General features: G+C 39.0%; 52 protein-coding genes, 1 tRNA gene, 2 rRNA genes, 3 pseudogenes and 1 other annotated feature. Of the genes and pseudogenes, 32 read left to right on the top strand and 26 right to left on the bottom strand.

The genetic code is table 11. The features are described from left to right. The first annotated feature begins 52 nt into the window (after positions 1-52). Positions 53-634, top strand: coding sequence for a L,D-transpeptidase family protein (locus tag F985_RS22845; protein WP_004705692.1), 582 nt, complete (start codon positions 53-55; stop codon positions 632-634). 70 nt (positions 635-704) lie between these two features. Here the strand turns inward: F985_RS22845 and F985_RS22840 are convergent. After that, positions 705-1,391: pseudogene (locus tag F985_RS22840) on the bottom strand (response regulator). Positions 1,392-1,410: 19 nt separating this feature from the next. Continuing rightward, positions 1,411-3,072, bottom strand: a complete 1,662-nt coding sequence (gene baeS, locus F985_RS22835; protein WP_004705689.1) for a sensor histidine kinase efflux regulator BaeS — start codon at positions 3,070-3,072, stop codon at positions 1,411-1,413. Between the two features lie 132 nt (positions 3,073-3,204). Between baeS and F985_RS22830 the strand changes: the two genes are divergently transcribed. From F985_RS22830 to F985_RS22815, 4 genes are all read left to right on the top strand, one after another. Continuing rightward, positions 3,205-3,582 carry a hypothetical protein gene (locus F985_RS22830; protein ID WP_004705688.1) on the top strand — a complete coding sequence of 126 codons (378 nt, stop codon included), beginning with the start codon at positions 3,205-3,207 and terminating at the stop codon, positions 3,580-3,582. Between the two features lie 293 nt (positions 3,583-3,875). Beyond that, entirely contained in the window at positions 3,876-5,678 is a 1,803-nt protein-coding gene (locus F985_RS22825; RefSeq protein ID WP_004705687.1) for an acyl-CoA dehydrogenase C-terminal domain-containing protein, read from the top strand. Positions 5,679-5,844: 166 nt separating this feature from the next. Then, positions 5,845-7,626: an acyl-CoA dehydrogenase C-terminal domain-containing protein gene (locus F985_RS22820; protein ID WP_004705686.1), complete on the top strand. Its 1,782-nt coding sequence runs from the start codon at positions 5,845-5,847 to the stop codon at positions 7,624-7,626. A 119-nt stretch (positions 7,627-7,745) separates the two neighbouring features. Then, entirely contained in the window at positions 7,746-8,228 is a 483-nt protein-coding gene (locus F985_RS22815) for a phosphate-starvation-inducible protein PsiE (protein ID WP_004705685.1), read from the top strand. Between the two features lie 48 nt (positions 8,229-8,276). Here the strand turns inward: F985_RS22815 and F985_RS22810 are convergent, their stop codons facing one another. Next, a complete protein-coding gene (locus F985_RS22810) occupies positions 8,277-8,639 on the bottom strand; it encodes an RcnB family protein (RefSeq protein WP_004705684.1) in 363 nt (120 codons plus the stop codon). A gap of 163 nt (positions 8,640-8,802) precedes the next feature. Here F985_RS22810 and F985_RS22805 point away from each other — a divergent pair, with 163 nt between their 5' ends. Next, positions 8,803-9,249, top strand: coding sequence for a hypothetical protein (locus F985_RS22805; protein ID WP_004705683.1), 447 nt, complete (start codon positions 8,803-8,805; stop codon positions 9,247-9,249). 273 nt (positions 9,250-9,522) lie between these two features. Here F985_RS22805 and F985_RS22800 read toward each other — a convergent pair whose 3' ends face one another. Continuing rightward, on the bottom strand, positions 9,523-10,986 hold the full coding sequence (locus tag F985_RS22800; protein ID WP_004705682.1) for a phospholipase D family protein: 1,464 nt from the start codon (positions 10,984-10,986) through the stop codon (positions 9,523-9,525). A gap of 74 nt (positions 10,987-11,060) precedes the next feature. Continuing rightward, on the bottom strand, positions 11,061-13,061 hold the full coding sequence (gene znuD, locus F985_RS22795; protein ID WP_004705681.1) for a zinc piracy TonB-dependent receptor ZnuD: 2,001 nt from the start codon (positions 13,059-13,061) through the stop codon (positions 11,061-11,063). Positions 13,062-13,186: 125 nt separating this feature from the next. On the opposite strand from znuD, the gene F985_RS22790 reads away from it, so the two are divergent. The 5 genes from F985_RS22790 to F985_RS22770 all read left to right on the top strand — a co-directional run bounded on the left by F985_RS22790 (position 13,187) and on the right by F985_RS22770 (position 18,266). Then, positions 13,187-13,951 carry a DUF4184 family protein gene (locus F985_RS22790; protein WP_004705680.1) on the top strand — a complete coding sequence of 255 codons (765 nt, stop codon included), beginning with the start codon at positions 13,187-13,189 and terminating at the stop codon, positions 13,949-13,951. Between the two features lie 170 nt (positions 13,952-14,121). Beyond that, positions 14,122-15,906 (top strand): aspartate--tRNA ligase, encoded by a 1,785-nt coding sequence (aspS, locus tag F985_RS22785; protein ID WP_004705679.1) that lies wholly within the window; start codon positions 14,122-14,124, stop codon positions 15,904-15,906. A gap of 146 nt (positions 15,907-16,052) precedes the next feature. Further along, positions 16,053-16,271: a hypothetical protein gene (locus tag F985_RS22780; protein WP_004705678.1), complete on the top strand. Its 219-nt coding sequence runs from the start codon at positions 16,053-16,055 to the stop codon at positions 16,269-16,271. Then, positions 16,271-17,209, top strand: a complete 939-nt coding sequence (locus F985_RS22775; protein WP_004705676.1) for a CgeB family protein — start codon at positions 16,271-16,273, stop codon at positions 17,207-17,209. Before F985_RS22780 ends, F985_RS22775 begins: the two co-directional genes overlap by 1 nt. 37 nt (positions 17,210-17,246) lie before the next feature. Beyond that, the gene (locus F985_RS22770; RefSeq protein ID WP_004705675.1) at positions 17,247-18,266 is read left to right on the top strand and encodes a glycosyltransferase family 2 protein; all 1,020 of its coding nucleotides are present in this window, start codon (positions 17,247-17,249) and stop codon (positions 18,264-18,266) included. A gap of 107 nt (positions 18,267-18,373) precedes the next feature. Here F985_RS22770 and F985_RS22765 read toward each other — a convergent pair whose 3' ends face one another. The 8 genes from F985_RS22765 to F985_RS0104810 all read right to left on the bottom strand — a co-directional run bounded on the left by F985_RS22765 (position 18,374) and on the right by F985_RS0104810 (position 28,349). Then, positions 18,374-19,417 (bottom strand): ELM1/GtrOC1 family putative glycosyltransferase, encoded by a 1,044-nt coding sequence (locus F985_RS22765; protein WP_004705674.1) that lies wholly within the window; start codon positions 19,415-19,417, stop codon positions 18,374-18,376. 12 nt (positions 19,418-19,429) lie between these two features. Next, positions 19,430-20,413, bottom strand: coding sequence for a glycosyltransferase (locus F985_RS22760; protein WP_004705673.1), 984 nt, complete (start codon positions 20,411-20,413; stop codon positions 19,430-19,432). Between the two features lie 2 nt (positions 20,414-20,415). After that, positions 20,416-21,225 (bottom strand): polysaccharide deacetylase family protein, encoded by an 810-nt coding sequence (locus F985_RS22755; RefSeq protein WP_004705672.1) that lies wholly within the window; start codon positions 21,223-21,225, stop codon positions 20,416-20,418. Positions 21,226-21,238: 13 nt separating this feature from the next. Further along, the gene (locus tag F985_RS22750; RefSeq protein ID WP_004705671.1) at positions 21,239-22,126 is read right to left on the bottom strand and encodes a mitochondrial fission ELM1 family protein; all 888 of its coding nucleotides are present in this window, start codon (positions 22,124-22,126) and stop codon (positions 21,239-21,241) included. Positions 22,127-22,193: 67 nt separating this feature from the next. Further along, entirely contained in the window at positions 22,194-23,120 is a 927-nt protein-coding gene (locus F985_RS22745; protein WP_004705670.1) for a branched-chain amino acid transaminase, read from the bottom strand. Between the two features lie 24 nt (positions 23,121-23,144). Then, positions 23,145-25,895 carry a bifunctional [glutamate--ammonia ligase]-adenylyl-L-tyrosine phosphorylase/[glutamate--ammonia-ligase] adenylyltransferase gene (gene glnE / locus F985_RS22740; protein WP_004705669.1) on the bottom strand — a complete coding sequence of 917 codons (2,751 nt, stop codon included), beginning with the start codon at positions 25,893-25,895 and terminating at the stop codon, positions 23,145-23,147. A gap of 67 nt (positions 25,896-25,962) precedes the next feature. Then, the gene (locus F985_RS22735; RefSeq protein ID WP_004705668.1) at positions 25,963-27,234 is read right to left on the bottom strand and encodes a sensor histidine kinase; all 1,272 of its coding nucleotides are present in this window, start codon (positions 27,232-27,234) and stop codon (positions 25,963-25,965) included. A gap of 512 nt (positions 27,235-27,746) precedes the next feature. Further along, positions 27,747-28,349, bottom strand: a complete 603-nt coding sequence (locus F985_RS0104810) for a hypothetical protein (protein WP_004705667.1) — start codon at positions 28,347-28,349, stop codon at positions 27,747-27,749. Between the two features lie 206 nt (positions 28,350-28,555). On the opposite strand from F985_RS0104810, the gene F985_RS22725 reads away from it, so the two are divergent. The 3 genes from F985_RS22725 (at position 28,556) to F985_RS22715 (ending at position 31,228) form a co-directional block, all read left to right on the top strand. Beyond that, positions 28,556-29,775 (top strand): IS3 family transposase gene (locus tag F985_RS22725; protein ID WP_085945696.1). Its coding sequence is split into 2 segments (ribosomal slippage): positions 28,556-28,832 and positions 28,832-29,775, totalling 1,221 coding nucleotides; the frame shifts between segments, so codons are not numbered across the junction. Then, positions 28,831-28,947: a sequence feature (AL1L pseudoknot), on the top strand. It overlaps the preceding gene by 117 nt. 455 nt (positions 29,776-30,230) lie before the next feature. Beyond that, positions 30,231-30,818 (top strand): Panacea domain-containing protein, encoded by a 588-nt coding sequence (locus tag F985_RS22720; RefSeq protein ID WP_004705665.1) that lies wholly within the window; start codon positions 30,231-30,233, stop codon positions 30,816-30,818. Positions 30,819-30,829: 11 nt separating this feature from the next. Further along, positions 30,830-31,228, top strand: a complete 399-nt coding sequence (locus F985_RS22715; RefSeq protein ID WP_004705664.1) for a hypothetical protein — start codon at positions 30,830-30,832, stop codon at positions 31,226-31,228. Positions 31,229-31,233: 5 nt separating this feature from the next. On the opposite strand, the gene F985_RS26255 is transcribed toward F985_RS22715, so the two are convergent. Together F985_RS26255 and F985_RS22710 are read right to left on the bottom strand one after the other, a co-directional pair. Beyond that, positions 31,234-31,368 (bottom strand): hypothetical protein, encoded by a 135-nt coding sequence (locus tag F985_RS26255; protein ID WP_265596897.1) that lies wholly within the window; start codon positions 31,366-31,368, stop codon positions 31,234-31,236. A 102-nt stretch (positions 31,369-31,470) separates the two neighbouring features. Further along, a tRNA-Leu gene (locus F985_RS22710) sits at positions 31,471-31,557 on the bottom strand. 182 nt (positions 31,558-31,739) lie between these two features. Here F985_RS22710 and queA point away from each other — a divergent pair. The 7 genes from queA (at position 31,740) to secF (ending at position 39,349) form a co-directional block, all read left to right on the top strand. Then, positions 31,740-32,777 carry a tRNA preQ1(34) S-adenosylmethionine ribosyltransferase-isomerase QueA gene (queA, locus tag F985_RS22705; protein WP_004705663.1) on the top strand — a complete coding sequence of 346 codons (1,038 nt, stop codon included), beginning with the start codon at positions 31,740-31,742 and terminating at the stop codon, positions 32,775-32,777. Between the two features lie 153 nt (positions 32,778-32,930). Continuing rightward, the gene (locus tag F985_RS22700; protein ID WP_025469249.1) at positions 32,931-33,959 is read left to right on the top strand and encodes a hypothetical protein; all 1,029 of its coding nucleotides are present in this window, start codon (positions 32,931-32,933) and stop codon (positions 33,957-33,959) included. Between the two features lie 86 nt (positions 33,960-34,045). Continuing rightward, the gene (locus F985_RS22695) at positions 34,046-34,615 is read left to right on the top strand and encodes a LemA family protein (RefSeq protein ID WP_004705661.1); all 570 of its coding nucleotides are present in this window, start codon (positions 34,046-34,048) and stop codon (positions 34,613-34,615) included. Positions 34,616-34,860: 245 nt separating this feature from the next. Then, the gene (tgt, locus tag F985_RS22690) at positions 34,861-35,994 is read left to right on the top strand and encodes a tRNA guanosine(34) transglycosylase Tgt (RefSeq protein ID WP_004705660.1); all 1,134 of its coding nucleotides are present in this window, start codon (positions 34,861-34,863) and stop codon (positions 35,992-35,994) included. A 98-nt stretch (positions 35,995-36,092) separates the two neighbouring features. Next, positions 36,093-36,422, top strand: coding sequence for a preprotein translocase subunit YajC (gene yajC, locus F985_RS22685; protein WP_000051669.1), 330 nt, complete (start codon positions 36,093-36,095; stop codon positions 36,420-36,422). A gap of 51 nt (positions 36,423-36,473) precedes the next feature. Next, complete coding sequence (gene secD / locus F985_RS22680; RefSeq protein WP_004705659.1) at positions 36,474-38,375, top strand: protein translocase subunit SecD; 1,902 nt, start codon at positions 36,474-36,476, stop codon at positions 38,373-38,375. Positions 38,376-38,383: 8 nt separating this feature from the next. Beyond that, on the top strand, positions 38,384-39,349 hold the full coding sequence (gene secF, locus F985_RS22675) for a protein translocase subunit SecF (protein ID WP_025469248.1): 966 nt from the start codon (positions 38,384-38,386) through the stop codon (positions 39,347-39,349). A gap of 66 nt (positions 39,350-39,415) precedes the next feature. Here the strand turns inward: secF and coaBC are convergent, their stop codons facing one another. Beyond that, positions 39,416-40,669 carry a bifunctional phosphopantothenoylcysteine decarboxylase/phosphopantothenate--cysteine ligase CoaBC gene (coaBC, locus tag F985_RS22670; RefSeq protein ID WP_004705657.1) on the bottom strand — a complete coding sequence of 418 codons (1,254 nt, stop codon included), beginning with the start codon at positions 40,667-40,669 and terminating at the stop codon, positions 39,416-39,418. A 100-nt stretch (positions 40,670-40,769) separates the two neighbouring features. On the opposite strand from coaBC, the gene radC reads away from it, so the two are divergent. Next, positions 40,770-41,489: a RadC family protein gene (gene radC / locus F985_RS22665; RefSeq protein WP_081401426.1), complete on the top strand. Its 720-nt coding sequence runs from the start codon at positions 40,770-40,772 to the stop codon at positions 41,487-41,489. Positions 41,490-41,551: 62 nt separating this feature from the next. Next, a complete protein-coding gene (locus F985_RS22660) occupies positions 41,552-42,463 on the top strand; it encodes a bestrophin family protein (protein ID WP_004711921.1) in 912 nt (303 codons plus the stop codon). A gap of 7 nt (positions 42,464-42,470) precedes the next feature. On the opposite strand, the gene F985_RS22655 is transcribed toward F985_RS22660, so the two are convergent. Further along, positions 42,471-43,322 carry a PHP domain-containing protein gene (locus F985_RS22655; protein ID WP_004705654.1) on the bottom strand — a complete coding sequence of 284 codons (852 nt, stop codon included), beginning with the start codon at positions 43,320-43,322 and terminating at the stop codon, positions 42,471-42,473. Positions 43,323-43,366: 44 nt separating this feature from the next. Between F985_RS22655 and F985_RS22650 the strand changes: the two genes are divergently transcribed. From F985_RS22650 to mnmC, 4 genes are read left to right on the top strand one after another with little or no spacing between them, the layout of a single operon-like run. Beyond that, positions 43,367-43,981 (top strand): septation protein IspZ, encoded by a 615-nt coding sequence (locus tag F985_RS22650; protein ID WP_004705653.1) that lies wholly within the window; start codon positions 43,367-43,369, stop codon positions 43,979-43,981. 34 nt (positions 43,982-44,015) lie between these two features. Continuing rightward, entirely contained in the window at positions 44,016-44,318 is a 303-nt protein-coding gene (locus tag F985_RS22645) for a YciI family protein (protein WP_002051453.1), read from the top strand. Positions 44,319-44,322: 4 nt separating this feature from the next. Continuing rightward, on the top strand, positions 44,323-44,802 hold the full coding sequence (locus F985_RS22640) for an SH3 domain-containing protein (RefSeq protein ID WP_004705652.1): 480 nt from the start codon (positions 44,323-44,325) through the stop codon (positions 44,800-44,802). A 23-nt stretch (positions 44,803-44,825) separates the two neighbouring features. Next, the gene (gene mnmC / locus F985_RS22635) at positions 44,826-46,697 is read left to right on the top strand and encodes a bifunctional tRNA (5-methylaminomethyl-2-thiouridine)(34)-methyltransferase MnmC2/FAD-dependent 5-carboxymethylaminomethyl-2-thiouridine(34) oxidoreductase MnmC1 (RefSeq protein ID WP_004705650.1); all 1,872 of its coding nucleotides are present in this window, start codon (positions 44,826-44,828) and stop codon (positions 46,695-46,697) included. 53 nt (positions 46,698-46,750) lie between these two features. Here the strand turns inward: mnmC and F985_RS22630 are convergent, their stop codons facing one another. Further along, the gene (locus tag F985_RS22630; protein ID WP_004705648.1) at positions 46,751-47,065 is read right to left on the bottom strand and encodes a rhodanese-like domain-containing protein; all 315 of its coding nucleotides are present in this window, start codon (positions 47,063-47,065) and stop codon (positions 46,751-46,753) included. A gap of 91 nt (positions 47,066-47,156) precedes the next feature. Here F985_RS22630 and F985_RS22625 point away from each other — a divergent pair, with 91 nt between their 5' ends. From F985_RS22625 to F985_RS22615, 3 genes are all read left to right on the top strand, one after another. Next, on the top strand, positions 47,157-47,645 hold the full coding sequence (locus F985_RS22625) for a YajQ family cyclic di-GMP-binding protein (RefSeq protein WP_002051423.1): 489 nt from the start codon (positions 47,157-47,159) through the stop codon (positions 47,643-47,645). 35 nt (positions 47,646-47,680) lie between these two features. After that, positions 47,681-48,175: a DUF4442 domain-containing protein gene (locus F985_RS22620; RefSeq protein WP_004705647.1), complete on the top strand. Its 495-nt coding sequence runs from the start codon at positions 47,681-47,683 to the stop codon at positions 48,173-48,175. 75 nt (positions 48,176-48,250) lie between these two features. Continuing rightward, entirely contained in the window at positions 48,251-48,757 is a 507-nt protein-coding gene (locus F985_RS22615) for a nuclear transport factor 2 family protein (RefSeq protein WP_004705646.1), read from the top strand. Positions 48,758-48,806: 49 nt separating this feature from the next. Here the strand turns inward: F985_RS22615 and F985_RS22610 are convergent, their stop codons facing one another. The 5 genes and pseudogenes from F985_RS22610 to F985_RS22585 form a co-directional block, all read right to left on the bottom strand. Next, positions 48,807-49,223, bottom strand: coding sequence for an acyl-CoA thioesterase (locus F985_RS22610; RefSeq protein WP_002051216.1), 417 nt, complete (start codon positions 49,221-49,223; stop codon positions 48,807-48,809). Position 49,224: 1 nt separating this feature from the next. Next, positions 49,225-49,662 carry a thioredoxin TrxC gene (trxC, locus tag F985_RS22605; RefSeq protein ID WP_002051446.1) on the bottom strand — a complete coding sequence of 146 codons (438 nt, stop codon included), beginning with the start codon at positions 49,660-49,662 and terminating at the stop codon, positions 49,225-49,227. After that, a pseudogene (locus F985_RS22600) lies at positions 49,663-50,145 on the bottom strand (alpha/beta hydrolase); the annotation flags it as partial. Between the two features lie 3 nt (positions 50,146-50,148). Then, a protein-coding gene (locus F985_RS22595; protein WP_085945698.1) for an IS3 family transposase occupies positions 50,149-51,308 on the bottom strand; the annotation gives its coding sequence in 2 pieces (ribosomal slippage) (positions 50,149-51,074 and positions 51,074-51,308; 1,161 coding nt in all). A gap of 32 nt (positions 51,309-51,340) precedes the next feature. Further along, a pseudogene (locus F985_RS22585) lies at positions 51,341-51,799 on the bottom strand (alpha/beta hydrolase); the annotation flags it as partial. Between the two features lie 192 nt (positions 51,800-51,991). Here F985_RS22585 and F985_RS22580 point away from each other — a divergent pair. Then, positions 51,992-52,327 carry a protein tyrosine phosphatase family protein gene (locus F985_RS22580; protein WP_004705641.1) on the top strand — a complete coding sequence of 112 codons (336 nt, stop codon included), beginning with the start codon at positions 51,992-51,994 and terminating at the stop codon, positions 52,325-52,327. A 290-nt stretch (positions 52,328-52,617) separates the two neighbouring features. On the opposite strand, the gene F985_RS22575 is transcribed toward F985_RS22580, so the two are convergent. Continuing rightward, positions 52,618-54,102 (bottom strand): Ig-like domain-containing protein, encoded by a 1,485-nt coding sequence (locus F985_RS22575; RefSeq protein ID WP_004705640.1) that lies wholly within the window; start codon positions 54,100-54,102, stop codon positions 52,618-52,620. A gap of 147 nt (positions 54,103-54,249) precedes the next feature. On the opposite strand from F985_RS22575, the gene F985_RS22570 reads away from it, so the two are divergent. Next, a complete protein-coding gene (locus F985_RS22570; protein ID WP_004705639.1) occupies positions 54,250-55,623 on the top strand; it encodes a dihydrolipoyl dehydrogenase in 1,374 nt (457 codons plus the stop codon). Positions 55,624-55,822: 199 nt separating this feature from the next. On the opposite strand, the gene rrf is transcribed toward F985_RS22570, so the two are convergent. Both rrf and F985_RS22560 read right to left on the bottom strand, forming a co-directional pair. Next, a 5S ribosomal RNA gene (rrf, locus tag F985_RS22565) occupies positions 55,823-55,937 on the bottom strand. A 178-nt stretch (positions 55,938-56,115) separates the two neighbouring features. Then, positions 56,116-57,671, bottom strand: a 23S ribosomal RNA gene (locus F985_RS22560); the annotation flags it as partial.

Genomic DNA, 57,671 nt, shown 5'->3' with positions numbered 1-57,671 from the left:
AAAACTCTCTTAAGTCGCTTAAGAGAGTTTCTTAAACATCAAAGAATAATATATGAAAATTAGACCTATCATTATTTGTACACTTCTATTCATTCCACTTGGAATTGCTTTTTATAAGTATGAAAAATATTTACCTACTTTTGTCTCTTCTCATGAAGAACTCACAAGTAATGAGATATCTCACCTTATAAAGACAAAACCTATAACCTCAATTGAAGTGTTTAAAAATCAACGCATCCTTCTACTTAAAAGTGATCAGGAAGTAATTCGTCGTTACCTTATTCGTTTAGGCTTCAACCCTGAAGGGCATAAAAATTTTGAAAATGACGGTAAAACACCTGAAGGTGTTTATTCTATAGACTGGCGCAATCCCAAAAGTGCTTTCTATAAATCACTGCATATTTCCTATCCTAATACACAAGATGTTGCCTATGCTAAACAGCATAATCAGCCGGCAGGTGGGAATATCATGATCCATGGATCTGCCCCAAATTCCTTTTTATGGATACCTTTTAGTTCAAGTTATATGCCACACAAAGATTGGACTTTAGGTTGTATTGCAGTTAGAAATGTAGATATAGATGAAATTTGGCAATTAGTCCCTAATCATACCAAGATTATAATTTATCCATAATCTTTGAAAACTATCCACATTTTCTGTGGATAACATTGTGGTTATCCACAGAATAACTTTTCTGAACAGTTTACTCTTCTGGATACTCGAAGCGGTAACCAACGCCATAAACAGCTTGAATCCATTCATGACGGTTACCAGTTTCAGCTGCTTCACTAATTTTTCGGCGCTAGTTTTTAATATGGCTGTCAATAACTCGGTCAGCAACATCAAAGCTGTCTGGATTAATATGGTCTAATAATTGCGCACGTGAATAAACTTGTCCGACATGTTCTAAAAATAGCTCAAGTAGGCGAAATTCTGTCGGCGTTAAACTTAACGACTTTTGTTGATACCAAATTCTTTGCTGAGCTTTATCAATACGGAAGGAGTCATTTTGCTCTGGCTCGGCCTTACGCTCTAAACGACGTAAAACGGCCTGTACACGTGCAACTAACTCTTTTGGACTAAATGGCTTACAAACGTAATCATCAGCACCCATATTGAGACCTAAAACTCGATCAATTTCTTCAGTACGTGCAGTCACCATAATAATCGGTAAATCTGACTGTTCACGTACTTTACGGCAAATCGTTAAACCATCCATTCTTGGAACCATTAAGTCCAGAATCATTAAATTAGGTTTCCGTTGCTGAAAGCTCGTGTAAGCATCTTGACCATCATGAAACATACTTACTTCAAAACCAGCAGCTTCAAGATAATCACGTACCAGATGCGCTAACTCAACTTCATCCTCAACCAACATTACATGCTTCATGGGCCATTTTTCCTTTTATTTAACTCTGCTTTTTAAAGGTAAGTACACAGCGTAAACCACCCAATGGAGAGTGTTCAAAACTTAGTGTACCACCAAGCGCTTGCGCAATTTTACAAGATAAAGCCAAGCCTAATCCCGTTCCACCTGTACTACGCGTACGCGAATCATCTACTCGATAAAAACGCTCACCTAAACGTAATAGTTGCTCATCACTTAAACCAAACGGGCTATCATCAACATACAAAGTCCACTCTTGAGCAGTTTGACTTGTATGAATATGAATTTTGCCACCTGTTTCTGTGTAACGAATACTATTACTAATTAAATTAACAATAATTTGTTTAAAGCGATCACGATCTAACAGTAAAGATACCCCTTCACCTTCAACCTTAATTTCCAGATTTGCTTGCTCAAGTTTAGGTCTAAAGTTTTCAACTTCTTGTAATACAGCATCCCACGGATTCACTGAACCTAAGTAACATTTAAGTTGCTGAGCATCAGCCTGTGCTAGATCTGCTAGGTCTTGGGTAAGTTTCTTTAAGCTTGAAACTTGTCTCATCATGGCATCGAGATGTTCAGGAGTTGCCTTTCGAATACCATCTTGCATTGCTTCGATTTGCGCTTGCAATACAGCCAACGGTGTTTTCAACTCGTGAGACGTATCTGCAACCCATTGACGGCGTGATTCTTCATGTTGATGTAAAATCTCGGCCAAATGGTTCAATTGAGTTGATAAATCACCAAGTTCATCATTTCGTTTAATCACTACTTGATGTTGGTAATTACCTTTTGTTAACTCCCTTGTTGCATTTAATAAACGTTGAATTGGCTTTTTAAAATAAGTTGCCATTAAAAGTGCTGCAACTAAACTCGATAGTAAAGTTAAAGCATAAATTAAAAGTAAATAACGCTTTTGATTACTAAAGAAATTAATACTTAAAGCATCTTCTTTATCTAGAACTGGTTTTAGACCTAAATAACCGACCACCTGATTGTTGACGATAATGGGACGGTAAGACATTTGATCTGAAGATGGAGGTTCACCAACTACAAATTGATGTTTGGCATCATATAAAGATAAACGAGAACTTAAGCCCAAACGGTCTGGCAAAGCAATAAAGCGCTTTTTGCCATTTTGTGTCTCAATATCTTTAAGACTTCCTTTTTTTGAATTACCCTTTTTATCATCACGCGGACGGAATTGGTTTGCGCTTAATGGAAATTTTAAGCCTTCAAATGGTTGATATTCTGAAGGTAAGTTCTTTTCAAGTGTGCGTAGCTCTTCATCACTAAAAATAGAATTTTTATTTGCTGTCGCTCCATCTGGAGAAACATTAATGAGCGTGTGTTCATCGAACGAATGCTGCTGAATCGCAATATCATATTGACGTCTTAACCACCACTGTGAGAGACGGTCATAATCGTCTGGCGCTGCCGTTCCTTCAATTTGTAAGATTTGCGCCTGAATTGCATTTCCCCAATCATGATAAACGCTATACACATTTCCAAGATTGGTCATGAGCCGATCTAGCTTTTGCATTTCAACATCGGCCACATATTTGGCAAAGTTCTTTTGCATCGTCCAGTGCAGAACACTCAAACTTGCGGTTGCAATTAACAATGTAGTCAGCAAGACTGTTAAAAATAGCCGCAATGCAATTGGAACACGTAGTACGTTCAAAAGTACTCTCTCATTTTTACCCTATATTTTTCATTGTAACTAACAACCAAAAGAAAAACTCTCCATTGTTTCTTCATCTTTATTATCTAATCTTTAAGGTATGTGGAAACAAACATTAAAAGGGCTTTAGATATGAAAATGACTGCTAAAATTGCATTATTCAGTGCAGCAATTGTAACTATGGGTAGTTTGGCTGCGTGTCAATCAATGACTCAACCTCCTAAACCAGAACATGGCATGATGCAAGATGGTCCACGAGATGGTCATCACCGTATGAAGCACCGTGAATTTACCCCTGAACAAAAAGCAGCGTGGGAGCAGCACCGCGCAGAGCGTCAAGCTCGTTTTGAACAAATTCAAAAAGCATGTGAAGGCAAAGCAAATGGTCAAGCTGTAAATGTTCAAGTTGGAGATAGAACACTTGAAGGTACGTGTAACTTACGTTTTGAACCAAAGCGCCCTCAACCACCAGTTAATGCCCCTGCTCCAGCAGCAGTTCAAGCAAAATAAAGCTTAAAGCAATAAAGTAAAAGGCGCTTCTATGCGCCTTTTTTTATGTACATAACTATTTACGATTTTGACTATTTTGTCTCATCTAAACTTCACTAAAAGTGTTTACACTCAAAGCACTTACATAGTTCAAGTATTTTTTTCTTGACTTTGCAGTCACAAAGTAAAGGCCCTGAGGTGCTTGTACAGTTATGCAAGTTGTTGCACGATGTAATGGTTCAAGGTGCCTCTTATGGCACATTATCGTAGATTAGGATTATAACTCTGGTTTCACCAGTATTGAGGAACCCGATATGCCACAATACAAAGCGCCCTTACGTGATATGCAATTCGTTTTGCATGAATTATTAAATGCAGAAGAGCACTATGCAAAATTACCTGATTTCCAAGGTAACGTAAGCCGTGAATTGGTTGATCAATATTTAGAAGCTGCGGCAGACTTCTGTGAAAATGAACTTTCTCCTTTAAACCAAGTTGGCGACCGCGAAGGTTGTACTTGGAATGATGGTGTAGTCACTACTCCAACAGGATTTAAAGAAGCTTATCAAAAATATATTGAACTTGGCTTCCCGTCTTTATCAGCAGAAGAACAATACGGCGGTCAAGGTCTACCTAACTCTTTAGGTATCGCAATTTCAGAAATGGTTGGTAGCTCTAACTGGGCATGGGGTATGTACCCAGGCTTATCTCACGGAGCAGTACGTACATTAGAACATCATGGTTCTGATGAACAAAAAAATACGTACTTGCCTAACCTTGTTTCTGGTGTTTGGACAGGTACGATGTGCTTAACTGAATCTCATGCAGGTTCAGACTTAGGTATTATCCGTACTAAAGCAGAACCAAATGCAGATGGTAGCTATGCAATTTCTGGCGAGAAAATCTTTATCTCTGCTGGTGAACATGACATGGCTGACAACATCATCCATATTGTTCTTGCTCGCCTTCCAGGTGCACCAAAAGGTACTAAAGGTATTTCGTTATTCATCGTTCCTAAATTCCATGTAAATGCAGATGGAACTGTGGGCGAGCGTAACGCTGTGCGTTGTGGTTCTATCGAACACAAAATGGGTATCCATGGTAACGCAACTTGTGTCATCAACTTCGACCAAGCTAAAGGTTACTTGATTGGACCTGAAAACCGTGGCCTGAACTGTATGTTCACTTTCATGAACACAGCACGTATTGGTACTGCTGTTCAAGGTTTAGCAGCGTCTGAGTCATCTTTCCAAGGTGCTTTAACTTACGCGAAAGATCGTTTAGCAATGCGTTCACTTTCTGGTCCTAAAGCTCCAGAAAAAGAAGCAGATCCAATTATTGTTCACCCTGCTGTTCGTAACATGCTTTTAACTCAAAAAGCATTTGCTGAAGGCGGTCGTGCACTTGTTTACTTACTCGCTCAATATGCAGATATCGTTGAAAAAGGCGAAACTGAAGAAGAGCGTAAGTTTGCTGACAATATCTTGTCTTTATTGACTCCAATTGCAAAAGCTTTCTTAACTGAAACAGGTTCTGAGTCTGCTAAGCATGGTGTTCAAGTCTTCGGTGGTCATGGCTTTATTTCTGAGCATGGCATGGAGCAAATCGTACGTGATACACGTATTGCCTGCTTGTATGAAGGTACAACTGAAATTCAAGCACTAGACTTGTTAGGCCGTAAAGTTTTACAAACTCAAGGTGCAATGCTCCGTGATTTCACTAAGATTGTTCATAAGTTTGTAGAAGCAAATAAAGACAATGCTGCCATGAAAGAATTTGTTGAGCCACTTGCTGCGCTTAACAAAGAATGGGGCGATCTCACTATGCAAATCGGTATGCGTGCAATGCAAAATCCGGATGAAGTGGGTGCTGCTGCTGTAGATTACCTATACTTCGCTGGTTACGTGACTTTAGGTTATCTATGGGCTCGTATGGCGCTTGTAGCACAAGAGAAATTGGCAGAAGGTACAACTGACGTTGATTTCTACAACGCGAAAGTTACCACTGCTCGCTTCTATTTCAAGAAAATCTTGCCACGCGTACGTTCTCATGTAGACGTGATTGCTGGTGGTCTAGACCCATTGATGTCATTAGATGCTGAACATTTCGCTTTCTAACCATAGTTAGTTGCGATATGCAATGTTAAAAACTAAAAAAGGACTGCTCAGTTTTGACGGTCCTTTTTTATAAAATCAGTGATAAATTGAGACTTTAAATTCAATATCCATTTCGTTTTACAGGATATCTAGCACAGGTCAATGTGCATAAAAAAGGTGAACGATTATGCCAATTTACAATGCTCCTTTAGCTGATATGAAATTCATCTTAAATGATGTATTTAAAGCAGAACAATTTTGGCAGTCTAATGAGAAACTTGCTCATGTAGATGCTGCAACTGCTGAAGCAATTTTAGAAGAAATGGCTAAATTTGCTCAGAACGTGACTCACCCATTAAACCGTACTGGTGATGAAGAAGGCGCTCGCTACGAAAACGGCGAAGTCTTTACTCCTGCTGGCTTTAAAGATGCATTTCGTCAATATGCAGAAGGTGGTTGGATTGGCTTAGGCGCAGATGAAGAATGGGGCGGTCAAGGCATGCCAAAAATGCTGACCGTTCTTGCCGATGAAATGTTATTTGCGACAAACCCATCTTTCATGCTCTACCCGCTTCTTTCAGTGGGTGCTGGCATGGCTTTAAGTAGCTATGCATCTCAAGAGCAAAAAGAAACTTATTTACCTAAGATTTATTCAGGTGAATGGTCAGGTACCATGTGCTTGACTGAACCACACGCAGGTACTGATTTAGGTATTATCAAAACTAAAGCAGAGCGTAATGAAGACGGTACTTATAACATTACTGGTACTAAAATTTTCATTACTGGTGGTGATAACGATTTAGCAGAAAATATCATTCACTTGGTACTTGCTAAAACTCCTGATGCACCTGCGGGTTCACGTGGTATCTCACTATTTATTGTTCCGAAATACCTAGTAAATGAAGATGGCTCGTTAGGCGACCGTAACCATGTTGGCCCAGGTTCTATTGAACATAAAATGGGGATCAAGGCATCTGCTACTTGTGTGATGAACTTTGATGGCGCAAAAGGTTACCTCGTTGGTAAAGAAAACGAAGGGCTTGCTGCAATGTTCGTGATGATGAACTACGAACGTTTATCAATGGGTATCCAAGGCTTAGGCGCTTCTGAGTTTGCTTATCAAAATGCTGCTCAATATGCGACTGACCGTTTACAAGGTCGTAGTGCTGCGGGTGTTCAATCACCCAATAAACCTGCTGACAGCATTTTAGTCCATGGTGATGTACGTCGTATGCTACTTAACGTACGTGCAAACAATGAAGCATCACGTGCATTTGCAGTTTATGTAGGTCAACAACTCGATATCACTAAGTTCTCAACTGATGCAGAAGCGGTGAAAAAAGCCAATAATCGCGTTGCGCTTTTAACACCGATTGCAAAAGCATACCTTACAGATACAGCATTCCAAGCAACTTTAGATGCTCAAATGGTATTTGGTGGTCACGGTTATATTCGTGAATGGGGTATGGAACAATGTATTCGTGATCTTCGTATTGCTCAAATCTACGAAGGTACCAATGGCGTTCAATCTCAAGATTTAATTGGTCGTAAAACTATTAAATGTGGCGGCGCATTCATTGCTGAATACATCACTGAGATTCGTGACTTTGCAAATGACCTAGACACAGATTTGAACTTCATTAAAGATGCAACATTAGATGCTGCAACTGAAATTGAAGCAATTACTCAGTTTATTATTGAGCAAGCTGCTGAAAACGTAGACTTCCCAAATGCTGCTGCTGTTGATTATTTACATGCAGTGGGCTTACTCAGCTTCGCTTATATGTTTGCAAAAATTTCTGCTGCAGCTAAAGATAAGTCTGGTGATTTCTACCAAAACAAACTTGCTTTAGCTCAATACTTTGTTGAACGTATCTTGCCGGATATTGATGCACGTATTGCTAAAATTAAAGCGGGTGCTGACTTAATTATGGGCTTTAGTGAAGACTACTTTACCAACCAAGCATAATTAAATTTTTCATAAAAGACGCCTGATTACTCAGGCGTTTTTTATTTTGTATTTACTATTTCTATTGGCATAAAATTTGTTTATTTTCTAGGCATACAAATATCAAAAAAGATTTTACTATGCCTGATCCTAAAAAGTTTGAAAGAACACTCGACCGATTTGGACACTATGCTGTTGAGGCTTTTCATTATTTGGCTTTATTCATTATCGGCTGTATGGTGGCATGGTCAGCGGCACATACTGTTTTTGAAATTTTAACTATCAAAAAATATGCATCAATTGATGATATTTTACTATTATTTATCTACCTAGAACTTGGCGCAATGGTTGGGATTTACTTTAAAACCAATCACATGCCTGTACGCTTTCTTATTTACGTCGCAATTACAGCATTAACCCGACTACTCATTTCCGATATTCAACATGACCATAAAGCGGATATCGATCAAGTCATTATTACTGGTTCAATTTTAATTTTAGCGATTTCCATTTTAGTCGTTCGTTTTGCTTCATGGAATTATCCATCGGTCATGAAAGAAAAGCATTCAAAGACCCCAGTCTCACTCAAAACTCCTCAGCCACAAGATGATGAATTAGCATAAAAAAAAGGCCTCGATACTGAGGCCTTTCTAATATTCTATATTTTACACTTAACGCACACGATAAACTTGGTGATGTGAATCAACTAATAAATATTGATTCGGCGTTTTCACCCAGTGATACCCACGTGGTGGCTCATATAAACGATGTGCGCGCCAGTCTGAAACAAAGTAACGGTGATCACGGTATTCTACAGGAATACGCTCCCCTCGCTTGACTACTACATATTCACCACCACGGTTTGCTTTGATCCAACCCGGTCCTCTATGTTCATCGCGATGGTCGTAACGTTGATCATAATGTCGATTAGCGTTGCCGTGATAATTATCCCAGCGATTATTTGAATCCGCCATCGCAGTAGCAGATATACCCAACATTAAAGTTGAAAGTACAAGAACGATTGGCTTTTTCATGGTGCATCCCTTTTGTCTTGATATAGAGCTAGATTAAGAGAGAGTCAAGGAGAAACCATGAATAAAACAGGCTTGATTGATATTGTTTGTAATGACTATAAAGAAAATATGAAGAATCTGTATCTATGCTACCATTAGCATTTTCCAAGCTAGGTCAATTGCTGTGTCTGAAATCAGTTTTGAACGTCTTCATCAATTTTTCTGCAAAGTTCCAAGTGTACAAGAAGCCCGTATTATGGCTCATGGAGCAGATGGCGAACACGCTTGGTGGTTTAAGTTCAGTATTGATGTAGAACACCCGCTTGCATGGCAAACCGTACAAGAACTCGGCCATGTTTTAAATTATCTATCGACGAATGAACGTCTACCAACATTATTCTTTCCTGTTTCACCACCACCTTATATGAATGGTGAAGCCAAAGATTTTTTATCGTGGATTATTCAGTGTAATCACCCTGAGTTTAATCCTGACGTGGTTTGTGATTGGCTTGAGGCGCGTTTACCAAATCCGGTAGATGATGAATCTCAATGGAAAATTAAGACTGATTTGAGTGAAATAGAAAAGTTAGATGATAAGGCTTTAGATCAATTGATTCCTCCAGCGCCTTAAATCGGACTTATGGCACAGCCTTTACTTACAGTGATGTTCTAATATGTTTTGTATAGGCTAATGCCTCACTTTTGAAAGGTCAAAAGTGACAAAAAACCTTTGTTCCACTGATGTTGCTTCCCTGCAACACAGTGGAACGGCGACATCCATGTCGCCAATCACCTTGCCAATTCTGTACAAAATCACGGCAACGAATAAGTTCCAAGTATAGAACCAAACTAAGCAAGACTCCGTAGTGAACATATCACTTCAACGTTTATATAAAAAATAGAATTAGAAAGTCGATAACCCTGACCATTCCATAAAGCGATAAATCCAATATTTCACTTTAGACTCGTCGGCATACTTCGCGTAATCGACACTCATCTGTTTCCCCTGCAAGTTTGACCATGAAGTATTGAAGTAATCCTGAGCATCTTTAAAAACTTGATCTTGAGCTTTGCCTATAACCAACATATCCGTTTCAAGGTTGTAATTTTTTAAATTACGAGCAGTGAAATTGGCAGAACCTACAATCAACTCAGCTTGCTGGTTGTTATATTTCACAATCATTTTGCTATGGTTCTGCTCACCATGCGTGTCACACCAACGGATTGGAATGCCTGCAGCATGTAACTCTGAAGCAACCTGACGGTTTGGAATACCATTCTTTTGTCTTCCAAATGCATCTTTATTTGGATCAAGTAAAACACGAACAATCACACCTCGTGCTTGAGCATTTTTTAGAGCTTGAATAATCTTACGTTCAGACAAATAAAACATACTTAAATCAATATGCTCTTTCGGTTTAGCCGAGTTAATTAATTTCAGCACAGATTCATAGATCGCACCTTCCGTTAACACTTGAACTTGAGGCTTGGTTATATCTTTTTCAAAGTCACCTAAAATCAGTGAGGGTGAACTACTTCCAGACATTTGTGCAACAGCAGCCTCTGTTTGGAGAACATCAGAAGCCGTGGCTCCTGTTACAACCAACGCAACATTAGAGTGTCTAGAACTACCATCGTGTGGATTTGCTGACGTAACCAATGATTTCCAGCCAGCATCGGTATCAACAACTAATGTTTTACGATGATTGGCTTTAAAATTGAATAAGTTCAGATAACTTCGTAACGTAATTTTTTCATTACCAAATGGGTTAGGTAACCAGCCCTTTTCAGGGTTATTTCCAACACTCTGACAACAGATATACCAAACCCCTGACCAAAGTGGATTAGATGCACGTAAAGGGATCAGATTCGTTTCGATAACATCAACCCCAGCTTGACGTAACTGACGATAATGCTCAGGGCCTAAACCACCATAAACCGAGTTAATGGGGTCAGTAATTAGTACAATTTGAATTTGACGGTTTTGTCTTTTCTTACTCACTAATGCATCGGTTAACTCTTGCATCAATGGTCTTTGCTTTATTTTTGAATCCCCCACCTCTGAATTGAATAAGAACATATCGACCACAATAGTAGTCTTTGCCTCATCAATCATTTTCAAGATTTCATCGAAAATATGCTGATCAAGTTTCTGTTGACCATTGGCATCCAGATAGGTTTTATCTGCTAAAAATTTGACATCGGCATGTCTAAGCTTGCCACTAAAGTTAATGCCCTGTGGTAATGGTTTTACTGTGTGGTAAATTGCCGATGCAACATATGCAATAGCAACAACGCAAAGTAATACCGCCATATAACGACGCCCTGACCAATTTATTTTTTGATGAATTCGCTGAAAAATACGCATAAAAAAGACCTAACTTGATCATTTCAAATTAGGTCTTTTGGCTTGATTTTTCAAGTTTAGTTTCGTGTTAGGCCTTAGAAACTAAAGTTTACACCTACAGTAAAATTACGTCCGACTTGTGGAACATTTGCGAGGAAAGACTCATGCTGATAAATTTTACTATCTAACAAGTTATTGGCATTCAAGAACACTCGATAATCGCCAATATTGCTATATTTACCATTATATCCAACACCCAAGTTCAACATGTTATAGCTCTGACCTTTGGTTTCATAATTCGCAATATCATCTTGTTTAAATACATGATAATACTCGGCAGAACCATCCCAACCATCACCAAAATCGGCTTTGACTTTAGTCCCTAAACGTCCACCAGGAATACGCGGTGCATTTTCATTATCAATTTTGCCACGGACATAGTCACCAAATAATCCTAAATTATATACAGGCGAAATTTGATAGCTTAGGTCAGCATCGACACCATAAAATTTTGCTGCATCTTGACTATATTCAATGAGGCGGAATCCTTGGAACTCATCTAAGGTATTGGCATAAATAAAATTATCAAAACGGTTGTGGAAAACGCTTACATTGTATTTCAAAAGGTCATTATCAAAGTGCAAACCCAACTCAACATTATTTGAGCGTTCTTTCTTCAAGTCATCATTACCCAACTCATAGGTATTGGTCGCCATATGTACACCATCTGAATACAACTCTTGGGCAAATGGTAATCGCTCTTGATGTGACGTTGTGAAGGACAATTTGTATTGTGGAACAAATTCCCAGCTTGCAGTACCAGCAACCGAATATCCAGTACCCGTGTAATTCTTTTGATCTGACTCAATGTCGATAGTTTGGTGGTCAACACGTGAAGAAACTGCAAGATTGACGTTATTGATTTGTTTTTGTTGCAAACCAAATACACTATAACGTTGGGTTTTACTTGGGTCCATAATCGACTCATCACCAACAATATTTAGTTTTTGTTGGGTATATTGCGCGCCAATCTGCCCTGTCCAACCAGCCCAAGCATTATTTTCTAATGTAACTCGGCTGTCTACACCTTTGCTTTTAAAAGTTGTTCCTACCTCACTACCATGCATTTCTTCATGCTGATAATCTGTATAGCTTGCTTGCGCTGCAACTTTAGCAAAACCTGCAAATGGATCTTTTAACTCACCTTTTAAGTCATAACGCTTTTCTTTGAGATTAATCCATGAAGCATCATGTTCGTGATCATGCCCATGATCGGTTGGATCATCTGAACCACACACAAGATGCAAGCCATCACGCTCACATGAACCAAAAAGCTCATTCTCAGCAGGAATGCCATATTGATCATGACGTTGACTAAATGATGCACCGATAAAGCCGCGGTCTCCAATCCAAGACAGTCCAGCGTTATAATTTTTAGAATCGGCAAAAGTGCTATCTTGACGACGCTCGTCTGTTTGCAAATCTTTAGGCAAGATATAGTCATTCGCATCGCGCTTTAAACCACCAACACGTAGCGCAACATGGTCGCCTAAACCAACTGTTGTTTGCCCCGAATAAAGCAACTCGTCACTACCCGAGTTATAGCGAACACCGGCTTTACCTTGGTAACCCTTATCTGGCATAGCTGTTGGAATTTTTTCATCAACAACATTTACCAGTCCCCCAACTGAACCTGCACCATATAGTAAGGCTTCAGCACCATTTAATATCTGAATATCTTGGGCAGAGTTTGGATCGACAGTAACAGCATGGTCTGGCGATACAGATGAAACATCCATTACATCGCCACCATTTTGTACAATTTTGACGCGTGTACCATCTTGACCACGAATGACTGGTCGACTCACCCCACCTGTATATTGAGCCGAATAAACTCCAGCCTGACCATTTAAGGCATTACCAATACTTGTTGCCCCTTCCGCCAAAGACGTGTTGTTAACCGGTTCTGCCTTAACCTTAATTGTTGCCAATTCGGCAGGTTTCTCATCCTTAGTATTTGTATCATCCGCTGCCATCACTTGCTGAATGGAAAATGATAATAATGAAAGAACAAAAAGCTGTGTTTTGAGCTGCATAATGAATGACCCGTATTTTTTTGTTATATTATAACATTACAAACGTTTTGCAATAAAAAACATTAACCCAAGGTATGTTTCGTTAGACTCGTTGTTTTTGATGATGTGAGAAGCGTCCGTTTCCAATGCCTTTTACAATCTCTCATGCTGTTATTGCACCACCAATTGCCAAATTAAGCAGAAATAATCTACCTATTGCCGCCTTAGCGATTGGCAGTATGACACCTGATCTTTATCGCTTATTTACAGTTCAATCCAGCATGCTAACGCACCAATGGAAAGGTCTAATTTATCCCAACCTTGCATTAGGTCTTGTCTTTTGTGCAGTTTGGTATGTTTTATATAGGCCTGCGGTTTACCGTTTTTTTGGCATTCAACATGATTTGAAATTACACTCTATTAAACATTTTATATACTTTTTTATTGGAGTTGTATTCGCGCTCATTATCGGTATTGCCACTCATCTCATTTGGGATGGGCTCACCCATTCTGACTTTAGAACGTTTATCTTCCAAGATTTTTTATCCCAAACGGTTCACTTCTTTGGCCGCCCGTATCCTTTGCATCGCCTTCTTCAGCTCGGTTCTTCTGCACTGGCACTACCTTTTTTAGGCTGGATGAGTATTCATTACTATCACAAATATAAACAGCACTGGAAAATAAGCCGTAAAATTAAAATTTTTGCTTGGTTCCTGTTTACTTTATCTACACTTTTAGGCTTATTTTCTCTTTGGGATTATGCCCGTTACATTCCTCATGAAGTCTGGCACACCGACACCTATTATTTCACAGGTCGATCTATCAATGAGTTCATGCAAGGTTGGTTAAGTACTTTTAGTTTAGGATGCTTATTATTCTTGTTTTTAGATAGACAACAAAGAATGGGATGAATAGGTAAACTTGCTGCCAAATTGCTCATTTTTAGCTAAATTATAGCTGTTTTTTGATCTAGTTCTTGTCGCATGCCACTCAAAAGGGCATAATCGAAAACTTACTTTTTTGACGGTGCGCGGTTTACGCATCCGTCTTTTCAGCCAATATAGTTTGGATAATCTTCATCATGATGCGAACTCATTACTGCGGCTCTTTAACTGAAGCCCAAATCGACCAAACCGTTACATTATGCGGTTGGGTACACCGTCGCCGTGACCATGGCGGTGTTATTTTCCTTGATATGCGTGACCGTGATGGTCTCGTTCAAGTGGTTATTGACCCAGATACTCCAGAAGCATTTGCAACAGCAGATAAAGCACGTTCTGAATATGTATTAAAAATTACAGGTCGTGTTCGTCGCCGTTATGAAGGTACTGAAAATGCCAACATGGTGAGTGGTCAAATTGAAGTTTTGGGTAAAGACATCGAAGTTCTTGCCACTTCAGAAACACCTCCATTCCCTTTAAATGATGAAAATACCAATATTTCTGAAGAAATTCGTTTGAAATATCGTTTCTTGGATATTCGTCGTCCTGAAATGTTGGATCGTTTACGCTTCCGTTCTAAATTGACCAACCTTATTCGCAACTATTTCGAAGATAATGGTTTCTTAGACGTTGAAACACCTATTTTGACACGTGCAACCCCTGAAGGTGCACGTGACTACTTAGTACCAAGTCGTGTACAAAATGGTAGTTTCTATGCACTTCCACAATCACCACAATTATTCAAACAATTGTTGATGGTAGGTGGTATTGATCGTTACTACCAAATCGCGAAATGTTTCCGTGATGAAGACTTGCGTGCTGACCGTCAGCCAGAATTTACTCAAATCGACGTTGAAACATCGTTCATGAGTGACGATGAGATCATGGACTTAATGGAAGTCCTTACTGTGAAGATGTTCGATGAACTTCTTGGCGTTAAATTCGATAAATTCCAACGTATGACTTACGCAGATGCAATGCGTGACTATGCATCAGATAAACCTGATATGCGTATTCCGTTGAAACTCGTTGACGTTGCAGACTTAATGCAAGAAGTAGAGTTCAAAGTATTTGCTGGACCTGCAAAAGATCCTAAAGGTCGTATTGTTGCTTTACGCGTTCCTGGTGCAGCTTCATTGCCACGTAGCGCAATTGATGAATACACCAAATTCGTTGGCATCTATGGCGCAAAAGGTTTGGCTTACATCAAAGTTAATGAGCTCGCTAAAGGAATTGAAGGTCTTCAATCTCCAATCGTGAAATTCATTGAACCAATCGTACTTGAATTGTTGGAACGTGTTGGTGCTCAAGATGGCGATATCGTATTCTTCGGTGCTGATAAAGCTAAAGTTGTAAATGATGCAATGGGTGCTCTTCGTGTCAAGATTGGTCACGACTTGAATCTTGCAACTTGTGAGTGGGCTCCACTTTGGGTTGTTGACTTCCCAATGTTTGAAGAAACTGACGATGGCAAATGGACTTCTGTTCACCATCCATTCACTCTACCAAAATCAAGCGTAGAAGAAGTGAAGAACAATCCAGGTGAAGCACTTTCAGTTGCTTATGACATGGTATTGAACGGTACTGAAGTTGGTGGTGGTTCTCTACGTATTTATACACTAGAAATGCAAAAAGCGATTTTTGAAGCGCTTGGTATTTCTGATGAAGAAGCGGAAGAGAAATTCAGCTTCTTACTCAACGCACTTCGTTACGGTGCTCCTCCTCACGGTGGTCTGGCATTTGGTCTTGACCGTTTAGTAATGTTAATGACTGGCGCGACTTCTATTCGTGACGTTATTGCATTTCCTAAAACGAAAACTGCTGAATGTCCACTTACTCAAGCACCTGCTCCAGTTGAAGCTAACCAGCTTCGTGACTTGGGCATTCGTTTACGTGAAAAGCCAAAAGCTGAAGAATCTAAATAATTTTTAGATTTTAAATAAAAAACCCTGTTTAAGCAGGGTTTTTTATTGCGTGTTATGAAGCACATATTCAACTTACCTAAGGCGATACTTTGCGAATAGGCAGGTCAGTGGCATAATAGGCTGCTTTTTATTAAGAGGTCAGCTTTATGGCAATGCGCCCTGATGTACGTCGACACGCAATTGTGATTATCGTGTTCTCACTTGCACAATGGTTCTTTATGCGTTACATCCTTGCAAATGAACTCTTCAACATGACGACCAGTCAACGTATTTTGTATTTCTGCATCAGTAGTTTGGCTGGGGCATTGCTGATCTTTGTTGCCCTGATTTATATGGTACTCAAAGGCAATGCGGATAAAGAGTAATGCCAAAAAAGCTACTCGTCATTGGTAAACGTGGTGGCATATTGCAATGGTATGAAAGTATTCTTGCGGCTGCCCATCATAGCTCTGATTATGAAATTCAGGGCTTTGCCTTGAACCATAATAATACCACTGAGCGTTTCCTCAAAAAAATCTTGCCGAATAAAGATGTCTATACTGCGAATTTACTCAAAAAGAAGTTACAAGCATTCCAACCCGATGTCATACTCATTGCCGATCTTTTTTATTTTAATGATCATTTACTACAAGTTTTAGCTGATTTTCCATGCAAAAAAGCACATTGGATTGGCGACTTTTTTGATGAGCGCTTATTAAAATCTAAAGACGTCATTGATTTATATTGCTTTACTGATTCTAGCTTTATCGAAGATGCGAGAGCAATGGGACTAAATCATGCCATTTATCTGCCTCTTGCTTATAATCCAGATGTCTTCTTTTCTAGCAATGAACAAAAAGATGATCGTCTTTTATTTGTAGGCGCATGGTCGCCTGATCGACAAGAGCTCATTGAACAGATTCCCCTTCCCATCACTGTCTATGGGAAAGGATGGGATAAACTCAGCAAAACAAACAGTATTGTTCACCCTCACAATATTCCTTTGACCGAAGTTGCCGAACTCTACAGGACACATCGTTACATCTTGAATGTCATTAACAAGAAAAATATTCGTCAAGGTATGAATATGCGTTGTTTCGAAGCACCGGCTTGCGGTTGTATTTTGGTAAGCGAGTATGTTGAAGATCTCAATTATGCTTTTGACATCAAAAATGAAATTATTTCATTCGAGAATCCGCAAGAATTGCGATTGAAGTTAAAAGATCCAATAATCAGCGCTGAAGCAGCCATGTATAAAGTTCAACAGAGTCATACTTATAAAAATAGGTTAGAGACCGTCGTTGACTTATTGCTTCAAGCTTAAGTTTTAGCTTTTTTAATTTTGTATAGGCCACCCTCACGTGTTTGTTAGTGTTATTGTTCCAAGTTATAACCATGCCCAATATTTAGAAGACAGAATTGAGAGCATTCTTAACCAAAGCTATTCGCAATTTGAAGTGATTCTTTTAGATGATCTATCACCCGATCATAGTGCTGAAATTTTAGAGAAATACAAAAGCCATCCGAGAGTTTCACATTGCATTATTAATGAACAAAATTCAGGCTCAACATTTTGCCAATGGAACAAAGGCATGCATCTGGCAAAAGGCGATCTGATCTGGATTGCAGAGTCTGATGATGTTGCTGATCTACAGTTCTTAGAAAAATTAGTCCCTCATTTTGAAAAAAATCCTAAGCTTGTTCTTGCCTACAGCCAATCTCATCGAATGAATGTACAAGGTGAAGTCACAGGTTCATGGAAAGATTTTACTGATCAAGTTGATTCAAAATTATTTGAAAATGATTTTGAAATGAATGGTCTCGAATATATCGAAAGATTTTTAAATGCTCAAAACACCATTCCAAATGCCAGTGGTGTCATTTTTAAAAAACAGACTTATTTCGATGTAGGTGGAGCTAATCCGAGTTTACGCTTTATTGGTGATTGGGAAATTTGGGCAAAAATCGTATCGCAAGGTGACATCTTCTTTACGCATGAATGTTTAAATTATTTCCGCTACCACGACACCAGTGTTATTGCTCAAGCCAAAAAGAAAAAAGATCATTTTGAAGTAAGACGGCAAGTGATTTTGTTCCGCCAAAGTATGTCACAATTCTTAAAAGATTATTCGAAGACGCATCCAGAAGCGAGTAAGGCTTATCAAATTAACCAAAGATGTTTATCAAAAGAATTAAGAAAAAATGCCTCTTTAGCTATTCGTCGTCGTTATTATAATCGTATTATGCCAACCTGCATAACAGCGCTAGAGACTTTACCTTTCTATATTGCACCTATTTATATTCTAAAACTACTTATACAACTTATTTTATCAGTTTGCTTCGTTGCTCCTTATAAAACATTATTAAAGCAACCCAAATAAAAAGGAGGAGATTCCCTGCTCTTTTTTATTTTTTAAATTTATCCAGAATTTGATATATTGACTGATCAAGTTGGCGATTATTAAAAAATAAAATCTAAATGCTTAGTTTATTTTCCCAAAATAGTATTTAATTTTCGAGTCATCTCTCTCGTATGGTCTTGTACTTTTAATTTTTGGACAGCCTCAACAATTTGATGAGCATCTAAAAAATTTAATAAATATAACCAATGCTGTTGAGCTAAGGAGTTTAATTGTTGTTTGATAGCTACATCCTGTACTGCAACTTCATTATAAAGTACTAGCAATTTGCTTCCTGACATAATAACCTCTGCGACCATCGAAGTTGAGTCTGGGCTCGCTAAAATCCAATCAGCTGCTTTAATGTAGTCTTTAATATCACAACTTTGCCCTTGTGCAACCCATGTTAGCCAGTCATTTGCCTGAAAAATATCGTACTGTTCAGCAAGCTCTTGTAACTCTTTTTCAAAATTAACTGACGTTCTACGCGATGTCGTAACTAATAATCTCGCTGTTGGATATTGCTTTCGAATCTGCTGTAAAACAGTTGCCCATTGCGCGGCTTCACCAATTTTTACTGTTTTGGTGTCAGCACCAATCAAAATTGCAATCGCTTGCTCAGCATTTTGAATACCCAAATTTTCCCGTGCCTGCTCGCGTGTTAGAGGTGAAGCACTCATTTTATTCGGTGCAATTGGATAATAAAAATAATGAGGCGATAAGGCTTGTTGTTCATGAATGGTAAATACCACATCAAACAAGTTAGCGCTAATCCCCCGTAACGAACTCGCGACCAAATTTTTCACATTTTGATCTTTGTATAAATGTTGTTTGAGCAATAGATTAGGAAGTAGAGTGTTTCCCCCTGCCGATACAATATAAGCAACCTGTTTCTGCTCTAATGCTCTTAGGGTTTGGGTATCAAGAAAATAACGCAGCCACTGCGTATTTATTGAAAACTTGATCAGTAACTTCAGAACACGATACAACCATTTTTTAGGTAGATTTAATTGAACCCATTTGACCTGATACTCTTGCTGTTGATTCAGTAGTTGCACTATTCCTTGAGTTTGAGTTTCATGGCCTGCTTTACCATCGGTCAACGCTAGGATAAAAGGTTTTTGTTGTGCCATTAATCCATCATCCTATGGTGAAAGCAATGATTGATAAACTTGGACCGTATGATCAATCATTTTTGTAAAAGTCAATTGTTCTTGTGCCAGGGCATAAGCCTGTTTAAAACTTGCCTCAGGGGCTACCATATCCAAATAGTTTTGAATTACTTGTTGCAATGCTTCAATATTATTTGGCTCACATAGAAACTCAATAGGAATAAACTCAGCCATCATTCCGACATCAGTCCCTAACACAGGACGTTGAAGCAATAAACTTTCAGCAAGTGTATACGGCCCCCCTTCACGCAAGGACGACACAATCAAGGCCTCATGGTCTGTAATCAAAGGGTGAATATTGCCACTATACCCATATAAGTGAACCCGATCAGCTAATTGGTAGTCTTGAATCAATTGCTTTAGCTTCTCTCGTTCTTCACCATCACCAACAATAGTTAATTGGTGTGAAATGTTCCGCCAAGCAGCCAGTAAAAGATCGAAACCTTTCACTTCATTTAAACGCCCAATGGCAATAAATTTTCTATTTTTCACAAATGATTGAGCAGGCATATTCAAAGAAATGCCATTATAGACCACACTGAGTTTTTCTGGCTGCCCCACAAGCTGTGCAAGTCGCTTACTCACACAAATGATATGATCAAATGCTAAGTAACAATCAATCTTTTTCTTTGCACCATGAATAGTCACCACACAAGGGAAATCAAAACCTGCAATCATGCCTTGCAACAGTTTAGCCGTTTTAGAAGCATGAGCATGTAGTACTTGTGGTTCTGTCCCCAATATTGTTTTTTTAAGCAGATATTTCGTCCACGGGTTATAACGACTGCCACTCATATCAAAAGCAACAAAGTTCACCGAACTTTCCACCTGACTTTGATATTTCTGATGTGCAATTAGAGAAACTTCATGTTCTTGTGATAAACCAGCAACCAGCTCAAGTACATGCTTTTCTAGGCCACCTTCCTCATCACTTGCCATCATAAGCGTAATTTTCATGATTAACCCTCACGCTTACCCAGTTTTAAACGCAGCTTGACTGCAAATAAAGAATCTTTCCCGCTAACCTTAATACGCTGCAACTGCATAAAATCAGGCTGGATACCATCGATACCTTCACTTGTGGTTACCGCATTAAGATATCCTGCTTGTTTAACGAATTTGACATCTCGATCAGAATAAATACCGAATGGATAAGCAAAACTTGTTACAGTACGACCTGTTAACTCCTCTAACTGTTGCTTTGAATCTGTTAATTCTTTTAAACAACTTTCATCATCCAGTTTATTTAAATTGGCATGGGTTAATGTATGCGAACCAATTTCAATAAGCCCACTTTCTACAAGCTGTTTAACCTCTAAGTCATTCAGCTTTGGCTCACGCATTAACTCACCACTATTGTGGTGCTCTTTTTTATAAGTTGACCAATCTCGGTGATGCCGGTCTACCACAATATAAATTGTAGCTTTTGCCTGATATTTTTCTAAAACCGGATAAGCATTTTGCAAGTTATCCAAATACCCATCATCAAAAGTGATTGCAACAGTTTTAGCAGGATGTTTACCCCAATTTTCCTGTAGCTCTTGCATAGTTACGAAATGAAAACCTTTTGATTTCATCCATGCAATTTGCTTCTCAAACTCAATTGGTTTTACTCGAAGCTTATTAAATTTGGCACCATCAATATGATCTCTCACCATGTGGTACATCAAAACACGTGGCCTATTCCAGTTAATTGTGGGTTTCCACCAAGCATATTTATAGCTAAATAGCACAGTCAAAAGAACCAGTAAAATCAGTATATAAATCACAGTGCCAAACTCATTATTTTGCTAATAGATATGTTGCCACACGCTCTGCCTCTTTAAAAGGATGAGGTTGTGACAACTCTGCAATCGACATCTTCGTTGAAATTAAATTAGATTGAATCATTTTATCAATAGATAGAGTAATTCGATCTGGTTTCAAGCGATCTATTTCTATGACCCCAACCCTGCAACCTGCTGTAAGTGCCTCATAAATCATAGAAACACTATCTTCTGTTACCCACACCGCTTCTGCCTTTTGCATTTCTTCAAAAATCCAACCTTGAGGGGTTTGCTCAACCGGACATATCTGTAAATACTTGGCGAAGCTTTGCTGTCTTAAAATATCGATAAATTTCGCAGGGGTACGACGTGAGGTCGTTAAAATAATTTCAGAGTTTGGATTATGCTCAACTATTTGTTGAACACTCAATAATACTTTTTCTTGGTTCCATTGATGTCGTTTAGATGAACCACCCAATGCAATTAAAATTCTGGCTTTTTGATGGCGGTTTTCATTACGAATTGGATTGAGTGCACCACGTGTAACAATAACGCGGCTATTTGCTGGAATACCATCGTGCTCGGGAATTACGGCATAGTCAAACCAAGCAATCGGCAAATTCGGCTTCATTAAAATAACGGTCTTGGCCTTTATGAAAATTTTGCCTAGCAACCAGACACGAAAGTGCGTATGGCTCCCGACTCCAAATATAAAATCGGGTGCTTGTTCAAATAAAGTATTTTTTGAAGAGAAAAGCGCTTTGATTAGAGAAAAAATAGGCAAGTCATTAATAGAGACTTCTTCAAAAGTTGCATTTGCCTGTTGTCTCTGCATCGCCTGAAATAAACCCAAAGCCTGTGAGCGATGCCCTGCTTTACCATCAGAGACATAGACAATATGCATAAAAGCTCCCTAACCCAAAAATAAAAAGGCGAAACTAAAGTTCGCCTTTTTATGTTAACGGATTAACTTATTTTACGTAAGTTAACCAGTGTTCATATTTCGGATTTCTACCCTGAACTGCATCAAAGTAAGTTTTTTGGATTTCAGTGGTAATTGGACCACGAGTACCCGAACCAATTGGACGGTCATCATATTCACGAATTGGTGTTACTTCAGCAGCAGTACCTGTGAAGAATGCTTCGTCTGCGATATAGAATTCGTCACGTGTAATACGACGCTCAACAACTTGGTAACCAAGATCTCTAGCAATCGTCATTACAGTTTGACGTGTAATACCGTCAAGTGCACCACCAGCGATATCTGGAGTGTGTAAAACGCCATCTTTAATCAAGAATACGTTTTCACCAGAACCTTGGCATACATAACCTTGTGGGTCCATGAGCATTGCTTCATCGTAACCAGAGTGTGCAACTTCTTGGTGAGCAAGAATTGACAACGTGTAGTTACCAGATGCTTTTGCTTTACACATAGTCACGTTTGGATGATGGTGAGTAAATGATGAAGTTTTAACGCGAATACCTTTAGCCATCGCTTCATCACCAAGGTATGCACCCCACGCCCATGCAGCAACAGCGGCATGAATGGTGTTATTTGTTGCTGCAATACCTAGTTTCTCTGAACCGATCCAGATTAATGGGCGTAAATAGCAAGAAGCTAATTTATTTTCACGAACAACATCAATTTGTGCTTGTTCAAGCGTTGCTTGATCATACGGCACTTTCATTTGATAAATTTTTGCTGAATTTAACAAACGTTTTGTGTGGTCTTGAAGACGGAAAATGGCAGTACCTTTAGGCGTTTCATAAGCACGAACACCCTCAAATACGCCCATACTGTAGTGTAATGTATGGGTTAAAACGTGAATCTTTGCATCACGCCAATCAATCAATTTTCCATCTTGCCAAATAAAACCATCACGATCAGCCAAATTCATGGAACACTCCAAATTGTTATAAAATCATTCACTATCCAACTCAACCGAGGCGGTTGGGTCTATTAATCTTTGCCATAAATTGCAAACGACCGCACGGGTACTACGCCAGTCCGCTGCGCTGACTTGCATGGATTGATTTGCAAGGGCTAAGCGGTGGCTTTCGGCACGTTCACTAAGATAGGCTCGAATTAATGCTGTGGCATCTTCACTGGATAAGCAGTCTGCTTTAGCAGCATCTTCTAATATTCTTACATTATCAGAATAATGGGCGAGATCGGGTTTCGTCCCGCTCCATGCAAGTACAGCATACTGTGCCATAAATTCGATATCTACGATACCACCTGCGTCCTGTTTTAAATGAAAAATACCATGTTTTTTTTGTTCAGAAGACGAACCTAGGTGGTCTTTCATTTTCTGACGCATTTTCAACACTTCCTCACGAACATAAGCCTCATCTCTAGATTGAGTCAATATCTCGCGGCGAAATATTTCAAATTTTTGGCAAAGCGTTTCATCACCAGCGATAGAGCGTGCTCGAACGAGTGCTTGGTGCTCCCAAAGCCATGCACTTTTCAACTGATAATGTTCATAGGCTTTCAGACTGGTCACTAATAAACCAGCCTCACCAGAAGGTCTTAAGCGTGTATCAATTTCATAGACACGACCATCAAGCGTTTGAGTGGTCATGAGGGACATAAACTTTTGAGCAACACGCATGGCAAACTCAAAGCCACTAATAGCCTTAGTTCCATCGGTGTCAGCTTGTTCATCTAGATAATGGATAAAGACAAGATCTAAGTCAGAACCATAGCCCAGTTCAATGCCACCCACTTTGCCATAACCAATAACAGCAAAGGCTTTGTAGTCGAGTGAGCAGCGCTTTCCTTCAACATCCTTTGGGTAACCATGGCGCTTCGCCACAGTTTGATAAGCTAAATGTAGGGTTGCATTGACACTCACTTCAGCAATATCTGTCAAAGCATCAGATACCTTCATAAGAGGGCTTTCAGCTAATACATCACTTGCAGCAACCGTGAGTACATTGCTCTTTTTAAACAGGCGAAGTGCTCGCATTTGGTCTTCGACTTGATCAATTTCAATACGAAGCAACTGCTGACGTAATGAGTCTTCTAAATCCTTACGTTTTGGCAACTCAAAATCCATCGATAAAAACTCATCCAGCAGCACCGGATATTGCGTTAGTTCTTCACAAATCCACGGACTCACCGTCGCCATTTTCACTAAGCGTTGCAATGCCCCTTTACTTTCAATCAACATCACCAAATACACAGTTCGACGCATGACCGATTCAATGAGCGGCATTAAACGTAACAGTGCAGTTTGCGGTTGATCTGACTGCAAGATCGCTTCAATCAAGTGAGGCCAGAAAGTTTTTAAACGCTGCACCGCATTTGAAGGAAGTTTTTTAAGTGCATGCCCATGCCAAAATTCATGAATCAAATTTTTCGCATTATCATCTAGCACTTCATCTAGCTGTTGTTCTAACTGTCCAAAGTTCTCAGTTGCAGCATTAGAACTTGTATCCTCAATCAGTTGTTTAAATTGAACTTTAACTTTTTGACGTTTCTCGTCAAGAACATTAATAAATTCATTCCAGCTAACAAAACCCAATGTATCTATAATGCGTTGTCTTAGGTCAACTTCTTCTGGTAATAGCTGAGTTTGCTGGTCATTGAGCGCTTGAATTGCATGTTCAACACGACGTAAAAACAAGTAAGCATCTTTAAGCTCGAATACCGCCTGCTTTTCTAACAAGCCTGCTTCGCCAATATGCTCTAGACTGACTAAGCACTGACGATCTTGTAACTCGCGTTTAGATCCGCCGTAAATAAGCTGGAAGACCTGAACAATAAACTCAATTTCGCGAATCCCCCCCGCCCCGAGCTTAATATCATCTTCAATATGTCGGCGCAGGACTTCACGCTCAATCATGGCTTTCATATCACGCATAGCGGCAAAAGCGGTGTAATCGACATAACGGCGGAATACAAAAGGACGTGTCATCTCTAACAAGTCTTGTCCTTCTTTGCCACCAGTCACAACACGGGCTTTAATCCACGCATAGCGTTCCCACTCACGACCATGCTGACTTAAATATTTTTCTAAAGCGGCATGACTAATCGCTAAGGCAGAGCCATCGCCCCAAGGACGTAAGCGCATATCAACTCGAAACACAAAACCATCGGCAGTAATGTGTTCAAGTAAATAAATAAGTTTTTGTCCCCATAAAATACAGAACTGCTGTACATCTATGCATTTTCGGCCATTGGTTTCACCTTGTTCATCAAAGGCAAAAATCAGGTCAATATCACTCGATAAGTTAAGCTCTTGCGCCCCAAGCTTCCCCATGGCAACCACAATTAAATCTTGAACTTTGCCAGAGTAGCCCACAGGTTCACCATGTTTCGCCACAAGTGCAACACGTGCAAAGTCTTTTGCTGCACAAATACTGGCATCAGCAAAGTCAGAAAGTTCACGAGTGAGTGTCACAACATCGGTAAGCTGATTGGCATCCTGCCAAATCCAACGAAACATTAAACGACTACGTAAAATGCGTAATACACGCATCCAAGATATTTCGTCAGCAATTCCATTTAATGTAGTTTGGACAAATTGATAAATCTGTTCGGTCGAGAGCGGTGCAGCAAATTGATCTATTTGATAATCTTGTTCTAAAACAGCTTGATGCAAACCTAAAACTTGTTCAGCGTACTGACTAGCACGCAATGTTTTTTGTAACTGCTCCGCATTCATATAAAAAGCTCTTTTCCTCGTACTCTCTTTTTAGTTATAGCAGTTCGAGTAGTGGTAGGAAAAGGGATTAGACTAATTTTGCTTCTGGTGAAGAATGATGTTCGGTCAGTGCGTCATGACTTTCTTGAGCTGAAGGTAGTAAAACCTTAAATGTTGTTCCTACGCCCTCTTTGGAACCAACATTAATTTGCCCTTGGTTAATTTCAATAAAACGCTTACAAAGGCTTAAACCTAGACCAGCGCCTTTCTCGCCTGCCGTACCTTTAAAGCTGGCTGTAATACGTGGATGGAACAAATTTTTGATTTGTTGCTCTGTCATACCCAAACCGGTGTCTCGAACTGTTATTTCTATATTTTTATCAGCTTGTCTAGCTTCTATAAAAACTTTGCCTGAGCCATCAATATCGGTAAATTTCAACGCGTTTGATACCAAGTTTTGAATCACAGAAGTCATCATATTAATATCAGCATAGATATTTAAATCTTCTGGAACATCATTCACTAGTTCAATATTTTTCTTTATCGCTAAGGTACGCAGTACATCACAAACAATATTACTCACTTGTCTCAGCTTAAAGTTAATTGGATGATAAACAAAACGCCCGCCCTCTGCCATGGCCCATGTCAGTAAACTTTCAAGCAAGTTATAGGTCGATTGCGAGGTTTCATATAAATAATCTGCAATATTTTGAATACTAGATTCATCTAAAGTCTCGCGCTCTTTGGCAAGTACCTCGGAAAAACCAAGTAACCCATGAAATGGCGCACGTAAGTCATGCGAAATAATCGAGAAAAATTTTGTTTTACTTGAATTAATTGCCACCTGTTGTTCGTAAAGTTCGTTTAACTCTTCATAGTTAAACTTCAACTCAACCTGTTGCATAAACGTAGAACAATAATCGAGCAGCAATTGAATATCATCATCTTCAAAGGTAGCTGCATCATCATCAAAAAAGACAGCAAAGCCCATCGAAGTCTTATCAGGATGTAAAAGATGTACAGCCAATGCCCTACTGCACTCGATGTTTAGTTCTTTTAAATAGTTGGTCAAGTTTTGATAGGAAGGATGCAGATGATTAATGATCTGTTGTTTAGCAAAGCACTGTTTCAAATGCTTCGAAGGCTTAAACGAAATTGCAGTTATACCTTCAGGGCAACGGTGCCAAAAGTAAGGTTCCTGATTAAAAGTTAATAAGGCTTTTTGACACTTCAACAGACGAAGACTAAATCGGAAAAATTGCTCGATATAGTTCTGCTCGGCATTTAATCCAAGTAATAGTGATATTCTACAAGCACTTAACTGCTCGATCTGATGTAGTTCTAAACGCTGGAATGTCATTTGCCCGCCTCACAGATTTTGTCGTTGTTGGTCGGAACCGCTTTCAAGAAATGTACTTATAATCATTATGATCTAATACAAACTTTAACACAGTACATAAAAAGAGCAACGTTCTTTTCAAAATAGAAATGTGAAGTTTCAGTTAAAGGTTTTCAGATACATAAAGTAGGTAGTTTTTAGGAAAATACAACAAATGTTTGAAGGTAGAGAGTTGTAAGATGTTAGAAATGCGAGTTCAGAATACTCGTAAAAGATGGTCAAAAAATATTAGTTAAATAAGAGTTCTGAAAGCCAGAACAAATAAGATTAGATTACTACTGAACACTCAACAAAAAGCGCGAATACAAAGTCTAATGCCCGCTCTTACATAAAAGGCTCACAGACCTTCAGACAAAAAATATCACTTATTAAGCAGCAGATTGTCTGCCTTTCTGAAACGAGCTACCAAACTCGACCACCATGTGGATTGTAAATGTAAAGTAGCTTAGATACTTTGAAGGATCAATATTCACTTAGACTTTATTTTTAAAAATATCTTTTAGTACCTGCAATGTATTATTGGTATTGTTAGAATTAATTCGTTCTTTTTCTATTTCAATTGTTGATTGATCTTTCTCCAGAATAAAATTTCGTTCAGTTTTTACAAGCTGTTCAACTACACTATTAATAAGCTTATAATTATTAATTGCTAGTGATGTTTGTAAGGACAAATATTTTGCTTCTAAATTTGTCAACTCATTTTGATAGTACTTAATATCTTCAAGACTCTTTCTATATAAATTTAAAAAGAAATAAGCAAAAACTTCTATTAATACAACAAACAAAAATCTTGGAATCATTTTTGTTATTACGTCATTAAAATCACCAACACTAACAAAATTAAAAACTGAAATACCAAGGACAACAATTCCACTTATACTTAAAAACATACCAATTAGAAGGTTTAGATTACCCCTTCTAGATAAACTATCTTTTTCAATATTGATTCTTTGAACTGATTCATAAGAATATTTTAGAATAAGTTTCCATAGATTGTCTTTTTTATGTTGATCATCATCATTTGCTAAACTTTCAACTAAGATATTATTGAAAGCTGTTCGTTCTATTTCTTGCAATCGTTCTTCAAGTTCATAAACCTTAAAATCTAATTTTTCAGCATTTTCTGCTCTTATTTCATATTTATAAAAGTTTAGATAATTTAATAGTAATGGTGTAATTATTGCAGCTATAAAAACTCCCAGAAATGGTATAAGTGTTCTAAATGCCGTTATTGAACCGTACCGGGTTTGTCGGAGACCACTTTTCTTGAGAGAATGTCCCGATGAAAAAAGTAAAATACACCCCTGAAATCAGAGATAGAGCGGTTCAATTATTGATTGAATCCGAAAAAGATTATCCTTCTACTTGGGCTGCAATCACAGCAATTGCTCCCAAGATTGGCTGTACTCCTGAAACACTACGTTCCTGGCATCAGAAGCATTTGAATCAACAGAATCCAATTAAAGTACAGCAGCTTTCAGACCAAGAACGCATTAAACAACTTGAACGCGAAAATAAAGAACTGCAGCGAGCCAATGAAATTCTACGTAAAGCAGCTGCTTTTTTCGCCCAGGCGGAGCTCGACCGCCCACACAAATAATGGTGGATTTCATTCATAACCATAAAGACCTATACGGTGTTGAGGCGATTTGTAGAATTCTACCAATCGCAACTTCAACCTATTATCGAACTTTAGATCTTGCGGACAATCCAGAACATCGAGCGAAAAGAGATCTACATGACCTGCATCATGCTGAACAAATTAAACGAATTTGGCAGGAAAGTTCAGGTCGGTATGGTGTACGTAAAGTCTGGCAAAAACTGAAACGGGAAGGTTATATTGTTGCGCGCTGTACAGTTGCTCGATTGATGCAACAGCTAGGAATACAAGGTGTTTGGCGTGGTAAGAACAAACAAACGACACGTAGCAGAGATGATCAAAAACGAGCAGCCGACTTGGTGAAACGGAATTTTAGTGCTGATCATCCAGATCAGCTGTGGGTCGCAGACTTCACATATATTCAAACCCATTCAGGCTGGGTGTATACCGCCTTTATGATTGATGTTTTCTCACGGGCAATTGTTGGCTGGAAAGTATCAACACGGATGAATACAGACATGGTCCTTGATGCACTGGAACAAGCGTTACATGCTCGCGGTATGCCAAAGAATGTAATTCATCATTCCGACAGAGGCGTGCAATACCTTTCTATTCGTTACACCCATCGTTTGGAAGCAGCAAATTTACGAGCATCAGTCGGTACAACTGGTGATTCATACGATAATGCTTTGGCTGAAACGGTGAATGGCTTATACAAAACAGAGGTGATTGAATATTTAAAAGCAGATTGGCAAGGTTTAGCAGATGTACAACTTGCGACACTAAACTGGGTAGATTGGTTCAATAAAAAGCGTGTACACAGTGCACTGGGTTATGTATCGCCTTTTGAGTTTGAAGCAATGTACTATGATAAGATTAACCCGTTAGGTCAGGTGGCCTAACTTAAATAAAAAAGTCTCCGACAAACCCGGTACGGTTCATATATAAACAACAAAATCATCAAAATAATAAAGTCCTGCTAAGTAGAGTGAAATTCCTAACGTACCAACAGTCCCTATCAACAGTAAATTTCTCCCACCATTTTTAAAGATATTTTCAAAGATATCAAATAACATTTTCACTCCGGATTAATTAATATATTTTTATGTATTTTACACACTAGTAAATTAATTTTAACTTGGTTTTTCTTCATGTATTTCACTAATTTTTTTTATTTAACAATCGAGTTCCCACCCCACTGATTGTAGTTTCCATGTTGTAATGAATGCATAAGAATGTTATCTCTCGTGATTGTGAGTAATGGATACTAAGTTACTAAAAATTCATAGACTTTAAACCTATGGTTGCATAAAATATTCACAAATGAATAAATCAAATTTTTAGAGATTGTTTTGCTATGGATAATATTTTTCTATTTGATGAGAAAAAGTTGACTGAAGCAACAATTTTCTTTTTGCTTCAATCAGATAAGCACAGTATTAATATACTAAAACTCATGAAGTTACTGTACCTTTCAGAACGTAAATCTTTTGAAATGTTTCATACTCCAATGATCGGAGATAGCCTTGTTTCAATGAATAAGGGTCCAGTTCTTTCTATGACTTTAGATAGAATCAAACATGGTAGTCGTAAAAAAACTTATTGGGATAAATTTATTTCCGATAGAGCAAACAATAATATCGCTCTAAAACAAGATGTAACCATTCAATCCGACGATGATCTTCTAGAATTAAGTGACAATGATATAACCGTTTTAAAACAAATCTGGTTTGAATTTGGAAATAAGAGTCAGTGGGAGTTGGTTGATTATACTCATGATTATTGTCCTGAATGGCGTAATCCAGGCTCTACAATGTACCCTATTGAATATAAAGACTTATTCAAGGCATTAGGTTTTTCAGAAGAGTTATCAAAAGAAATTATTGAACAGCTTGAGTCTCAAGCATATATCAATCAATCTGTTCAAATGGTCAATAATCACTAGGAAAGTGTTGAATGTCTGAGTGGAAAGCTGAAGCAGGTGATGCATTTTTTTGTCAGGCTGGACCAAAAGAGCATTTGTTTGTTGTATTGTTCGATCCTGATACTTATCCAAATGAAGGATATGGAAAAAGGCTCTGCATCGTTTCAGTTAATTTCACTTCTGTAACAATCGAAAAGAAAATTGATCCTGCTTGCATTATTGAAGCTGGAGAACATCCATTCATTCAGCATCAAAGTTTCGTACTATATGAAAGAATCCAAATTATGGATCATCAGCATGTCTGCAATTGCGTGAATACTGGTGTATATAGACCAGCAACTAAAGTATCTGTTGAATTACTTGATCGTATTATTTGTGGTATTCAGGACTCATCATTCACCCCAAGAAAATTTAAAAAACTATTAAAATAGTATTATTAAACTTTTGGATTTACCTCTTCAAAAGATTTCAATCCTATAATTCTATCCCTTGCCCATTCATTTATTGTATTTTGAATACGGCTCTGCTCTGGAATGATTTTGTTATACCAATCTGCTTCCTTCCCTGGCATCTTTAATTGAACCAAAGCCTTTAGCAAATTAAAAACTAATCCAACAAAAAACCCCTAAACCGTTAGTTTAGAGGTTTTCGTAGAATCTTACGATTCTGAATATGGTCCCGAGGGTCGGACTCGAACCGACACGTCATCTCTGACAGCGGATTTTGAGTCCGCCGCGTCTACCAATTTCACCACCTCGGGAGAGGAAGTATGTTTGTGTTGCGTATATTAGCGCGTTTGTAAAACTTGTCAAACCCTAAGTGAATATTATCGTTCACTTTTAGATCATTTAAACATTTTTCATGATTTAGACTATAAGCACAGCCATAAAAAAGTTAAAAAGTTTATACTAGGCCCAATTTTTGCGGTGTTTTTTCCTAAATATGCAACTGTCTGACTTTTCCTTTGAATTACCTGATGAACTTATTGCCCGTTACCCTCTCGAATCACGGAGTGCTTCGCGGTTGTTGCACTTAGACTCAAAAGGTCAATATCACGATCACATGTTCACAGACATTATCGATCTGTTCGAAGAAGGTGATTTATTGGTGCTTAATGACACCAAGGTCATGAAAGCTAGACTTAAAGGAAAACGCTCTACAGGTGGTGCCATTGAGATTTTGGTTGAGCGTATGCTGAACCACACAACAGCATATTGCCATATCAAATCAAGTAACTCGCCTAAAGCAGGCGCCGAGCTTTTTGTTGGTGCAGATAATATTCCTGTGATTGTACGTGGCCGTCACGAAAACTTATTTGTGGTTGAGTTTTCACAGCCCATCTTGCCTGTTCTTGAGCAATATGGTCAGTTACCTATTCCGCCTTACTTTAACCGTGAAGCAGAAGAAATTGATACTGAACGCTATCAAACGGTTTTCCATAACCCTGAGAAAATTGCCAGTGTGGCTGCGCCAACTGCGAGCCTGCACTTTGACGAAGAGTTGTTAGCAAAGTTAGAGCAAAAAAATGTTCAAAAATCTTTTGTGACTTTACACGTCGGCGCTGGCACATTTATGCCTGTCCGTACTGATGACATTACCAATCATGTCATGCATAGTGAATGGTGCGACGTTCCTCAAGAAACCATTGATTTAATTTTGGCGACTAAAGCGCGCGGCAATAAAGTAATTGCTATCGGTACAACCGCAACACGTGCCTTAGAAAGTGCAGCTCAAGCACACGGCGGAAAAATCGCAGCTTGGACTGGCGACACGCAAATCTTTATCTATCCGGGCTATGAGTTCTGTATCGTAGACCGTTTAATTACTAACTTCCATTTACCTGAATCTACCCTACTCATGTTAGTTTCAGCATTATCGAATCGAGACAACATTTTGGCTGCCTATGAACATGCAGTTAAAAGCCACTATCGCTTCTTTAGTTATGGCGACGCAATGTTGATTGATAAATTAGAAGTTTAAAATTTATAAATGGGTTAAACCTTCTAAGTTAATTTTAGGTTTAACCCAGCCTCTATAATTAAAATAAAAATAGTCTTGGTATTTCTATTTATCTCTTTAAATTTAAAAGATAATCTAGAGTTAGCACTTTATGATAATCAACTCATTAATTTCATGCCAATTGATACCGTACAACAAGCACTTCATATAAGACGTAAAAAAAATGCACAGGTCTTTCGTAATATTGCTCGACTTTGGGACGCGGGACAAAAGTCACAAACAGATCAAGAGCTCTTAAACGCGTTACATCCATGGCGTGAAGATCATAACCTTCGTTTTGTTAATGTATTGCCGTTTTTGTTAGGTATTTGCAGTATTACGACTTTATTATTTGGATACTTTTTTCATCCTCATATTCAATATATTTTAAGTCTCCTATGGGCATTTTTAACTGGTTTTCTGGCCTATTTGCTCTATGAACCGCAAAAACCTCTAAGTGAAGTCATTCACTATTTAGAGCAGCGTATGACTGCTTTACGTTATGGCTTACAGTTTCAACACTTACCAGCTTATCTTCCAATTCAAGCCCAACCCATTTTAGTCTTGAGCAGACTAAAACAATATTTCCCATTGTTTAATCGAGGCAATGAAGCAAATGAAATTACTGAGTTTGCTTCAGTGACATGGAATGATGGCATTACAGATCATCAAGTCCTGCTATTTAAATATCACTATGTAAATAACTTACCTATTCTTCAAGATCAAAACAGCGATAAAAAAATAGTAAAAGAGATTCATAAAGATTTGTGGGGCGCTTTTATTTTTCAAATACCAGCCTTAGGTATTGCCGTAAGTAATCAACGTTCTCGCTTTTTTGCACCGTACTTAAGCGAATGGCAAAGTACCGATATTCTGATTAACCAAGAGCTCAATATCTTCGGTACTGACCAACACCAGTTAGCTAAAGAAATTAGCCCAAGTCTAACTTTAAAACTTCATGATTTTTTTCAACATTTTACCGGTGATTTAATTTATCATCATGAAGAGCAAATATTATGTTATCTCGGTGAGCAAGATCTTTTTCAAACCACCAGCAAACGTAGTGAAATTCATGATATTCCAGCATTACGTGGACATTTACGTACCATGACCATGCCACAATATGAAAAATTTCAACAATTCATGCTTAATTTAATTAAATAAATCTCTCGTAGTGCCGAACTAGCAACTTATTAAAAAAATAAGAAGTAAAAAGGTTCAATGAGAGAATAAAAATAAGAGGAGTGAAAATGAAAGGCTTATTCATTTTCTTGGGGATTTTCGTCGTACTGATTGCGTGGGGCATCCACATTCGTAACAACATAGTCCGTTATTTTAACGCGACCAAGCGCGCTTGGGCTGAGGTTGCAAATTTCGAACGCCAAAAAGTAAAAACACTTGAAGCACTAGAAAGCACACTAAATCAATATACTCAGTTTGAAAAATCGACTTTAGAAAAAGTGACTGCTTTACGTCAGCAAATTCTCAGTTTAAATGTCGACCATACTGATATTGCTCAATTACAGCAGATTGAAAAAATGAGCAAAGAGCTGATCCGTAGCCTAAATGTCGTGGTTGAAAACTATCCTGAACTAAAAGCAGATACGCTCTATAGCAAAATGATGGATGATATTCAGGAACAAAACGAAAATGTTGGCGCTGCTATCAGCATTTTTAACCGCAATGTTGAAGTATTTAACAACCAGATTGAAGTGTTCCCAAATAATCTGATTAATACAGTGACGTTATCTAAAAAAGCAATTCGTCCTTTCCGTGATAATTTGGCTACAGACAATTTTGACTACAAACCTAACTTTTAGTCTAAATAAAAAAGTGATCATTCAATCGGAAAATTGACCTATTTTATAGCCAGCTACATTTAGTAGTAGAACTACTTGGCAGAATCAAGGAAAATAGCCCTCTTATTTTTTAGGGCTATTTGTGTTTTTAAATTGGTCTTCCCGTTTTAAAAGCTCACAATGTTACAGCCCCTATTTAGCAGCGAACTGTTTTTTCGCCCTTGCACTGCCCTACGGTATTGCTTGCTATTGTTCAGGATTTTTAGATGAAGTTTGAAAAATTAGGTCAGTCGGGTCGTGCTCGTCGTGGTCGTTTAACTTTAGAACATGGTGTTGTTGAAACACCTGTTTTTATGCCAGTGGGGACTTACGGTACAGTCAAAGGCATGTTGCCGCGTGATATCGAAGATATTCAGGCACAGATTATTTTAGGTAATACGTTCCATTTATATTTGCGTCCGGGCCTTGAAGTAATCAAGCAACACGGCGGATTGCACGACTTTATTAAATGGAATAAGCCAATTTTAACTGACTCTGGCGGCTTCCAAGTATTTAGTCTTGGCGCTATGCGTAAAATTAAGGAAGAAGGTGTTACTTTCCGCTCGCCGATTGATGGTTCAAAAGTGTTTTTATCGCCTGAAATTTCAATGGAAATTCAGCATGTATTGAACTCTGACATCGTCATGATTTTTGATGAATGTACGCCTTATCCTGCTACACATGAAGAAGCACAAAAATCATTACAGCTTTCTTTGCGCTGGGCGAAGCGTTGTAAAACGCATCACCACGATGAGCTTAAAAATAAAAATGCCTTATTCGGCATTATTCAAGGCGGCATGTATGAAGACTTACGTGATGAGTCTTTAAATGGCTTACTTGAAGTTGGTTTTGATGGTTATGCAATTGGTGGTTTATCTGTAGGTGAACCAAAAGAAGAGATGATCAAAGTTTTAGATTATCTCCCAAACAAAATGCCAGCGGACAAACCTCGTTACTTAATGGGCGTAGGTAAACCTGAAGACATCGTTGAAGCCGTACGCCGTGGTGTCGATATGTTTGACTGCGTAATGCCGACTCGTAATGCACGTAATGGTCATTATTTTGTCACTGATGGTCTGGTACGTATTCGTAATAGTAAATATCGTCATGACCAAGGGCCTCTTGACCCACACTGCGATTGCTACACATGTAAGAACTTTACCCGTGCTTATCTGTTCCATCTTGAAAAATGTGGAGAGATGTTAGCATCTATGCTTGGTACCATTCATAACTTACGTTATTACCAACGTTTAACTGAAGGTATGCGTGATGCATTAGATAATGGCACTTTTGATGAATTTGTTCAGGACTTCTATGCCCGCCGCGGATTAGAAGTTCCACCTTGCCCTGTCGATGAATAAGCGAGATTTGCGCTCAACCGCAAGACAAGGTAAATTGCAAAACGAATTAGGATTATGTCAGGTATCTGACTCATATTTTTTAACTTTAGGAAATTAAAATGAGCTTGTTCATTTCTACTGCACATGCAGCTCCAGCAGCAGCCCAAAGCCCGGGTCTTTTGCCAAACATTTTGATGATTGTTGTATTCGTTGCAATCTTCTATTTCTTAATCTGGCGCCCTCAAGCAAAACGTGCAAAAGAACACCGTTCTTTAATCGAAAGCTTAGGTGTAGGTAGCGAAGTTGTTTTTGCTGGTGGTTTAATGGGCAAAGTAACCAAACTTGAAGGTGACTATGCGGTTGTTGAACTTAACCGTGGTGTAGAAGTAAAAATTCAGCGTGCCAGCGTAATTTCTGTATTACCTGAAGGCACTCTAAATAACCTTTAATCATAAAACAGTCGTGCTTTAGCACGGCTTTTTCATTTAAGAAGAAAGCGAATGCGTTACCCTGCATGGAAATATTTACTGATTCTGGTTGTTCTGGTAGTCAGTACATTATACGCACTGCCTAGTCTATATCCGGATGAGCCCGCAGTTCAAATTTCCGGTGCCAAAGCTGGTACCCAAATTGATCAAAGTGTGGTGCAAAAAGCAGAGCAAATTTTAAAAACAGCAAATATTGCGAGCCACGATAATACTTTTACAAATAATGCAGCTCTCTTGCGTGTCAGCTCTTCTGAAGCGCAGTTAAAAGCAAAAGAAGTATTACGCCGTGACTTAGGTGATCAATATGTTGTTGCCCTAAACCTTGCACCAACTACACCAGAATGGTTGCAAAAAATTGGGGCTAAACCAATGAAACTTGGTTTGGACTTACGTGGTGGTGTCCACTTCTTGCTAGAAGTAGATATGGACAAAGCCATTTCCCAACGTATGGAAACCTCTGCAACTGATTTGCGTCGTCAGTTCCGTGAAAACAAAATTAAATTTAACAACCTTGCGTTAAATAATAATGTGATCACTGTTCAATTTGCTGACAATGCTGATCGTGATGCAGCAATGGATTTTTTACGCCGTAATGGTAATGAATATACCCAACAGGCATTAGCGAGCACCACAGGTTCTACCTTAAAACTCACTTATACCGATGTACGCCGTCAAGAAATTCAGGCATATGCAGTCAATCAGAACTTAACAACACTACGTAACCGTATTAACGAACTTGGTGTTGCAGAAGCACTAGTACAAAGTCAGGGTAGCAACCGTATTGTCGTTGAATTACCGGGTGTTCAAGATACAGCAGAAGCTAAACGTGTTTTAGGCCGTACTGCTAACCTCGAATTCCGTTTGGTATCTGACTTAAATGATCAATATATTGACCCATATACGGGTAAATATAACGGTCAACCGTTACCTCCGGGTACAGAAGTTTTTGCTTATCAATCTTTAGATAGCGGTCGTCAACTTTTGTTGCAACGTAACCGTATCTTGACTGGTGAACGTGTTCAAAATGCGAGCTCTGGCTTTAGCCAAGACTCTGGCGGTGCCGAAGTAAATATTACGCTCGACAGTGCTGGTGGTAAGCTCATGTCAGATGCAACCCGTAATGCTGTTGGTAAACGCATGGCGGTATTGTTCATCGAAAACAAGCAAAAGATTAGCTACGTTACAGATCCAAAAACTGGTGCTCAAACAGAAGTTCGTACACCATATACCGAATCTGTCGTCATTAACGCTGCAACAGTTCAAGCTGTTTTAGGTTCAACTTTCCGTATTACTGGATTAAGTTCTCCTCAAGAAGCATCTGAACTTGCATTAATGCTTCGTGCTGGTGCTTTAGCTGCGCCAATGTACTTCGTTGAAGAACGTGTTGTTGGTCCAAGCCTTGGTCAAGAAAACATTGATAAAGGTGTACTTTCAACTCAAATCGGTTTCTTGCTTGTTGCAATCTGGATGATCGTGTTCTTCCGCGTATTCGGTTTAATTGCGAACTTTGCGCTTGTTGTTAACTTGGCAATGATTTTAACCGTGATGTCTTGGATAGGGGCTTCCCTCACCTTACCAGGTATTGCTGGTATCGTTATTACCATTGGTATGGCGGTCGATGCTAACGTACTGATATGTGAGCGTATTCGAGAAGAAATGCTCTGGGGTGCCTCACCCAAACAGGCCATTGTGGCAGGTTATGATCGAGCCTATAACACCATTTTTGACTCGAACTTAACCACGTTCCTCGTTGCATTCATTCTGTTTGCAATTGGTACAGGCCCAATTAAAGGTTTCGCCGTAACATTAATGATTGGTATTGTATGTTCGATGTTTACTGCAATTACAGTAACACGTGCAATCGTACAGCTCATTTATGGTAAACGCCGTAATTTGAAAAAGTTGAGCATTTAAGGAGATCTATGATGACTAAAGTGACTCAACAGCCTTCAAAACAATATGGTCGTCCGGATGATGCAAAAATCATCCCGTTCATGAAGATTGCTAAACCAGCGGCAATCTTCTCGATCCTCATTACTTTAGCGAGTATTTTCTTTATCGCGACTAAAGGTCTTAACTTAGGTTTGGACTTTACAGGTGGTGTCTCTGCCGAGCTTAACTATGCACAACCAGCAAATCAGTCTGACGTTATTCAGGCACTCGACAAAGCTGGTTTTAAAGATGCTGTAGTACAAACGCTAGGTAGTAATAAAGACTTACTCGTGCGTATGCCGGTACAAGAAGTTAAGGTTGAAGATCTTAATAACGCGATTACCAAAGCTGTGCAATTACCAAATAACGCTGCCGAAGTTCATAAAGTGGACTCTGTAGGCGGTCAAGTGGGTAATGAACTTTATGTTCGTTCGGCTGGAGCGGTTGCTCTTGCGCTTATCTTAATGTTGATCTACGTGACCATTCGCTTTGAGTTTAAACTCGCGATGGGTGCCGTAATGTCTTTATTCCATGACATCATCATCATCATTGGTGCATTTGCATTATTCCAATGGCCATTTGACCTAACAGTTTTAGCTGCGGTACTTGCGGTAATTGGCTTCTCGCTTAACGATAACATCGTGGTTTCAGACCGTATCCGTGAAAACTTCCGTAAGATTCGCGGCGCGACTCCACGTGAAATCGTTGATATTGCTTTAACTGAGACTTTACGTCGTACAGTTCATACCTCAATGACCTTATTGCTTGTTGTACTTGCAATGATGTTCTTGGGTGGTGATGGCTTACATTGGTTCTCTGTTGCAATGTTTGTGGGTGTCTTTGTGGGTACTTACTCTTCGATTTATATCGGTACAGCATTTGCGTTGTGGCGTGGTCTTAACCGTCAAGACTTTATCGTTCAGGTGAAACCTGAATTTGAAGATGAAATTCCTTGATTGTTAAACCAAAACATATAAAAAAAACCGCGATTTATTCGCGGTTTTTTTTATTAAGCTCAAAATTTATTTACGGCGTAATGCATCCGAAATAGCTTCAACCAATTGTTGAGAAATTTCTTGCTTAGATGCTTTCTCTAACTCACGCTTTTTCATATGGTAACTTTCAGCAAAGAAAACAGTCATCGCATTTTCATCCGAAGCAAAACCAATATCAGCACGAGAAACATCGTTACACGCAATCATATCTAATTTTTTAGCAACCAGTTTACCTGCTGCATATTCTTCAACATTCTGCGTTTCGGCAGCAAAGCCCACCATAAATGGACGTTTTTCCTGAGCTGCAATGGTTGCCACAATATCCGGATTTTTCACAAGGGAAACATTCAGTTCATCCCCTGCTTTCTTAATCTTGTGCTCAGCCACTTCAGCAACGCGATAATCGGCTACTGCTGCTGTCGCAATGAAAATATCACAACCAGTCTCAAGTGAGTTCATGCTGACATCCAACATTTGTCGTGCAGATGCAACGTTGACACGTTGAACACCGTTTGGTGTATCTAAACTTACAGGTCCGGCAACTAAAGTGACTTTTGCCCCTGCCGCATAACATGCAGCCGCTAAAGCAAAGCCCATTTTACCGGTACTATGGTTTGAGATATAACGAACTGGGTCAATCGCTTCGCGTGTTGGTCCAGCAGTAATCACAACTCGCTTACCAGCCAACAAACCAAATTTTTCAGCAATTGCACGTTGAGCTTGATGGAAATAACCAGCCACTTGACGGGCTATTTCTTCTGGCTCTGGCATACGGCCTAAACCGACATCACCACAAGCCTGTTCACCTGAATCTGGCATAATCACATGCACGCCATCTTCAACTAGCGTTTGCAAATTACGCTGAGTTGCTTTTGCAGCCCACATTTGCTGGTTCATCGCTGGAGCAACCCACACAGGTGCTTTAGTCGCTAAAAACAAAGTACTGAGTAAGTCATCTGCCAAACCATTAGCAAACTTAGCCAAGGTGTCACAGCTTGCAGGAGCAACCAGTAACAAATCAGCCCAACGAGCTAATTCAATATGACCCATTCCAGCTTCAGCCTCAGGGTCTAAAAGCTCGGTATGTACAGGATTTCCAGAAAGAGCCTGAAACGTTAGAGGGGTAATAAATGCTTGAGCTCCGTGTGTCATCACAACCCGAACGTCAAAACCATAATCTTTAAGACGACGGACCAAAATGGCACTCTTATAGGCAGCAATCCCACCTGTAACAGCTAAAACAATGTTTTTATGAGGAATAACACTTAAATCAAAGCTCACGAACAGGATACCTTACTGTTGCAGTGGCGCTCACAATAGCATTAAATACGCGCAGACCCAAGATTGATTGGGCAAACAAAATAAAATTTTAAGCAGAATATTGCTGGGGAATATGAATACTTCTATTAAAAATTGGCCAGAACAAGAACGGCCAAGAGAACGGTTATTACAACAAGGCCCACAAAGCCTCTCTGACTCTGAATTACTTGCGATCTTTCTTCGCTCAGGTTCACGTCAACATTCAGCAGTTGAACTCGCACGCTTACTGATTCAACAATTCGGAAGCCTCAATGCTGTTTTTGATGCATCTTTAAATGAATTGACTCAATTTAATGGTATTGGAGCCACCAAGTATTCGCAATTACTGGCCGTAAAAGAACTTGGACGGCGCTATCTCGATCATCACTTTCAGAAAAATAATCTTAGTCTTCATTCTTCTGATTTAGTTTTGGATTATTTGCGCTATGAATTAAAAGGTGAAAAACAAGAAGTCTTCGCAGTACTTTGCTTAGATGCTGAATTAAGAAAACTGCATTTTAAAAAATTATTTTTTGGATCAATTCAGCACTGTGCAGTCTCAGTGAATCAAACCTTACGTTATGCCTTACAACAACATGCTTGCCAATTAGTGATAGCACATAATCACCCATTTGGTTCTGCACAGCCATCTCCTGAAGATATTAAACTCACAGAGCAACTCCAGCAGGCTTGTCAGCTTGTTGAAATACGTTTACTGGACCATTTTATTATCTCACCAGAAGGGAGCTTTTCTTTTGCTGAACAACAACTGCTCAACCCTACCACGATAGCCGTTCAATGATATTGACAAAGCTTCACTAAGCTTAGAATATCAAAAACAAAAATAGCGACGTTTAAAATAAAATGATTGTCCGTGAACAGCCCAGTATTTTTAAAGTTTTATTCTCTTGGCGAGGGACGATATTACCTAAAATTTTGCCCTCTTTAGGAGTGGTAATGCTGATTTCGGCAATCATTGGTGGGGTTGAATATATTAATCTCTACCGTTTTCCGGAAATTCCTTTAGTTGGCTTCACCTTAATTGGCGTCGTACTTTCGATCTTTTTAGGTTTTAAAAATACAGCATGTTATGACCGTTGGTGGGAAGCACGAAAATTATGGGGTGTACTCATTGCGACTTCACGTCACTTTGACCGCGACTGTCGTATTTTAACTCAGGCCCGTCGTGAACGAGTCATTCACCACGTTATTGTGTTTGCAAATGTGTTACGTGACCGCTTACGTCGCCAAACAGCCAACCCAACCGAGTTAATACAAACCAGTGGCATGAGCCAACAAGCATTGACTCAGCTATACCAACAGAATAACGCGCCGCAATATACACTTAGCCTTATTCAGTGGGAATTATTACAAGCGCTTAAAGAAGGTGAAATCTCAGATATTATTTATGCTCAAATGAATAAAAATGTTGCAGATTTAAGTGTGGTACAGACTGGCTGTGACCGTATTGCAAATACGCCTATTCCTTTTGCTTATTCAGTTTTGCTCAACCGCACTGTTTACTTTTTCTGCTTTATGTTGCCATTTAGTTTGGGTTCTTTACTTGGATTAGCAACACCTTTACTGGTCGGAATTTTGGCATACACTTTCTTAGGTCTAGATGCTCTAAGCTCTGAAATCGAAGAGCCTTTTGGTACTCAAAGTAATGACTTACCCTTAGATGCAATGGTACGTAGTATTGAAATTGAACTTTTAGGGACGCTGGGTAAACCAACGCCTCCTCCAATTCAAGCTCAAGATAACAACTTGCTCTAGAGCTGTATTAGAGAAAACGCTCCCAAATACCCTGCTGGTCACTCTTTGGCTTAGGGGTGTTACCCAATTTAATCCATGGCATATTTTCACCATGAAAATCACTGCCAATTGAAACAGCCAAATGATGCTGATCAATCATACGATCAATCATTTGGCGAGTAGATAACGGATCTACAGGAGGCGGCAACTCTACAGCGTCTCCACCACAACTGGCAAATAACTCAATCAGATATCGCGTATTAGTTGCCGACAAATCATAACGAGTTGGATGAGCTAAAACTGCCAAACCCTTACTGTTATGAATGACCTCTATTGTTTCTTTTAAGCCCAATCCTTCAAACTTTACAAAGGCGCGCTTGCCTTCTTTTAAAAAACGATCAAAAGCTTGTTGAGGACGACTCACCACATTCTTTTCAACCAAGGTTTTGGCAATGTGGGTTCTGGTAATACGGTCTGGCTGATTTTCAACTTTATCAAGCACATCTTGATAAATATCAAAGCCAATACACTTTTTTAACAGTTCACAAATGACTTCTGCTCTTTGTGCTCTAATTCTTTTTTGTTGTTCTAATGCTTCTAAAATTGGTGCTTCATCTTGCATGTTTAAAGCCACAATATGCACGCCATAGCTTTTTTTTGTGCTTGGTCTAGACCATTGGCTTGAAATCTCTACACCAGAAATAATTTGTAAATCATGAGTTTGCGCAGCATTTCTCGCACGTTGCAAGCCGTCCATTGTGTCGTGATCCGTGAGTGCTAAAGTATTCAACTTCACATCCACAGCAGCTTGCACCAACAATTCCGGAGACAAAGTTCCATCAGAAATATTGCTATGTGTATGTAAATCTATGCCTTGCATCTTTTATACTATGCCATTCACCAAACCTGATCAGATACTCTAACATGAAAGCACTTCTGGACTTTGTTCCATTAATTATTTTCTTCTATTTATATAAAACTGTTGATCCTGCAAATGCTCATCACCCGTTGCTTAAACTGATCGGTTCCGCTGGCGGTGTAAATAACAATAATATTCTTGTCGCAACAACAGGCCTAATTATTTCAATGCTTGTGGTATATGGCGCCTTATTTATTTTCCAAAAATTCCGTCTAGATAAACAACAATGGTTTGTATTGTTTATGACCGTTATTTTTGGTGGTATTACGCTCATGTTAAGCGATGATTTTTATATTCGTTTAAAAGCTGCAATTTTGAACTTGGTATTTGCTGGTGCTTTCTTGGTTTCACCTTGGTTTGGTAAAGAACGTAAGCCGCTTATTAAACGATTATTTGACCCGATTTTAGACCTAAGCGAAAAAGCTTGGAAAAACTTAAATTTTGCTTGGGCTGCAATGTTTGTGGTCATGTCTGGTTTACATATTTTCTTCGCGTTTTTATTTCACGGCGGAAAATATTGGGGCGAATTTACCGCATTTGGTGACATGATCGTCATGTTTTCATTTATCATTATTCAGTTCATTATTTTACGTAAACATTTTAAGTCACCAGAAGCTTAATGTTATTTCGGTTTGATTATAGAGATACGATGACATGCCTTTTTTTGTTCTAAGCTGTACCGATAACGAAGGAACTCTAGAGAAACGTTTAGCAGTTCGCCCTCAACACATCGAACGTTTACAAAAGCTTGATGATGAAGGTCGTCTTGTTGCCGCTGGAGCTATGCCTAAAGATCCGAATGACCCTCAGGCTGGTTTTTATGGTAGTACTATGATCGTAGAGTTTGATAGCCGTGAAGCTTTAGATGAATGGTTAAAAGAAGAACCATTCCTGAAAGAAGGTATCTATAGCCATATTGATGTCAAACCGTTTAATAAAGCATTTCCAAAAGGGTAAACGCATGCAGCTTGCAACCAAAAGCTTTCTTGGCTTGTGTTTGATATGTTCAACTGCTGGCGCAGTTGAACCTGCTGCGACACCAGCAACACCAACAACTGCACCTTCAACTCAGGCTGCCAAACCAGCACCTACTTCTGTAACTGTAGCTAAACCTGCGGCTACCACGACGGCAGCTACAACACAGCCGCTTACAGCAGAACAAATCGCAAAGAATAAGCAGCAGCAAGATGCAAAAATCAAAGCTTTAGTTCAAGATCAAGCATCTCGCCTTAAACAGCTAGAACATGCAAACCTTGAAGCACTTGCACAAAACCAAGAGTTACAGCTAAAGAACGATAACTTGTCTGTTCAGGTACAAGTTTTACAGAGCGAACGTAGCGCACAAATGTTTTTATATGGTGCGGTAACTCTAGCGGGTGGCGTACTCCTTGGTTTCTTTATCGCTAGTTATATTCATACAAAACGTCGTCGTCAGTGGTAAACCTGAGCGACTTATTAAACCGAATGAACAAATCAAATCGTATACAAACTGCTGAGCTGGATTGGGTATCTATTGATGATATTGAGGTGCCCATTTCCAAACAATTTGGTGATGTCTATTTTTCTAAAGATAATGGTCTACTTGAAACAAGACATGTATTTTTAAATGGCAATGACCTATCAGAACGATTAGCCAATTTACAAGACTTTGAATATTTTAGTGTAGGAGAAACCGGGTTTGGTACTGGTTTAAATATTCTTGCACTCTGGCAGCTTTGGCAACAGGTCCGTCCTAATAATCACAGCCATTTACATGCAATTAGTGTAGAAAAATTTCCATTAAGTAAAACAGACCTCATTCGTGCTCTCAATGTATGGGATGAACTTAAACCGCTCGCTAAACAACTTATTGAACAATATCCGTTACCTCTGGCTGGCTGCCATCGTTTAAGTTTTCCCGAGGAACGTTTTAGCATCGACCTATGGTTAGGAGATGCGCAAGATATTTTTCCAAGTATGGTAAAAACGAAAGCAGTGAATGCTTGGTTCCTAGATGGTTTTGCACCTTCGTGTAATCCAGACATGTGGGAACAAAACGTTTTAAACAATATTGTTCGTCTTTCTGACTACGGCACTACCTTTGCCTCATTTAGTGTAGCGGGTGTTCTCAAACGTGGACTAAAAGCCCATGACATTGATATTTCACGTCCTCGCGGCTTCGGGCATAAACGTGAAATGCTTAAAGCAGTGTGGAAAGAACCGTTAAGTGAAGACACTGCACTAGAACCAGATAACCATACTTTCAATTTTAAACAGCAGCATATTGCCGTTATTGGCGCAGGAATTGCTGGTTTAAGCACAGCATGGGCTTTTGCTGAGCGTGGGCACCAAGTTACCCTATTCGAGCGTACATCACCTTTATCAGGAGCTTCTGGCAACCCTCTAGCATTGCTCAACCCAAAGCTCTGCCCAATTGAACAAAGTCATGAGCATCTAATGACTTTAAGCTGGCAACATGCGCTGAATTTCTATAAAAAATTTCAAGCATTTCGCCCAATTCAAATACAGCAAATGGCATTAAAAAATGCCCAAGATCTTCTCGATCTTGCCGATCAATATCCTGCTGATATTGTTACGCATCAAACAAGCTCACTTGAATCGGACTATCCCCATATTGTATTAAATGAGGCTGGAGCAGTTTCTCCACACCAGTTACGTGATGAAATTTTGCAGCATTCAGGTATTGAATTAAAAATTGCTAATATCACGGCACTCACATCTTTTGACAATACAGTTCAATTAAAGACTAATAATGATGTTATTGCAGAGGCAGATCATGTTGTGGTGTGCTGTGCCCGAGAAAGTGCCGCTTTATTTGAGAACTATCCCCCTTTAAAGCCAATACGTGGACAAGTGAGCTGGGTCAATAACTCTTTTGCACCTCTACCTTTGCATCAAGCGTATAGCTATGGTGGCTACTGCATGCAGCTTGACTCTTCTCAACTCATTTTAGGGGCATCTTTCTATCCGAACCGAGAAGATCAAGATGTACTTAGCGATGATCATGTGCATAACTTTGAATTAATCCACAGCATCTTCCCTACTTATGCAAAACAATTGCCACCTGTAGAACAATGGCAAGGTCGAGCAGCGGTTCGAGCCCAAAGCCCAGATTATTTCCCAGTGATAGGTAAAATGCAGAGTGAAAGTCGTATTTCAACTTTTGCAGGCTTAGGATCAAAAGGTTTTCTATTTGCACCGCTTTGCAGTGAAGTACTTGTAGCGGAAATTTTAGAAGAGACTTGTCCTGTCCCGGAAAGTCTATTACAGAAATTAAGTACTCGACGCTTTCAAAAGAAAGTTAAACCAAAGAAACCTTATTTTAAATCTCAATAGTGCGCTTGAGAAAATTTGGTTCCAATAAAAAAAGCACCCGAAGGTGCTTTTTTTTATGCGCCCTGCTCTAGAGGTAAACCTGCATCACGAGCTGCACGCGTCCCCCCCATCAGCACGACATATTCACGCGAGGCATCTAAGTCTTCTAGTTTCTCAGCTGCACGAGGAGCTTTGCTACCACCACCACATAAAATATAAATCGGCTGATCCGCAGCGACTTGGCCCAAAATATCAGCATTTAAATCATTAATCGGGCGACTTATCGCACCTTTAACATGCCCTTCTGCATAAGCACTTGAATCACGGACATCCCAGATAACAGCATTTTCTGGGAACTCAAATGTTGTAATTTCTTGTTTACGGATCATTGTGCACTCCTTTGATGTAAACAACACTTGGCAAATGAAGAAAACCCTCTTAGCATCTCAAATATTCTTTCACTTTGTAAAGGTCTAAACCATGCCTTCTTTCGATATTGTTTCTGAATTAGAGTTATTTGAAGTTAATCATGCGGTTCAAAACACACAAAAAGAGATTGCAACACGCTTTGACTTCCGTGGTCACGATGTTTCTATCGAACTAAACGAAAAAAATAAAGAGATTAAAATCAGCACTGAAAGCGATTTCCAGTGTGAACAAGTTTATAACATGTTAGAAAACCATTTTTATAAACGTAAAATTGATGTGCAAGCATTAGATCCGCAAAAAGCTGCCGCTTCAGGTAAAAATTTTGTACAAGTCATTAAACTTAAAGATGGCCTTGACTCTGATACAGCAAAAAAAATTAATAAAGCCATTAAAGAAAGCGGCGTTAAAGTGCAATCTTCTATTCAAGGCGACAAAATCCGTGTAACCGATAAAAAACGTGACACTTTACAACAAGTCATGACTTTTTTACGTGAACAACAATTTGGTGTGCCATTACAGTTTAATAACTTTAAAGATTAATATCTTTTAGTGACATTCAAAGTTAAGGTAATCCCATGTCTCAATCCAATCGACTATTAAAGCTGGTAAAAGCAACTTCAAAATTTCCTAAAGGTGTTCGAAGTACGCTTTGGAGCAAGGCATTTGGCCGTATTGTGCCAATGGTGGGTACAGCCAATATTCGCTATCTAGAAGTAGATGTAAACCATGTGACTGTTCGCTTAGAAAACCAGAAAAACATGCAGAACCATATTAAAGGTGTTCATGCTGCTGCAATGGCACTTTTAGCAGAGACTGCAACAGGTTTTTTAACGGGTTTACATATTCCTGATAACCGTATTTTATTAATCAAATCATTACATGTTGATTATTTAAAAGTGGTTGAAGGTGGTTTAACAGCAACAGCTACGCTCTCTATCGAACAGCAAAAATACATTGCTGATCATGAAAAAGGCGAACTTGTCATTCCTGTTAGAGTTATTGATGATGCAGGTAATGAACCAATCCAATGCCAAATGCTCTGGGCATGGTTACCTAAACGTAAGAAATGATAACTAATTTAAAATATTTTTAGATTGTTATTTACCTCAAGATATAAAACTACAAATTTATATCTTGAGGTCACAATGAAAAGAACACTGATTCTATCCTCGTTATTTACCAGTTTTATATTTACAGCAGTGGCTACTCAAGCTGCCGAACCTACAAACAAAACCAGTAAAATTATTCAAACTAAAACTGAAGCAGCAGATAAAATAAGCGCCCAGAATAAAAAAATCGTAACCGATTTCTATGAAGGTGTCTTTTTAAAACATCAAGTTAAAGAATATGCCGACCGTTATATTGGTCATGAATATATACAACATAACCCTAATGTTCCTGATGGGAAAGCACCATTCGTTAATTTCTTTACTGAGAAATTCCAGAAAAATCCACAAGCAAAAAATGAAATTAAGCGTGCAATCGCAGAAGGCAACTTGGTTGTTTTACATGTCCATTCTACTGAAAACGAAAAAGATCGAGGCAGAGCAATTGTTGATATTTTCCGGGTAGAAAATGGAAAAATCGTAGAGCATTGGGATGTGATACAAAACATTCCAGAGCAAAGTAAAAACTCTAATACAATGTTTTAGTGACAAAAATTAAAGCCTGAATACTGATATTCAGGCTTTATAATACGTTTTATTGAGTTTCTAAAAACTTTTGTTTCGCCTCTTCTGGAATTTGGCGCTTGTTACCTTTTACATCAACAGCGACAAAAGTGAAGACCCCTTCGGTAATACGAATTGGAGCACGAGAATCATCATGACTATCCCAAACTTCAATTTGCATTTGAATAGAGGTATTACCCACTTTTAAGATTTTGGTATAGCAGCTAATCACAAAGCCTACTTTTACCGGAACCAAAAAGGTCATCTGATTAATGGAAATCGTAGCACAACGTCCACGACTAAAACGCTCCGCGTGAATTGCTCCAGCCAAGTCCATTTGTGACACGATCCACCCACCAAACACATCACCACTCCAGTTTGTATCTGCTGGCATGGCAATCGTTTGTAAGGATAAAATTCCTTCTGGTTTGGTATAAGCTTCTGACACCTTAGCTCCCGAAATTCGTTTGAAGTTGTTGATCCAGCCACTGTTGCAATTCAGGCGCGCGTAATGCGCCGCTCATTCGAGCAACTTCTGTGGTTTTATTCATTAATACAAGGGTAGGAATACTTCTCACATTAAATGCTTGGCTTAAGCGAGGAGACTCTTCGGTATTAATCTTGGCAAAAATGACACGTGGATTCTGTTTTGCAACTTGTGCAAAATGTGGTGCCATCATTTTACAAGGTCCACACCATTCTGCCCATAAATCTATCAAAATAGGCAGATCACTATTCGTGATATAGTTGCTAAAGTTTTGTTCATTTAACTCAATCGGTGCAAGCGGAAGTAATGGCTGATGGCATTGGCCACAACTCGGTTGCGCGCTAAGTTTTTCCTCTGGCACTCTATTTTTTGCACCACACGATGCACATACAATAATCATTTACATCACTCCTATATGCTGATGTAAAAATTCTAATTGGGTCGTCACTGCTTTTTCAAACCATGAGCCATGATAAATATCAAAATGTTTCATGTCCCATTCATGATAACTCACAAAAGGTGCAATATTAGTCGCAGCTTCACGACTCGACTCAATCGGGATCAAAGAATCATGCTGAGCAGCAATAAATAAAACGGGAATATTAATCTGACGTACGAGTTGAATTGGACGGTAACGCATCAAATTAAAAAATACACGCGCTGGGACTTCCCCACTCCAATAATAATCAGGATTTACAATCGACAAATACCCATAGTAACTATCTGCTGTTGGCATAAAACATAATTTAAGTTGATCAACAACAGGTAATCTCTTTGGATTAAGGCCCATTTTTGAACCCATATAATCTTGGCTCGATAGCTTCAAAGCTTGGGGGTAACGCTGTAAGGGATATAGTTTTGCAGTTTCTGCACCATCTACATGATCCTAGACAGTATCGTGGACAACAAATCCCTCTAAATTCTTAAAATATTTCTTCTCAAAGGCTTCAGGGCTTAACCAGCCATTTGCAGAATGTCTTCTGACCCGATTGTAATAAATCTCAATATAGTCAAACAAGACAGCATTCGCTTCTTTTCGAGTGGCAAACACACTGCCATGGACCACATGACCTTTCAATGTATGAAAGAAGCTTTCAGTCACTGCATTATCCCAACAGTTTCCACGTCTAGACATACTCTGAGTACAATCATTTGTCAGTAACAGCGCTCTAAAATCACGACTACAGTACTGTGAACCTTGGTCCGAATGAACCATAACACCAGTTGGATAACCCTGACGAGCCATTGCATAGTTAAACGTATCACACACCAACTGGCGGTCTATTCGATGGCTGGTTTGCCACCCCACGATACGACGACTAAATAGATCCAGCATCACACATAAATACAGCCAACCTTGCTTGGTACGGATATAGGTAATATCCGTTGTCCAAACCTTGTTAGGCTGAATGACTGTAAATTGACGCTCTAACAGATTGGGTGCTGTAGGCAAACGATGGTTTGAATCAGTCGTATGCTTGTATTTACGCGCAATCCTGCTGCGTAAACCCAGATTTTTCAGCATTCTTCCAACAGTGCGTTCACTCATGCTGTAACCTAAATCATGCATGTCATGTACCAATGAAGGTGCACCCAATCGTGCATGATGCTGCCAATATACGGCTTTTAAATCATTATATTTCTCTACCGTATTGGCCTGACGTTTTCGCCAGGCATAATAGCCTGAAGTGCTGACACCTAGGTATTTACAGGCAGAAGATACCGTGACTTCATTCATATCTAGATCTTGAATTACCGTGTACTTTTCTTGGCATGATCTGTTAGAAAGTACACATGCGCTTTTTTTAAGATGTCATTGGCTTCCTTGAGCTGTTTGACTTCTTTCTCTAATTCCAAGATCCGCTGTTGTTCTGGTGAAAGTTGACGTTTGCTTGAACCCACTGGATTGGTTTCACGAATCCATTTGTCTAAAGTTGAATAACCCACACCTAATTTCTGGGCGATTGCAGCTATAGGCTCGTGTGAGTTTGAAAGTGCATAATCAATTGCTTGCTGTTTAAATTCAGCACTAAAACGTTTGGCCATTTCTTGGATCTCCAAAGTTAACGTTACGTTATCTTTAGAGGGAAGTACTGTCCATTATTTTGGCTAGGATCAACATATGGAATTTGTACCATAATGGCCTGAATATTTTTCAGTTCAGAAGCTAGACTTAAAGCATATCCTCCACTTAAAGATGTGCCCCACAAAACAATTCTTCGATTATCTATTAATTTACAGGTAGACGCGTATTGAATAATGGTCTTCCAGTCTTCAAGTTGAGAATTGATAGAAATCATCTCTCGTGGCTTACCTGTACTCCCTCCCCAGTATCGATAATCAAATAAAATAACGGCATAGCCTGCCTGAGCAAAACGCTGGGCATATTGGATAAGCTTGAATTGACGTAATCCGGCAAAACCATGTGCCATGATAATTACCGCAGATTTATTATTTGTTTTTGGAATATAAAAGTCAGCTGCGATCATTTCATGATCACATGGAACATATAAAGGCTCAACCGTATAAGCGTGCATATGTGCTCCGTGGCATTATGGTCGAAGTAATGAATTTACAAAAAACATCCTGATCGCCTTTTAAAAATCTATAGCTGTTCTTTTACATAATTTTTATCTATGTAGGAACAACGTTTTAGTGTCTTGTATCTCAGGTTAAGCTTAATGCTATGATACAGCATAAGAGGTTTTATTAAATTTTGGAGTGACGAAATGTCAGATAATGTTGGTTTCGCAGGTCAAATTGGTCCAGAACATGTGGAACAAGTTGTAGAAAAAGGATTTAAATCTATTATAAATAACCGTCCTGACATGGAAGGCGGTCCAGAGCAACCAACAAGTGCTCAAATTGAAGAAGCAGCACGTCAAGCAGGTCTAGATTACGTTTACCAACCTGTAGTTGCAGGTCAAATTACTGAGCTTGATGTCCGTACTTTTGCAAATCACTACAATGAACTTCCAAAACCTGTACTTATGTTCTGCCGTACAGGAAACCGTTCAAACAATCTTTATCAATTAGCCAAACAAATGGATTTGTTAGACGATTAATTCTTTGAATACAATTATTAAAGGCTCTATTTTCGAGTAAAAATAGAGCCTTTTTTTAATAAAAGAATATATATAACTGCATCAATTCAACAGATATAAAAACGGTCTTCAGCTAAAGTATTTAAATCATTTTAAATTTTTCAGTTTTATTATGAATAAACTTATATTCTTACTGGTAAGTTGCCTCATTCTAAGTGCATGCTCATCTATGCAGGTTCGACCCACAGTCGGTGTAAGTATGGGTACACACCTTTAAAAAAGAAGCAGCTTAAATGCTGCTTCTTTTTATATTAATTACCATTTGAACAGTTTAGATCTGTTCCATATGGGCTTAATATATTCGGAGCAATAAGATCACTTACAGTAACATCTTTAGTTAAATAACCTAAAGTCAAAGATGTAGATCCTTTTAGCAAACTTCCCGAAACTGTAGATTTAGCAGTTAACTGAACAGTTAACCAAGATGCATAAATTTTAGGGTATTGAATCTTAAGATCAAAACGACCATTTCCATCTGTTGTGTATTTATTATTAGTTGCAGCAGTACCTGCACTATTAATATACGATACAACTTGAACTGTAGAATTTTCTTTAAGCGGCTTTAATTGATTAATAACCTCACCGTTAACATTTACAGCTTGAACTGGTGACGTACAAGCAACTCTAGAAACTGGTAAATATTCATCTGGCTTACCATCTGCAGGAGTAGACGTGTCAACAAAAGCAAATTGCCCCTTATAATAAGCAAGTGCATTAACACCCATTGTTACATCTTGATTTGGTATTGGCTTACCGTCAACATCAGTTACTTGTACTGAGATATTCTTATAGTAGTAAACTCCATCACTCGAGTCTTCCATCGTTGTTGGATTATATGCTACAGAAATAGCTCCTACGGCTGTTGGTACATCAGAATTAACAACATCAAGTTTATAAGTATAAACTTTCGTTGATTGACCAAAATTAGCTTCTAAAACAAGATCATCTGTCACAAATTGAGCAGCACTATATGATGAAGCTCTTTGATTTTCACTAAAAGATAAAGTATAGGTTATCTGACCATTGGCATCAGTTTGAGTCGCATTTGGTGTAAATTTGACACCATTTGAGACTGAGTTTTTAACTTTAAGTGTAATTGCTTGGTTGGCTAAAGTTGCCCCATTTGCATCTACAGCCGTCAATGTAACTGTTGTCTGATCCCCTCTAACGTTTAGAGATGTTTTTGTCGCATCAAACAATACAATACTCGTAGTATCAGCTTCAACAGTACTATTACTACCCGTTACAGTTACAGTTTGCTCTTGAGTAAGGCTACCATTATTTGTAGATGCTTTTAATTTAAAACCATTTTTCACCAAATCATTTATTGAACTTGATGTTTTTGGTGTTTTTATAATATATACAGCGTTACCTGCTGCATCTGTAGTTTGGACCGATGTTCCTTCTATAATTACATTATTTGTTGGATCATCTATGTTCAAAGTAACTTTAGCGCCAGCAATGCCACCTTTATTTGCATCTAAAGCTCTAACGGTCACAGTTAAAGTATCATTCGTTGCCGCAACTGATAATTTATCTAGTTCTATCTTTAAAGCTGCAGCATTTGCTACTTGCTGCGATCCACTATTATCACTTCCAGATGAGGAATTACTACTATTTGATGAACCACTCTGGTAATAACCATCGCCACCTCCCCCGCCACAACTTGCTAACATAATTGATACAGCAATAGCCGACAACTTCAAGGTAAGTTGTTTTTTATACATACTTTTCATTTCCCCAATCTTTCCTAAAGGTATAAGATTTTTTAATTATTTATATTATTAGTGTAATCATATTCACCACACTCTGTAAACATAAATTACATTATGTTCTCTTGTGTAACTTGTTAAATGAAAAATTTATAAATACTAGGATTTATAATGTTCGATATCATTATCATTGGTGCTGGTACAGCTGGTATTAGTGCTTATAAAGAAGCAGTGAAATACACAAACAATATTTTAATTATAAATGAAGGACCATGGGATACCACTTGCGCACGTGTAGGCTGCATGCCAAGTAAAGTCTTAATTTCTACTGCAAATCGTATGTATGACATACAAAATGCTCAAAAAGTTGGGTTGAATGCTTCAGTAGATATTAATACTGATCAGGTTATGGAACATGTAAGAACCTTACGTGACCGTTTTACGAAGGCGACCCTTAAAGATGTAGAGCAATGGCCAACTGAACATAAAATTTCAGGTAAAGCACGTTTTATTGATTCAAAAACTATTGAAGTGAATGATAAACAATATCAATCAAAAAGCTTTATTCTAGCAGTAGGCTCTACACCTAATTATGACCAAGCTTGGAAAAAAGAATTAGGTGACCGTTTTATCACTACAGATCAAATTTTTGAATTAGAAAAGCTACCTAAATCTATTGCCATTATTGGAAGTGGTGTAATTGCCCTCGAGATTGCACAAGCCTTACACCATTTAGGTGTAGAAACAAATATATTTGCACGAAGTAAAAGAATTGGGATATTTACTAGCTCTAAATTACAGCAATTTGCTCAAGAAGAACTAGGGAAAGAATTAAAGATTTTATTTGAGACATTACCGACCGAAGTAAAGTCTACTTCTGATGGTGTTATATTAAATTATAAAGTTGACGAAAAAGAAAAAACTATTCAAGCTGAGTATGTGTTATCTGCAACAGGTCGTTCAAGCCTACTTGATACTCTAAAGCTAGATAATATTGATAAATCTTTTATTGATATTAAGTTGTTACCCATAGATGCAAAGACAAAACAGTTAGATAAGTATCCAATTTTTATTGTAGGAGATGCTTATACTTCAACACCCTTACAACATGAAGCAGCGCATGAAGGGAAAAAAGTTGTTTATAACTGTCTAAATTATCCACAGATTAATTCGGTTAAGACACTTACTCCATTGGGAATTGTTTTTAGTCATCCTGAAATGGCGATTGTCGGGCAAAGTTATAAACAATTAAAAGATAACGGTATAGATTTTATTACAGGTGAAGCCTCTTATGAACGGCAAGGAAGAGCTATAGTTCTTGGAAAAAATAGAGGTGCTATTGAGGTTTATATAGAAAGAGAAAGCCAAAAACTTCTTGGTGCTGAATTATTTACAGAAGCAACAGAACATATGGCGCATTTGTTAAGCTGGATTATTGGTGAAGGATTAACTTTAAATGATATTCTAGAGAAGCCTTTCTATCACCCTACTTTAGAAGAAGGTCTCCGCACTGCTCTAAAACATGCACGTAGACAGTTAAAATAATACTTTTAGAAGAGCTTTCTTAATTTTAAAGTTAGCTCTTATTCATTTATCATTAAACATTTGAATAAGATCAGTCCATAATTTCTTTATAAATTGAATTAAATTTAATCTCTAAAGGATTAGTAATTAACTTTCCGCTTTTCTTCCGCGCAATAAGCAACACCCCGGACTCTATTGAGACCGGGGTGTTTGAATAATGAGCTGGCGATGACTTACTCTCACATGGGTAACCCCACACTACCATCAGCGCTAAGAGGTTTCACTTCTGAGTTCGGGAAGGGATCAGGTGGTTCACTCTTGCTATGGTCGCCAACACAACTGTTTATGGATACTTGCTTTGGTCTTATTGTTTGCCGAAGCGTTTTCCAAATCTTTACAGATTGGGCTGATTGAATCTGACTTGTTCATTTTATCTAGTGTTGTAACTAAATCAAGTTGGTTTGTAGATTTATGAATCGATTGATGCTTTATATACAACTGCTTGGGTGTTGTATAGTCAAGCCTCACGAGCAATTAGTATTGGTCAGCTTCACATATCACTATGCTTCCACATCCAACCTATCAACGTCCTAGTCTCGAACGGCTCTTTAGAGGAATAAATTCCTAGGGAAATCTTATCTTGAGGTAGGCTTCCCGCTTAGATGCTTTCAGCGGTTATCCCTTCCGAACATAGCTACCCGGCGATGCGACTGGCGTCACAACCGGTACACCAGAGGTTCGTCCACTCTGGTCCTCTCGTACTAGGAGCAGATCCTCTCAAATTTCCAGCGCCCACGGTAGATAGGGACCGAACTGTCTCACGACGTTCTAAACCCAGCTCGCGTACCTCTTTAAATGGCGAACAGCCATACCCTTGGGACCTGCTTCAGCCCCAGGATGAGATGAGCCGACATCGAGGTGCCAAACACCGCCGTCGATATGAACTCTTGGGCGGTATCAGCCTGTTATCCCCAGAGTACCTTTTATCCGTTGAGCGATGGCCCTTCCATACAGAACCACCGGATCACTAAGACCTACTTTCGTACCTGCTCGACTTGTGGGTCTCGCAGTTAAGCGCGCTTTTGCCTTTATACTCTACGCGTGATTTCCGACCACGCTGAGCGCACCTTCGTACTCCTCCGTTACTCTTTAGGAGGAGACCGCCCCAGTCAAACTACCCACCAGACACGGTCCTCGTCCCGGATAACGGGACAGAGTTAGAACCTCAACATTACCAGGGTGGTATTTCAAGGACGGCTCCATTGGAACTAGCGTTCCAACTTCAAAGCCTCCCACCTATCCTACACAAGTAAGGTCAAAGTTCAGTGTCAAGCTGCAGTAAAGGTTCACGGGGTCTTTCCGTCTAGCCGCGGGTACACTGCATCTTCACAGCGATTTCGATTTCACTGAGCCTCTGCTGGAGACAGCGCCGCCATCATTATGCCATTCGTGCAGGTCGGAACTTACCCGACAAGGAATTTCGCTACCTTAGGACCGTTATAGTTACGGCCGCCGTTTACTGGGGCTTCGATCAAGAGCTTCGCTTACGCTAACCCCATCAATTAACCTTCCAGCACCGGGCAGGCATCACACCCTATACGTCCACTTTCGTGTTTGCAGAGTGCTATGTTTTTAATAAACAGTTGCAGCGGCCTGGTTTCTGCGGCTGTCATCAGCTCAGGAAGCAAGTTCCATCACCAACAACAGCGTACCTTCTCCCGAAGTTACGGTACCATTTTGCCTAGTTCCTTCAGCAGAGTTCTCTCAAGCGCCTTGGTCTACTCGACCTGACCACCTGTGTCGGTTTCGGGTACGATTCCTGTGTAACTGAAGCTTAGAGACTTTTCCTGGAAGCATGGTATCAGCCACTTCACTGTACAAGTACAGCTTGCTATCGGATCTCAGTATAGAGTACCCCGGATTTGCCTAAGATACATACCTACATCCTTCCACCTGGACAACCAACGCCAGGCTGACTTAACCTTCTCCGTCCTCTCATCGCATTACACAGAAGTATTGGAATATTAACCAATTTCCCATCGACTACGCCTTTCGGCCTCGCCTTAGGG

The sequence above is a fragment of the Acinetobacter seifertii genome (genome assembly GCF_000368065.1).
GTDB classification, from domain to species: Bacteria; Pseudomonadota; Gammaproteobacteria; order Pseudomonadales; family Moraxellaceae; genus Acinetobacter; species Acinetobacter seifertii.
This window is presented reverse-complemented; position numbering and strand designations above follow the sequence as displayed.

Excerpts from the sequence above, each read along its gene's own strand:
- F985_RS22845 (WP_004705692.1), top strand. The coding sequence starts at position 53 with ATGAAAATTAGACCTATCATTATTTGTACACTTCTATTCATTCCACTT.
- F985_RS22830 (WP_004705688.1), top strand. The coding sequence starts at position 3,205 with ATGAAAATGACTGCTAAAATTGCATTATTCAGTGCAGCAATTGTAACT.
- F985_RS22825 (WP_004705687.1), top strand. The coding sequence starts at position 3,876 with ATGCCACAATACAAAGCGCCCTTACGTGATATGCAATTCGTTTTGCAT.
- F985_RS22820 (WP_004705686.1), top strand. The coding sequence starts at position 5,845 with ATGCCAATTTACAATGCTCCTTTAGCTGATATGAAATTCATCTTAAAT.
- F985_RS22815 (WP_004705685.1), top strand. The coding sequence starts at position 7,746 with ATGCCTGATCCTAAAAAGTTTGAAAGAACACTCGACCGATTTGGACAC.
- F985_RS22810 (WP_004705684.1), bottom strand. The coding sequence starts at position 8,639 with ATGAAAAAGCCAATCGTTCTTGTACTTTCAACTTTAATGTTGGGTATA.
- F985_RS22800 (WP_004705682.1), bottom strand. The coding sequence starts at position 10,986 with ATGCGTATTTTTCAGCGAATTCATCAAAAAATAAATTGGTCAGGGCGT.
- znuD (WP_004705681.1), bottom strand. The coding sequence starts at position 13,061 with ATGCAGCTCAAAACACAGCTTTTTGTTCTTTCATTATTATCATTTTCC.
- F985_RS22790 (WP_004705680.1), top strand. The coding sequence starts at position 13,187 with ATGCCTTTTACAATCTCTCATGCTGTTATTGCACCACCAATTGCCAAA.
- aspS (WP_004705679.1), top strand. The coding sequence starts at position 14,122 with ATGATGCGAACTCATTACTGCGGCTCTTTAACTGAAGCCCAAATCGAC.
- F985_RS22780 (WP_004705678.1), top strand. The coding sequence starts at position 16,053 with ATGGCAATGCGCCCTGATGTACGTCGACACGCAATTGTGATTATCGTG.
- F985_RS22775 (WP_004705676.1), top strand. The coding sequence starts at position 16,271 with ATGCCAAAAAAGCTACTCGTCATTGGTAAACGTGGTGGCATATTGCAA.
- F985_RS22765 (WP_004705674.1), bottom strand. The coding sequence starts at position 19,417 with ATGGCACAACAAAAACCTTTTATCCTAGCGTTGACCGATGGTAAAGCA.
- F985_RS22760 (WP_004705673.1), bottom strand. The coding sequence starts at position 20,413 with ATGAAAATTACGCTTATGATGGCAAGTGATGAGGAAGGTGGCCTAGAA.
- F985_RS22750 (WP_004705671.1), bottom strand. The coding sequence starts at position 22,126 with ATGCATATTGTCTATGTCTCTGATGGTAAAGCAGGGCATCGCTCACAG.
- F985_RS22745 (WP_004705670.1), bottom strand. The coding sequence starts at position 23,120 with ATGAATTTGGCTGATCGTGATGGTTTTATTTGGCAAGATGGAAAATTG.
- glnE (WP_004705669.1), bottom strand. The coding sequence starts at position 25,895 with ATGAATGCGGAGCAGTTACAAAAAACATTGCGTGCTAGTCAGTACGCT.
- F985_RS22735 (WP_004705668.1), bottom strand. The coding sequence starts at position 27,234 with ATGACATTCCAGCGTTTAGAACTACATCAGATCGAGCAGTTAAGTGCT.
- F985_RS22720 (WP_004705665.1), top strand. The coding sequence starts at position 30,231 with ATGGATAATATTTTTCTATTTGATGAGAAAAAGTTGACTGAAGCAACA.
- F985_RS22715 (WP_004705664.1), top strand. The coding sequence starts at position 30,830 with ATGTCTGAGTGGAAAGCTGAAGCAGGTGATGCATTTTTTTGTCAGGCT.
- F985_RS26255 (WP_265596897.1), bottom strand. The coding sequence starts at position 31,368 with ATGCCAGGGAAGGAAGCAGATTGGTATAACAAAATCATTCCAGAGCAG.
- queA (WP_004705663.1), top strand. The coding sequence starts at position 31,740 with ATGCAACTGTCTGACTTTTCCTTTGAATTACCTGATGAACTTATTGCC.
- F985_RS22700 (WP_025469249.1), top strand. The coding sequence starts at position 32,931 with ATGCCAATTGATACCGTACAACAAGCACTTCATATAAGACGTAAAAAA.
- F985_RS22695 (WP_004705661.1), top strand. The coding sequence starts at position 34,046 with ATGAAAGGCTTATTCATTTTCTTGGGGATTTTCGTCGTACTGATTGCG.
- tgt (WP_004705660.1), top strand. The coding sequence starts at position 34,861 with ATGAAGTTTGAAAAATTAGGTCAGTCGGGTCGTGCTCGTCGTGGTCGT.
- yajC (WP_000051669.1), top strand. The coding sequence starts at position 36,093 with ATGAGCTTGTTCATTTCTACTGCACATGCAGCTCCAGCAGCAGCCCAA.
- secD (WP_004705659.1), top strand. The coding sequence starts at position 36,474 with ATGCGTTACCCTGCATGGAAATATTTACTGATTCTGGTTGTTCTGGTA.
- secF (WP_025469248.1), top strand. The coding sequence starts at position 38,384 with ATGATGACTAAAGTGACTCAACAGCCTTCAAAACAATATGGTCGTCCG.
- F985_RS22660 (WP_004711921.1), top strand. The coding sequence starts at position 41,552 with ATGATTGTCCGTGAACAGCCCAGTATTTTTAAAGTTTTATTCTCTTGG.
- F985_RS22655 (WP_004705654.1), bottom strand. The coding sequence starts at position 43,322 with ATGCAAGGCATAGATTTACATACACATAGCAATATTTCTGATGGAACT.
- F985_RS22650 (WP_004705653.1), top strand. The coding sequence starts at position 43,367 with ATGAAAGCACTTCTGGACTTTGTTCCATTAATTATTTTCTTCTATTTA.
- F985_RS22645 (WP_002051453.1), top strand. The coding sequence starts at position 44,016 with ATGCCTTTTTTTGTTCTAAGCTGTACCGATAACGAAGGAACTCTAGAG.
- F985_RS22640 (WP_004705652.1), top strand. The coding sequence starts at position 44,323 with ATGCAGCTTGCAACCAAAAGCTTTCTTGGCTTGTGTTTGATATGTTCA.
- mnmC (WP_004705650.1), top strand. The coding sequence starts at position 44,826 with ATGAACAAATCAAATCGTATACAAACTGCTGAGCTGGATTGGGTATCT.
- F985_RS22630 (WP_004705648.1), bottom strand. The coding sequence starts at position 47,065 with ATGATCCGTAAACAAGAAATTACAACATTTGAGTTCCCAGAAAATGCT.
- F985_RS22625 (WP_002051423.1), top strand. The coding sequence starts at position 47,157 with ATGCCTTCTTTCGATATTGTTTCTGAATTAGAGTTATTTGAAGTTAAT.
- F985_RS22620 (WP_004705647.1), top strand. The coding sequence starts at position 47,681 with ATGTCTCAATCCAATCGACTATTAAAGCTGGTAAAAGCAACTTCAAAA.
- F985_RS22615 (WP_004705646.1), top strand. The coding sequence starts at position 48,251 with ATGAAAAGAACACTGATTCTATCCTCGTTATTTACCAGTTTTATATTT.
- trxC (WP_002051446.1), bottom strand. The coding sequence starts at position 49,662 with ATGATTATTGTATGTGCATCGTGTGGTGCAAAAAATAGAGTGCCAGAG.
- F985_RS22580 (WP_004705641.1), top strand. The coding sequence starts at position 51,992 with ATGTCAGATAATGTTGGTTTCGCAGGTCAAATTGGTCCAGAACATGTG.
- F985_RS22575 (WP_004705640.1), bottom strand. The coding sequence starts at position 54,102 with ATGAAAAGTATGTATAAAAAACAACTTACCTTGAAGTTGTCGGCTATT.
- F985_RS22570 (WP_004705639.1), top strand. The coding sequence starts at position 54,250 with ATGTTCGATATCATTATCATTGGTGCTGGTACAGCTGGTATTAGTGCT.